This window comes from Streptomyces sp. NPDC059452, assembly GCF_042750035.1.
In the GTDB taxonomy this organism is placed as follows: Bacteria; Actinomycetota; Actinomycetes; order Streptomycetales; family Streptomycetaceae; genus Streptomyces.
Window position 1 is genome coordinate 1 of record NZ_JBHYVE010000012.1, and the last position, 55,775, is coordinate 55,775.

At 72.7% G+C, this 55,775-nt stretch carries 38 protein-coding genes; 22 read left to right on the forward strand and 16 right to left on the reverse strand.

The genetic code is table 11. The features are described 5' to 3' along the window. The first annotated feature begins 227 nt into the window (after window positions 1-227). The 8 genes from ACFW9Z_RS17535 (at window position 228) to ACFW9Z_RS17570 (ending at window position 8,448) form a co-directional block, all read left to right on the forward strand. Complete coding sequence (locus ACFW9Z_RS17535; protein WP_384641138.1) at window positions 228-641, forward strand: cobalamin B12-binding domain-containing protein; 414 nt, start codon at window positions 228-230, stop codon at window positions 639-641. Beyond that, complete coding sequence (locus ACFW9Z_RS17540; RefSeq protein ID WP_384641141.1) at window positions 638-1,936, forward strand: methylaspartate mutase; 1,299 nt, start codon at window positions 638-640, stop codon at window positions 1,934-1,936. The genes ACFW9Z_RS17535 and ACFW9Z_RS17540 overlap by 4 nt, the downstream gene beginning before the upstream one ends. Before the next feature lie 74 nt (window positions 1,937-2,010). Beyond that, entirely contained in the window at window positions 2,011-3,015 is a 1,005-nt protein-coding gene (locus tag ACFW9Z_RS17545) for an asparagine synthetase A (RefSeq protein ID WP_384641144.1), read from the forward strand. After that, a complete protein-coding gene (locus ACFW9Z_RS17550; RefSeq protein WP_384641147.1) occupies window positions 3,012-4,403 on the forward strand; it encodes a glutamate synthase-related protein in 1,392 nt (463 codons plus the stop codon). Before ACFW9Z_RS17545 ends, ACFW9Z_RS17550 begins: the two co-directional genes overlap by 4 nt. Window positions 4,404-4,573: 170 nt before the next feature. Continuing rightward, window positions 4,574-4,930, forward strand: coding sequence for a hypothetical protein (locus ACFW9Z_RS17555; RefSeq protein ID WP_384641150.1), 357 nt, complete (start codon window positions 4,574-4,576; stop codon window positions 4,928-4,930). Window positions 4,931-5,115: 185 nt separating this feature from the next. Further along, window positions 5,116-6,405 carry an MFS transporter gene (locus ACFW9Z_RS17560; RefSeq protein ID WP_384641153.1) on the forward strand — a complete coding sequence of 430 codons (1,290 nt, stop codon included), beginning with the start codon at window positions 5,116-5,118 and terminating at the stop codon, window positions 6,403-6,405. A gap of 27 nt (window positions 6,406-6,432) precedes the next feature. Continuing rightward, entirely contained in the window at window positions 6,433-7,233 is an 801-nt protein-coding gene (locus tag ACFW9Z_RS17565) for a 4'-phosphopantetheinyl transferase family protein (RefSeq protein WP_384641156.1), read from the forward strand. A gap of 108 nt (window positions 7,234-7,341) precedes the next feature. Further along, window positions 7,342-8,448, forward strand: a complete 1,107-nt coding sequence (locus ACFW9Z_RS17570; protein WP_384641159.1) for an FAD-dependent oxidoreductase — start codon at window positions 7,342-7,344, stop codon at window positions 8,446-8,448. 96 nt (window positions 8,449-8,544) lie between these two features. Here the strand turns inward: ACFW9Z_RS17570 and ACFW9Z_RS17575 are convergent, their stop codons facing one another. Beyond that, window positions 8,545-8,712, reverse strand: a complete 168-nt coding sequence (locus ACFW9Z_RS17575; RefSeq protein ID WP_384641161.1) for a hypothetical protein — start codon at window positions 8,710-8,712, stop codon at window positions 8,545-8,547. A 3-nt stretch (window positions 8,713-8,715) separates the two neighbouring features. After that, complete coding sequence (locus ACFW9Z_RS17580; RefSeq protein WP_384641164.1) at window positions 8,716-11,277, reverse strand: ATP-dependent Clp protease ATP-binding subunit; 2,562 nt, start codon at window positions 11,275-11,277, stop codon at window positions 8,716-8,718. Between the two features lie 266 nt (window positions 11,278-11,543). On the opposite strand from ACFW9Z_RS17580, the gene ACFW9Z_RS17585 reads away from it, so the two are divergent. Next, window positions 11,544-11,831 (forward strand): hypothetical protein, encoded by a 288-nt coding sequence (locus ACFW9Z_RS17585; RefSeq protein WP_384641167.1) that lies wholly within the window; start codon window positions 11,544-11,546, stop codon window positions 11,829-11,831. Window positions 11,832-11,890: 59 nt separating this feature from the next. Here ACFW9Z_RS17585 and ACFW9Z_RS17590 read toward each other — a convergent pair whose 3' ends face one another. Together ACFW9Z_RS17590 and ACFW9Z_RS17595 are read right to left on the reverse strand one after the other, a co-directional pair. Next, a complete protein-coding gene (locus ACFW9Z_RS17590) occupies window positions 11,891-12,193 on the reverse strand; it encodes a hypothetical protein (RefSeq protein ID WP_384641170.1) in 303 nt (100 codons plus the stop codon). Window positions 12,194-12,501: 308 nt separating this feature from the next. Continuing rightward, a complete protein-coding gene (locus ACFW9Z_RS17595) occupies window positions 12,502-13,452 on the reverse strand; it encodes an oxygenase MpaB family protein (protein WP_384641172.1) in 951 nt (316 codons plus the stop codon). A 141-nt stretch (window positions 13,453-13,593) separates the two neighbouring features. Between ACFW9Z_RS17595 and ACFW9Z_RS17600 the strand changes: the two genes are divergently transcribed. Continuing rightward, window positions 13,594-14,217: a TetR/AcrR family transcriptional regulator gene (locus ACFW9Z_RS17600; protein WP_384641175.1), complete on the forward strand. Its 624-nt coding sequence runs from the start codon at window positions 13,594-13,596 to the stop codon at window positions 14,215-14,217. Window positions 14,218-14,329: 112 nt separating this feature from the next. Here ACFW9Z_RS17600 and ACFW9Z_RS17605 read toward each other — a convergent pair whose 3' ends face one another. The 4 genes from ACFW9Z_RS17605 to ACFW9Z_RS17620 form a co-directional block, all read right to left on the reverse strand. Continuing rightward, window positions 14,330-16,291, reverse strand: a complete 1,962-nt coding sequence (locus ACFW9Z_RS17605; RefSeq protein ID WP_384641178.1) for an acyl-CoA dehydrogenase family protein — start codon at window positions 16,289-16,291, stop codon at window positions 14,330-14,332. 166 nt (window positions 16,292-16,457) lie between these two features. Further along, window positions 16,458-17,729 carry a pyroglutamyl peptidase gene (locus tag ACFW9Z_RS17610; protein WP_384641181.1) on the reverse strand — a complete coding sequence of 424 codons (1,272 nt, stop codon included), beginning with the start codon at window positions 17,727-17,729 and terminating at the stop codon, window positions 16,458-16,460. Between the two features lie 162 nt (window positions 17,730-17,891). Further along, window positions 17,892-18,383, reverse strand: coding sequence for a hypothetical protein (locus ACFW9Z_RS17615; RefSeq protein ID WP_384641184.1), 492 nt, complete (start codon window positions 18,381-18,383; stop codon window positions 17,892-17,894). A 44-nt stretch (window positions 18,384-18,427) separates the two neighbouring features. Beyond that, on the reverse strand, window positions 18,428-19,654 hold the full coding sequence (locus ACFW9Z_RS17620) for an FAD-dependent monooxygenase (protein WP_384641187.1): 1,227 nt from the start codon (window positions 19,652-19,654) through the stop codon (window positions 18,428-18,430). Between the two features lie 86 nt (window positions 19,655-19,740). Between ACFW9Z_RS17620 and ACFW9Z_RS17625 the strand changes: the two genes are divergently transcribed. Next, the gene (locus ACFW9Z_RS17625; protein WP_384641190.1) at window positions 19,741-20,325 is read left to right on the forward strand and encodes a TetR/AcrR family transcriptional regulator; all 585 of its coding nucleotides are present in this window, start codon (window positions 19,741-19,743) and stop codon (window positions 20,323-20,325) included. 32 nt (window positions 20,326-20,357) lie between these two features. Here ACFW9Z_RS17625 and ACFW9Z_RS17630 read toward each other — a convergent pair whose 3' ends face one another. The 3 genes from ACFW9Z_RS17630 to ACFW9Z_RS17640 are packed head-to-tail and all read right to left on the reverse strand — an operon-like array spanning window position 20,358 to window position 23,201. After that, window positions 20,358-21,200, reverse strand: a complete 843-nt coding sequence (locus ACFW9Z_RS17630; RefSeq protein ID WP_384641193.1) for an ABC transporter permease — start codon at window positions 21,198-21,200, stop codon at window positions 20,358-20,360. Further along, on the reverse strand, window positions 21,197-21,811 hold the full coding sequence (locus tag ACFW9Z_RS17635) for an ABC transporter ATP-binding protein (RefSeq protein WP_384641196.1): 615 nt from the start codon (window positions 21,809-21,811) through the stop codon (window positions 21,197-21,199). Before ACFW9Z_RS17635 ends, ACFW9Z_RS17630 begins: the two co-directional genes overlap by 4 nt. A 46-nt stretch (window positions 21,812-21,857) precedes the next feature. Beyond that, entirely contained in the window at window positions 21,858-23,201 is a 1,344-nt protein-coding gene (locus ACFW9Z_RS17640; RefSeq protein WP_384641635.1) for a hypothetical protein, read from the reverse strand. Window positions 23,202-24,105: 904 nt separating this feature from the next. Here ACFW9Z_RS17640 and ACFW9Z_RS17645 point away from each other — a divergent pair. The 4 genes from ACFW9Z_RS17645 to ACFW9Z_RS17660 all read left to right on the forward strand — a co-directional run bounded on the left by ACFW9Z_RS17645 (window position 24,106) and on the right by ACFW9Z_RS17660 (window position 40,007). Further along, a complete protein-coding gene (locus ACFW9Z_RS17645) occupies window positions 24,106-25,281 on the forward strand; it encodes an SDR family oxidoreductase (protein WP_384641199.1) in 1,176 nt (391 codons plus the stop codon). 51 nt (window positions 25,282-25,332) lie between these two features. Beyond that, window positions 25,333-26,967 (forward strand): PfaD family polyunsaturated fatty acid/polyketide biosynthesis protein, encoded by a 1,635-nt coding sequence (locus ACFW9Z_RS17650; protein ID WP_384641202.1) that lies wholly within the window; start codon window positions 25,333-25,335, stop codon window positions 26,965-26,967. 56 nt (window positions 26,968-27,023) lie between these two features. Next, window positions 27,024-33,224 (forward strand): SDR family oxidoreductase, encoded by a 6,201-nt coding sequence (locus ACFW9Z_RS17655; protein ID WP_384641205.1) that lies wholly within the window; start codon window positions 27,024-27,026, stop codon window positions 33,222-33,224. 72 nt (window positions 33,225-33,296) lie between these two features. Beyond that, on the forward strand, window positions 33,297-40,007 hold the full coding sequence (locus ACFW9Z_RS17660) for a beta-ketoacyl synthase N-terminal-like domain-containing protein (protein ID WP_384641208.1): 6,711 nt from the start codon (window positions 33,297-33,299) through the stop codon (window positions 40,005-40,007). 20 nt (window positions 40,008-40,027) lie between these two features. Here the strand turns inward: ACFW9Z_RS17660 and ACFW9Z_RS17665 are convergent, their stop codons facing one another. Beyond that, a complete protein-coding gene (locus tag ACFW9Z_RS17665) occupies window positions 40,028-40,438 on the reverse strand; it encodes a Fur family transcriptional regulator (protein WP_384641211.1) in 411 nt (136 codons plus the stop codon). A gap of 397 nt (window positions 40,439-40,835) precedes the next feature. On the opposite strand from ACFW9Z_RS17665, the gene katG reads away from it, so the two are divergent. Beyond that, window positions 40,836-43,091: a catalase/peroxidase HPI gene (gene katG / locus ACFW9Z_RS17670; protein WP_384641214.1), complete on the forward strand. Its 2,256-nt coding sequence runs from the start codon at window positions 40,836-40,838 to the stop codon at window positions 43,089-43,091. Between the two features lie 154 nt (window positions 43,092-43,245). On the opposite strand, the gene ACFW9Z_RS17675 is transcribed toward katG, so the two are convergent. The 3 genes from ACFW9Z_RS17675 to ACFW9Z_RS17685 form a co-directional block, all read right to left on the reverse strand. Continuing rightward, on the reverse strand, window positions 43,246-43,656 hold the full coding sequence (locus ACFW9Z_RS17675; protein ID WP_384641638.1) for an FKBP-type peptidyl-prolyl cis-trans isomerase: 411 nt from the start codon (window positions 43,654-43,656) through the stop codon (window positions 43,246-43,248). 108 nt (window positions 43,657-43,764) lie between these two features. Next, the gene (locus ACFW9Z_RS17680; RefSeq protein ID WP_384641217.1) at window positions 43,765-44,130 is read right to left on the reverse strand and encodes a hypothetical protein; all 366 of its coding nucleotides are present in this window, start codon (window positions 44,128-44,130) and stop codon (window positions 43,765-43,767) included. Between the two features lie 187 nt (window positions 44,131-44,317). After that, the gene (locus tag ACFW9Z_RS17685; protein WP_384641220.1) at window positions 44,318-49,723 is read right to left on the reverse strand and encodes a sacsin N-terminal ATP-binding-like domain-containing protein; all 5,406 of its coding nucleotides are present in this window, start codon (window positions 49,721-49,723) and stop codon (window positions 44,318-44,320) included. Window positions 49,724-50,141: 418 nt separating this feature from the next. On the opposite strand from ACFW9Z_RS17685, the gene ACFW9Z_RS17690 reads away from it, so the two are divergent. After that, window positions 50,142-50,624 carry a hypothetical protein gene (locus tag ACFW9Z_RS17690; RefSeq protein WP_384641223.1) on the forward strand — a complete coding sequence of 161 codons (483 nt, stop codon included), beginning with the start codon at window positions 50,142-50,144 and terminating at the stop codon, window positions 50,622-50,624. Between the two features lie 190 nt (window positions 50,625-50,814). On the opposite strand, the gene ACFW9Z_RS17695 is transcribed toward ACFW9Z_RS17690, so the two are convergent. After that, window positions 50,815-51,237: a YjbQ family protein gene (locus ACFW9Z_RS17695; RefSeq protein WP_384641226.1), complete on the reverse strand. Its 423-nt coding sequence runs from the start codon at window positions 51,235-51,237 to the stop codon at window positions 50,815-50,817. A gap of 92 nt (window positions 51,238-51,329) precedes the next feature. Between ACFW9Z_RS17695 and ACFW9Z_RS17700 the strand changes: the two genes are divergently transcribed. The 5 genes from ACFW9Z_RS17700 (at window position 51,330) to ACFW9Z_RS17720 (ending at window position 55,635) form a co-directional block, all read left to right on the forward strand. Further along, window positions 51,330-51,413 (forward strand): putative leader peptide, encoded by an 84-nt coding sequence (locus ACFW9Z_RS17700; protein ID WP_311307964.1) that lies wholly within the window; start codon window positions 51,330-51,332, stop codon window positions 51,411-51,413. Window positions 51,414-51,682: 269 nt separating this feature from the next. Further along, window positions 51,683-52,564, forward strand: a complete 882-nt coding sequence (locus ACFW9Z_RS17705; RefSeq protein ID WP_384641229.1) for an ABC transporter permease — start codon at window positions 51,683-51,685, stop codon at window positions 52,562-52,564. Further along, window positions 52,537-53,352, forward strand: a complete 816-nt coding sequence (locus tag ACFW9Z_RS17710) for an ABC transporter ATP-binding protein (protein WP_384641232.1) — start codon at window positions 52,537-52,539, stop codon at window positions 53,350-53,352. Before ACFW9Z_RS17705 ends, ACFW9Z_RS17710 begins: the two co-directional genes overlap by 28 nt. 37 nt (window positions 53,353-53,389) lie before the next feature. After that, window positions 53,390-54,424 (forward strand): ABC transporter substrate-binding protein, encoded by a 1,035-nt coding sequence (locus tag ACFW9Z_RS17715; protein WP_384641235.1) that lies wholly within the window; start codon window positions 53,390-53,392, stop codon window positions 54,422-54,424. Continuing rightward, on the forward strand, window positions 54,421-55,635 hold the full coding sequence (locus tag ACFW9Z_RS17720) for an LLM class flavin-dependent oxidoreductase (protein ID WP_384641238.1): 1,215 nt from the start codon (window positions 54,421-54,423) through the stop codon (window positions 55,633-55,635). The genes ACFW9Z_RS17715 and ACFW9Z_RS17720 overlap by 4 nt, the downstream gene beginning before the upstream one ends. Window positions 55,636-55,775 lie beyond the last annotated feature (140 nt).

Genomic DNA, 55,775 nt, shown 5'->3' on the forward strand with positions numbered 1-55,775 from the left:
ACCTCCCCCCCGACCGGCCCCCCCCCCCCCCGGCTCCGCCGGCCCCCCCCTCCCTCTGACCCCCCCCTAAAAACCCTCAAAACGCGGGGCCTGCCCCCCCCCCCCCCGGGGGCCCCACGGCCCTTTCCACTGCCCCCTGCACATCAATACATCTGACGGAAACTGCCGCTTCCTGCTGCCGCTCAGACTTCCCCTCAAGGAATCCCCAGGACCCTATTATCAAAGGCATGAAGATACTCCTGAGCGGGACCGCTTCGGATTCACACACCTGGAATCTCGTGTACCTCGGGCTCTTCCTGGAGGAGCTGGGGCACGAGGTCACCGGCCTGGGTCCCTGTGTGACCCCGGAGCTGCTGGTGGCCGCCTGCCGTCGGCACTCCCCCGATCTGGTGGTGCTCAGCAGTGTCAACGGCCACGGCTACCGCGACGGCCTCGCCGCCGTCCAGGGGCTGCGCGCGGAGACCGCGACGGCCGGACTGCCCGTGGTGATCGGCGGCAAGCTCGGCGTCGACGGCTGCCGCCAGGAGGCCGATGTCACCGCACTCCAGGAGGCCGGCTGCGACGCGGTCTTCGGCGACGGCGACCTCGACGCCCTGCGTGACTTCCTGGCCGCCCGCGACCGCGACCGGGTGGCGACATGAGCGCCGCCCCGCCGCCCTTCGGCTCCTTCGTCGCGGCGGGCGCCGCCGTCGGCCGCCTCGTCGTCCAGCCCCGCATGGGGTTCAGCGACCCCGGCGCGATGCGGGACGGCCTGGCCCGGACCAAGGCCGCGACCGCCACCACCGTCGGCACCCTGACCATCGACAGCTACACCCGGGTCGGCGATCTGACGGCGGCCCGGGCCGCCGTCGCCGAGGGCGCCCGGCTCAACGGCTACCCGATCGCCACCCACCCGAGGGCCGTCACCAGCTCCCTGCTCGACTCGGTGCTGGACGCCGGCTTCCCCGTACAGGTGCGCCACGGCTCCTCCCGGCCGGAAGCGATCATCCGCGCCCTCACGGCGGCGGGCCTCGACGCCACCGAGGGCGGCCCCGTCTCCTACTGCCTGCCCTACGGACGCACCCCGCTGCGGGAGTCCGTCGCGTCCTGGGCGCGCGGGTGCGAGCTGCTCGCCGGGAGCGCCCGCCCCGGTGGCGTACCGCATCTGGAGAGTTTCGGCGGCTGCCTGCTCGGCCAGCTCTGCCCGCCGGGGCTGCTCGTCGCCATGAGCGTCCTGGAGTGCGTGTTCTTCGCCCGGTACGGCCTGCGCAGCGTCTCCCTGAGCTACGCCCAGCAGACCGACCGGGAGCAGGACGAGGAGGCGGTACGCGCGTTGCGGCGGCTGGCCGGGGAGTTCCTGCCGGCGGGCGTCGACCACCATGTCGTGCTCTACACCTACATGGGTGTCTACCCCCGCACCGAGCAGGGGGCGACCCGGCTGCTGGAGTCGTCCGCCCGGCTCGCGGTGCGGGCCGGGGCCCGGCGGCTGCTCGTCAAGACGACGGCCGAGGCCCTGCGCATCCCCACCGTCGAGGAGAACATCCGGGCGCTGGAGACGGCGGCCGCGGCCGCCGCACTCGCCGGGAGCCCGCCGTCCCCAGGAACGGGGCTGGGCGGAGGACCGGGGGCGGACGCCGACAGCGAGGTGTACCAGGAGGCCCGGACGCTGGTGGAGACCGTCCTCGGCCTCCACTCCGATCCGTCCCGCGCACTGCTCACGGCGTTCGAACGCGGCCTGCTGGACGTCCCGTTCTGCCTCCACCCCGACAACGCGGGCCGCTCCCGCAGCTTCATCGACCCCGCGGGCCGACTCCGGTGGTCCCGTACCGGGTCGATGCCGATCCGTCCGGACGCGGGGGCCGATGCCACCACGCTCACCGCGTCCGGCCTGCTCACCGCCCTCAACCACGTAGCCGACCGCTACGACCGGGCGGCGGCGCCCCAGCCCGTCGGCTGACCCCGATGCCACCACCACCGCCAACTTCCCCCGTACCCCGGACACTTCGGGGCGCACCGAACAGGAGACCTGCCATGGACCAGACCCCGCGAACCGGCGGACCGGCCACCCCGCCCCCGCTCGGCGAACACCTCCGCTCGCCCCAGCTGCGCGCCGCCATGCTCGTCCAGCAGGAGGCCCTCCACGCGGCCCGGGACTATCTGCGCGGCCAGGGCTTCGTGGAGCTGCTGCCGCCGCTCGTCGGCCCGGTCACCGACCCCGGCGGCCGGGGCGCCAAGGCCCTGGACGTCGACTACTACGGCCACTCCTACAAGCTGATGACCAGCGCGATCCTCTACAAGCAGGCGTCGCTGCGCGGCTTCCCCAAGCTCTTCTACATCGCCCCCAACGTCCGGGTCGAGCCCGAGGAGACCGCCACCACCGGCCGCCATCTGGTCGAGTTCCACCAGATCGACGTGGAGATCGCGGAGGCGAGCCGCGAGGACGCGCAGGAGATCGCCGCCGGTCTCCTGACCCACGTCACCGAGCAGGTGTTCACGGCGATCCCCGGTGTACTGGCCGAACTCGGCCGCGAGGAGGCCGGCTTCGCCGACGTACGCAGCGGGAAGTACGACGTGTGCACGCACCATGAGGCGGTCTCCCGGCTGCTGGCCTCCGGCCACCCGCAGAACCCCGACGGCGAGATCGACTGGGCCGGTGAGCGCCTGCTCTCCCTGGAGAGCGACCGGCCGTTCTTCATCAACGACTACCCCAAGGGCTCCCGCGGCTTCTACGACCGGGAGGACCCCGAAAACCCCGGCGTCCTGCGCAACTTCGACCTGATCGCCCCGCACGGCTACGGCGAGATCGTCTCCGGCAGCGAGCGCGAGTCCGACTACGCAACCATCGTCACGCGGATGCGGGAGAGCGGGGAGAACCCCGCGAAGTACGCCTGGTACCTCAAGGAGGCCCGCGAGGGCATCCCCGCCAGCGCCGGTTTCGGCATGGGCCTCCAGCGCCTCGTCCGCTTCCTCACCGGCCTGGACGCCGTATGGCAGGTCAGCGCCTACCCGAAGCTCCCCGGGGTGATGGCCCCGTGAGCGCCCTCGCCGCACCGGGCTTCCCCGAGGCCCGGATCCGCGCCCGCGCCCGCAACGGGACCGCCGAGGTCTTCCCCGCCCCTGACGCGTACGGGACGGAGCTCTTCGGCCCGGAGGCGTACGGTACGGGCTCGGGATCCGGTCACTACCCCGGTCCCGATTACGGCTCCAGCCCCGGCCACGGCTCGGGCTCCAGCTCCAACCACGACCACAGCTCCGGCTCCGGCTCCGGCTCCGGCTCCGGCGACAGCCTCGACCGGGCCCGGATCGTTCCGCCGGTCTTCACCCCCGAGCGGCTCGAAAAGCTCATCGACCTCGCCCGCGAGCCGGAGTTCACGGACGTCGACCTCACCACCCGGGTCGGCGGCTTCGCCTCGCGGCTCCCGCTGTATCTCTCCGCCTTCGGCTCCACCCGGGCGGGCAGCGGCGACCTGGCCGTCCACGCCACCCGGCAGGCCGCCCGGCTCGGCATCCCCATGGTCATCGGGGAGAACATGATCCCCGTCCACGGCTACCGCCGGGCCGGTGACGCCGGGCGCTCCGCGCTTCTCGGCCGGATCGAGGCCTACCTCGACGCCGTGCCCGACGGAGTCGGTGGGATCGTCGTCCAGCAGTCCACCGAGGACGCCGACTCCGAGGTCTGGAACCTCCTCTACAGCGACCCCTCCCTGCGCCCGCTCCTGGAGACCGGCCGCCTCGCCTTCGAGCTGAAGACGGGTCAGGGCGCCAAGCCCGGGCTGGGCGGCATGACCGTCGTCGGCGGCGCCGAGGCGGAACAGCTCGCCCGGCGTTTCACCGTACGGAAGGTCTTCGACGGGCCGGGAGAACGCCAACTGCGCTGTGCCACCCCCGGCACCTTCACGGACGAGATCCTCCGCCAGCAACTGCGCTTCATGCGGAACAACTTCCCCCGGGCCGGTACCTGGGTGAAGTTCCATCCCGGCCGTGACATCGCGGACGCCGCGCGGACCGCCTGGGCCGCCGGGGCCGAGGCGGTGACCGTGGACGGGGCGGAGGGCGGCACCGGCTACGCCCCCCGGGTCTTCCTGGACCAGGTCGGCCTGCCGCTCGCCGAATGCCTGCGCCGCATCGGCCGCCCCGGCGGCTGCCTCCTCGCCAGCGGCGGTATGTGGGAGGGCGGCCGGGCCCTGCGCGCCCTCGCCCTCGGCGCCGGAGCCGTCGGTCTGGGCCGCGCCGCCCTGATCGCCGTGGACGAGGACCCCGAGCACGGCCTGGAGCGCCTCGTCGATGCCCTCGCCCTCGAACTGCGGCTGCTCATCAGCGCGCTGGGCAAGTACGAAGCCCTCGCGCTCGGCCCCGAGGACCTCTGGTGGCCGGACGCACCGGCTCAGCGGCCCGCGCCCGATCCGCTGGGAGCGGTGCGGTGAGCGTCGGCCGCAGGGGGCGCCAGGAGGATCGCGGGGGCCGTGGGGAGCACGGGGATCGTAGGGCGACCGCCGGGCGTCGTGGGGGTCGTGGGGGTCGTGGGGGTCGTGCGCCGGGTGCCGGCCGCCGTGGAGGTCGTGCGGGAGCCGCCGCCCGCCGAGGAAACCGTACGGTGAGCGCCGCCCGGCGCCCTCCCGGAGTACGTGCCCCGGCCGCCCGCCACCGACACCTCGCGAACTGCACCGTCCACGCCCGCTTCTCCCTCTCCGACATCCCCCGGATCAGTGTGGCCGCCGCCCCCGACGAGGGCTCCGCGGCCATGGCCCGGGCCGCCGCCGTACGGGCCCTCGCCGAGGCCGGGCGCGGCTACCTCGGTGGCCGCGTCGAAGTGCGCACGCACGGCGGGACCGCCCGCTGCCGCTCCGTGCGCCGGGCCGCCGACCGTGCGGTGGCCCTCGCCGTCGCGGCGAGCCTGCGCGGCGACGCGACCGGCGTACGGATCCGGGTCCGCACGCATCCACTCGCCTGACCCGGCTCCGCCTGCCCGCAGGCCCGCGCCGACCCGCCGTACCTCGCCCGGCCCGGCCCGGCCCGCAGCCCCGGATACCCGCAGACCCTCCGTACGCCACCGTCCCTCACCTCACCTCACCTCACCGCACCTCATCGCACCCCGCCCTGTCCCGCCCTCGACCGACTCCGCAGAAGGCCGACCCCATGGAACCGAGCTCCACCCCCAGCACACCGGCCGACGCCGGTCCCGGCGTCGACTGGCCCCGTATCAACAGCCTCGTCGTGGGCCAGGCCGCCGTACAGGCAGGCAGCTTCGCCCTGCTCATCGCCATGAGCTGGACCGCCATCCAGCTCGGCGGGCACGGCGCCGTCACCTTCGTCATCCTCGCCTCCACCCTCCCGCGCGCCCTGATGCTCCTGTTCGGCGGTGCGCTCACCGACGCCCTGGGCCCCCGGGTCCTGCTGCTACGCGCGACCTCCACCCGGGTCGCCGTCCTGGCGGCCGGGGCCCTGGTCACCGCGACCACGGACGCGCTGTGGCCGCTGATCGCCATCGCCGTCGTCGAGGGGTCGCTCCTCGGGCTCACCGGACCCGCGTCCGGCGTCCTGCTGACCCGGCTCGCCCCCGACGAACACCTCGGCCGTGCCAACTCCCTCTTCTCCATGGTGCTGCGCCTGGCTCCCATCGCGGGAACACCGCTCGGGGCGTGGCTCGTCACCGTCGGCGGTCTGCCCGCCGTCATGGTCCTGGCCGCCGTCGGCTGTGCCGTCTGGCTGGGTTGCGCCGCCCATGTCACCCACCGGATGGCACGCCCCGAGCGCCGCGCGTCCGGGCCCTCCGTACTGCGCCGGTCCGGCGACGGCTTCCGGCTGCTGGCCGCCCATCCCCGGCTGCTGTGGATGTTCGTGGCCTGCTTCTGCCTGGACCTGGCGTTCGCGTGGCCGGCCGAGGTCGCCCTGCCGCTCCAGGCCTCCGGCAAGGGCTGGGGCGTGGGCGCGGTGGCCCTGGTGCTCGCCGCCTTCAGCGTGGGGGCGCTGGCGTCCGCCGCGATCGGCGCGGCCCTGGCCCACCGCATCCCGGTCTTCCTCAAGCTGGTGGTGACCGGCACGGGACTGGCCGCCGGTATGGCCGCGATGGCGCTCATGCCCTCGCCCGGCACGCTCGCCGGAGTGGCCTGTGCCGTCGGCGTCTTCTCCGGCCTCAACGGGCCCGCGCTGGTGACGGCCTATCAGCAGGCCGTCCCCGAGGGCCGGATGGGTGCGGCGATGTCCATCCTCAGCCTGGCCACCATCGGCGCGGCCCCGCTGTCCCTCGCCCTGTTCAGCGCCGTCTCCCTGTACCTCGGCGTGACGGGGACCTGGCTGCTCTGCGCGGCGATCGCCTTCCTCTCCCCTCTCGCGGCGGCCATGGCGCTGCGGACCCCGGCAGGGAAGACGGCTGAACCCCGGGCGGAGGCCCGCCCCGTACCCGACACGACCACCACTCCTGTGTGAGGCCGACATGACCCCTGCGAGGCAGACATGACCCCACCCCTGGCGTCCCGCTCCCGGCCCGAATCCCCGGCGTGCGGCATCCGCCCCGACTCCCCGGCGGGCGGCATCCGCCCCGGCTCTGCGGCGGGCGGCATCCTGCTCCCCGATCCCCTCCCGCCCCTGACCTCGGCCCTGCCCCGGCAGCCCCGGCCCAGCCCGGCGCACCCGCACCTGTGGCTCGTCGCCACCGCCACCCACCAGGAGACCGTCACCCGCTACGCGCCCCTCGTCCTCGACCCGGCCGAACTCGCCCGCGCCGAGGAGTTCCGCCGCCCCGGCGACCGGGCCACCTACATGTGCGCCCACGTGGGGCTGCGCCGCCTGCTCGCCGCCCACCTCGGCATCGCCCCCCGCGCCGTTTCGGTGGCCCGGGCGCCCTGCCCCTGCTGCGGGGAGCCGCACGGCCGCCCGGTGCTTCCGGACGGGCGGCTGCACTTCTCGCTCTCGCACTGCGAGGGGCTGAGCCTGATCGCGGTCGCCGCCACCCCGGTCGGCGTGGACGTCGAGCCGGTGCCCCCACCGCAGACCGTCGCGGAGGCCGCCGATGTCCTCCACCCGCTGGAGTCGGCCGAACTCGCCGCGCTTCCCCCCGATGCGGGGGCCGCCGCCTTCGCCCGCGTATGGACCAGGAAGGAGGCCTACCTGAAGGGCACCGGCGTCGGCCTGGGCGCGGACCCGTCCGCCGAGTACGTCGGCTCCGGCCCGGTACCGTCCGCCCCCGCCGGCTGGCTCCTGACCGACGTGGCGGTCCCGGCCGGCCACCGCGCGGCCGTGGCGGTGCGGTGGTGAGGGGGTAAGGAGGTAAGGGGGAGATGGTGAGGTGTCTTCTCCGTATCCTTCGTCGGGGCCGTCCGGCTCCCCGGGCACGATCCCGACGAAGGAAAGGAACACACGCTCATGCCTCTTCGCGTCCTTGTCGTCGGCGGCGGGCTGATGGGAGCGGCCGCCGCCTGGCGGCTCTCGGCGCGCGGCCACCGGGTCACCGTGCTGGAACGTTTCGGTCCGGGGCACGACCGCGGCAGCTCGCACGGCTCCTCCCGGATCTTCCGGCTGGCGTACGCGGAGCCCTCGTACACGGAGCTGGCGCTCCGGGCGCTGCCCCTGTGGCGACGGCTGGAGGAGGAGAGCGGGCAGCCGGTCCTGACGCTCACCGGGGCCGTCGACCACGGGCTGCCCCGGGCGGTGGACAGGCTGGCCGACGTGCTCGCCGCGGCGGGCCGGTCCGCGCGGCGGCTCTCGCCCGGGGAGGTCGCCGACCGGTGGCCGGGGCTCCGGGCCGACACGGCCGCGCTGTACCACCCGGACGCAGGCCGGGTGCACGCCGACGACGCCGTGGCCGCGCTGCTGAAGGCGGCCGGACAGCGGGGCGCCGAGGTGCGGCACGGGGTGCGCGTGAAGGAAGTCCGGCGTACCGGGGGCGGGGTCACCGTGGTGACGGACGCCGACGAGGCGCTGACGGCGGACGCGGTGGTGGTCGCCGTGGGCGGCTGGGCGCCCGGTCTTCTGCCGGGCCTGGTGAGTGGCCTGCCGCCGATGCGGGTCACCCAGGAGCAGCCGGTGCACTTCCCGGTGCCGGACGCGGTGGAGTGGCCGTCGTTCATCCACCACCCGGGGGCCGGGTTCGGTCTGCCGGGCGGCGTGTACGGGCTGGGGAGCGTGGACGGCGTCAAGATCGGTCTGCACGGCGTCGGGCCGGTCGTGGACCCCGACCACCGCGACCGTACGCCGGACCCGGCGGCCGTCGATCGCCTCCGTGCCTACGCCGCGGAGTGGCTGCCCGGCATCGCCGGGACCGAGCCGGTGCCCCTCACCTGCCTCTACACCACAACGCCCGACGAGGACTTCGTCATCGACCGGCAGGGGCCGGTCACCGTGCTGGCGGGCTTCTCCGGGCACGGGTTCAAGTTCGGACCGGCCATCGGCGACCTGGCCGCCGACCTGGTCGAGGGGCGGCCGGGCACCGCCGCCCGGTTCGCCCTCGGTCGCCCGGCACCCGCGCGCTGAGCCGACCGGCAGGATCGACGGCGGCGCGCGACCCGAGGCAGGTCGCGCGCCGTGCCAGAGTTGCCGCTGTGCCGAAAGCGGCCGACCGGAGACCGGCTAGTCGCCCCGTGTGTCCCGCTCCGGCGGCAGACCCGCCTCCTCGCGGTCCTCCTCCAGGCGCTCGTCGAGCTTCTTCTCGTCCGGGCGCCGGGGCATTCCGCGGCTGTGGCCGGTGTCCGGGTCGCCCTCGACCTCTTCGTTGGACTTGTGGTGGTGGTGAGCCATCGGTCACTCCTTGTTCGTGGGGTTCGCGGCGTTCAAGTCGTTCGCAGCGTTCGTGTCGTTCGTGTCGTTCGTGTCGTTCGTGTCGTTCCTGCGGATCGTGCAGTGCAGGGAGTCGTCCTCCACGTCGGCGACGATCGTGTCGCCGGGTCCGGCCTCGCCGCCGAGGAGGAGGGAGGCGACGCGGTTGTCGAGTTCCGTCTGGATCGTGCGGCGCAACGGACGGGCGCCGAAGGCCGGTTGGTACCCGTGGGCCACGAGGAGCTTCTTCGCCGCTTCGGTGACGTCCAGCGTCAGGCCCTGTGCGTGGACGCGGTGCTTGCTGCGGTCCAGCAGGTGGTCGACGATCTCGGACAGGTCGTCCTCGGTGAGGCTGTGGAAGACGATGATGTCGTCGATGCGGTTGAGGAACTCGGGTAGGAACCGGCCCCGCAGATCCTCCATCAGCTCGTCCTTGAGCTCGGCGGCGTCACCCTCGTGGGCGAGGATGCGGTGGGCGCCGATGTTGGACGTCATGACGACGACGCAGTGGCGGAAGTCGACCGTACGGCCCTGTCCGTCCGTGAGGCGGCCGTCGTCGAGGATCTGGAGCAGCGTGTTGAAGACATCGGGGTGCGCCTTCTCCACCTCGTCGAAGAGCACCACGCTGTAGGGGCGGCGCCGCACCTTCTCCGTCAGCTGACCGGCCTCTTCGTAGCCGACGTAACCGGGCGGCGCGCCGACGAGCCGGGCGACCGTGTGCTTCTCCTGGAACTCGCTCATGTCGAACCGGATCATCCGGTCGTCGTCGCCGAACAGCAGCTCGGCCAGGGTCTTGGCCAGCTCGGTCTTGCCCACTCCGGTGGGCCCGAGGAAGAGGAACGAGCCGACGGGCCGGTCCGGGTCGCCCATGCCCGCGCGGTTGCGGCGTACGGCTTCGGAGACCGCGGTGACGGCCTCGTCCTGGCCGACGATCCGCGCGTGCATCTCCTCCTCCAGCCTGAGGAGCTTCTCCTTCTCGCCCGCGGTGAGCTGGGCGACCGGGATTCCCGTACGGCGGGAGACGATGTCGGCGATGTCGGAGGCCGTCACGGAGACGACGCCCTCCCGGCGCTCCTCGATGCCCGCGAGTTCGCCCTCGACCTCGGCGATCTGCTCCTTGAGCTCCTTGGCCCGCTCGAACTCCTCGGCGGCCACTGCCTGGTCCTTCTCCCGGCGCAGCTTCGCCAGGCGGTCCTCCCGGCTGACGACCTCGGTGGAGCGGTTCGCACTGCGCAGCCGTACGCGGGCACCGGCCTGGTCCATCAGGTCGATGGCCTTGTCGGGCAGGAAGCGGTCGGAGATGTAGCGGTCGGACAGCTCGGCCGCCGCCGTCAGCGCCCCGTCGGCGAACCGGACCTGGTGGTGGGCCTCGTACGCGTCCCGCAGCCCTTCGAGGATCTGTACGGTCTCCTCGACGGTGGGCTCCGGGATCAGGACGGGCTGGAAGCGGCGCTCCAGGGCGGCGTCCTTCTCGATGTGCTTGCGGTACTCGTCGATCGTGGTCGCGCCGACCACATGGAGCTCGCCGCGTGCGAGGGCGGGCTTGAGCATGTTGCCCGCGTCCATCGAACCCTCGCCCGTCGCACCCGCTCCGACGACCGTGTGGAGTTCGTCGATGAAGAGGATGATCTCGCCGTCGGACTCCTGGACGTCCTCGATGACCTTCTTGAGCCGCTCCTCGAACTGGCCGCGGTACTGGGCTCCGGCCACCATGCCGGACAGGTCCAGCGAGACGACCCGCTTGTCCTTCAGTGTGTCGGGCACCTCGCCCGCGACGATGCGCTGGGCAAGCCCCTCCACGATGGCGGTCTTGCCGACGCCGGGCTCACCGATGAGCACCGGGTTGTTCTTGGAGCGCCGCGACAGGATCTCGATGGTCTGCTCGATCTCCTCGGCCCGGCCGACCACGGGGTCGAGCCTGCCCGCCCTGGCCTCCTCGGTCAGGTCCCGGCCGAACTCGTCCAGGGTCGTGGACGGCTGCTTCACGGCTGCGGGGGCGGCGCCCTGTCCGCGTACCGCCCGGTCCGTCATGCCGCGCAGCTCGGGGACGTCCAGGTCCTGGGCGCGCAGGAACCGGGAGGCGCCGGAATCGGCATCGGCGAGGAGGGCACCGAGAATGTGCTCGGGCCCGATGTACGAGACCTCGGCCGCCTGCGACCTGGCATGGGCGAGGGCGAGGGTCCGTTTGGCCGCCGGGGTGAGGCCGGGCTCGGAGGACGGCTCCGCGGACTCCCGGGGCAGCACCTTCGCGATCCGCTCCCCCAGCTTCACGGGGTCGACCCCGGCCTGGGCGAGCAGTCTGCGGGTGGGCTCGACCTGGGTGGCGGCCCACAGGAGGTGCTCCGTATCGAGGTCGGGCGTACCGTCCTCGACCGCCCTGCCTGCGGCGGCGTCCAGAAGTTCACGCGAGGATTCCGTGAGGAGCCGGCCGATGGGCACGCGCTGCACGGCCGGTGGCGACGATGCCGGCGACATACCGAAGAAACGATTCAGCAGATCACTGAACGGATCGGGCGGACCGGAGGCAGAACCGAAAGCCATCGACATGCCAGCTCCTGATGAGCGAACGGAGGATCCCACCCACTCAAACCCGACGCTCCACACTCCGCAAACGGTACGGCCGACGGGGAGAGCCTGTACGTACGTGAGCCGTGGTAGCGCGGCCGCACCCTCCTCATGGCCGACCACCGCGACGGCAGCACAGTCCTGGGCGAGCACGCGCATGTTCCCTTACGGGTCACCCGAATGCCGCATTCCCCCAGGCGGAAGAGATCGTTGTGCGGGGTGCGACAAACGCAGGAAACGAGGAGCAGATGCACGAAGGAAGCATTCCGCTTGAGGACTTTCTCGACACCATGAACCGGTTGCAGGCCGACTTCGAACGACGCCTTGGAGGCATCGAGCGCAAGACGCCGCCCGCACCCCTGGCACACGCGCACACGCAGGAACGTTCCAGCGCATCGACGTGGGCGCCGGAGGACGGCTACCGCCCGCTCGGGATCGAGGCCATCTGGACCGCCGCACGCACATCGCCGGGTGAATGTTCAGACGGTCCGCGGGAACACCCCTCCGCCCACCGCTGGGGCGCTCCCGCCGACTAGCCACCTTGAGAAGAAACGTTCCCCTGACCCCACGCCCGCAGCAGGCCGGAGGCCACAGGTCAGTGGTCGTCCCAGTGCCCGTCGTGCTCGGAGTGCCGGTGGCCGTCATGGACATAGTCCACGTGGTCGCCGTGCGGGACGGCGACATGACCGCAGTCCTGGCCGTGCTGGTGGTCGTGGCCCTCGTGGACCGCGTGGCCGGACTTCGTGCATTCGTCCACATGGTCGCCGTGCACGCGGTGCAGATGGTCGTCGTGGACGTAGTCGACGTGGCCCTCGTGCGGGATCGCTACATGCCCGCACCCCGGAGCGTGCCGATGGGCGTGGCCGGAATGGGGGCGGTGCTCCGTAGTGGCGGACATCTGCGCGGCTCCTCTTCGACTGGGGCATGGCCGTCCCGGCCGGAGGCCGGGCACGCACACCTCGCGACTCATGGGTAATTTTATATCTTTTTGTCCAGTAATTCCGAGGGGAGCCGTGCGACCGGGTGAAGCACTGGCTCCCCAGGGTGCGCGGGAATCGGTCCACCCGAGGGCGAAGACGGTCGCCGGGGGTCACCGAGAATCACCGGGTGCGCCGTTCGTCTCTCGTGATCACGGCAACTCCCGTATCCAGATGCCGCGCCCGGGCCGATGCCCGCATGTCCATACGCTCGAATGCCCGCAGACGGTCAGCCCCCCGGTGCGTAGTGCTGCGGCAGCCCGCGCCGCCCCTCCGGCGGGAGGTTCCGGGCGGGCGTCTCCACCGGGCCCGTCGTCGGTCGGCCCCGCTCGCGGTCCCAGCCCGCACGGGCGCGCGGGTGGAAGCGGTGCCGCTCGGGAACGCACCGCCAGGCGTGGTGGACCGCCCACCCCAGCACCCGGAGCAGCCGTTCGTCGTGGGGCGTCCAGCGGAGCCCGAGGCGTTCGCGGACGGCCTGCGGATACATCCCCACCGTGAGCCACCGCATCAGCCGGACCATCGGGACGCGGACGACGGCCCACAGCGGCGACGGCAGCAGCCGCAGGAGGGGTGGCCGGGCGATACGGCGCATGTTCAGGACGTCCCGGGTCGGCCGGTTGTCCTCCAGGACGTCGGTGCACATGTGGTCCCAGTACCGCTGGAACTCCTCCCAGCTGTGGGGGACGGGTTTCATGGAGAGGCCGTACAGCGCGTACCAGCGGACGTGCTCGTCGAAGAGTGTGTGCCGCTGGGCTTCGGTGAGGCCGCCGCCGAAGCGCTCGGCCACCTGCACGGTCAGCATGAAGAACGTGGCGTGCGCCCAGTAGAACGTGTCCGGGGCGAGCGCGTGATAGGGGCGGCCCCGCTCGTCGACCCCGCTGATCGAGGCGTGGTAGCCGCGCACTTCGCGGGCCGTACGGGCGGCGAGCGGGCCGTCGTACACGACTCCGCCGATCGGGTACAGCGAGCGGAAGAGGCGTTCCCACCGCTCCTCGAAGAAGCGCGAGTGCTCGGCGACGCCCGCGCCCAGTCCGGGGTGCATGTTCTGCATCGACCCGGCCCAGGGGGCGAGGAGGAGGCCCCTCCAGTCGCCGAACCAGCGCCAGGTGAGGGAGTCGGGGCCGAGGGGTTCGACGGTTCCCGGGTCGGCCGGGGACGGTCCGTGGGCTGACGCTGTCACGTGTACCTCCGGTGAGGGATTCCGCTGCGAGGCCGCCGGGAGCAATCTGATGACACCCGTCCTCAAGTTAGGATGTGGGGACGGCTGTCGTCAATCGGGCCGACAGGAAAATGAACCCAATGGGGAACGGGGGCACCGGAGTTGGCGGAACGGAGCTGGGGCGGCACCAAGCTCGCCGATCGTCGCGCGGCCCGTCGGCAGGTCCTGCTGGACACCGCCGAGCGCCTGGCCGGCGAGGAGGGGTGCGCCGCTGTGACGGTCCGGTCCGTCTGCCGCCGAGCGCGCCTGACCGACCGCTATTTCTACGAGAGTTTCGCCGGGCGCGACGACCTGCTCCTCGCCGCCTTCGAGCGGGTCGCCGACGAGGCCAGGAGGGCCCTGGAGGAGGCCGTGGCGCTCAGCGACCCGCAGCTGGAGGTCCGGGCCCGGGCCGCTGTCTCCGCCTTCGTCGCCTTGGTCCTGGACGCGCCGCACAAGGGCCGCCTGCTGCTCCTGGAGCCCTTCGCCGACCCGGTTCTCGGGGCCCACAGCCACCGGGTCATGCCGGTGTTCACCGATCTCGTCGGCGGTCAGCTCTCCGGTACGGGGGACGGCATCGACCGCCGTATGGCCGCGCACGCCCTGGTCGGCAGCCTGGCGAACCTCTTCGCGGGGTGGCTGCGCGGCACCCTCGACGTACCCCGCGAACGGCTGGAGGCGCACTGCGTGGAGCTGGTGCTCGCGGCGACGTCACCCCGGGACCAGGCGATGCCACCCCGGGAGTAGACGACGTCACCCCGGGACCAGGCGATGCCACCCCGGGAGTGGACGACGTCACCTCGGGAGCAGACGTCACCCCAGGGGTGGCGGACCGCAGGTGACGGCCCAGCGGGTCGGGTCAGCCCACCAGCTCCGGCGCCCGCAGCATCGCGGACGGGATGCCCCACGCGTCGACGAGGCCGCCCGCGAGTGGCCGGACCTTGCGACAGAGGTCGTTCACCTCACGGGTGATCGCCTTGGAACGCTGGACGGTCAGGCGGCCGTGCTCCATGAACCACGCCCGGTCCGCCTCGATCGTCGACAGGGCGAAGAGGTCGCACAGCAGGCCCAGCGCGACTTTGTTGCCGCCCTCGGGCAGCGTACGCGTCTTCTCGACGAACGCCTCCAGCACCAGCCGCTCCACGTGGGCGTGGGCGACGGCGATGACGTGGTCCTGCACCTCGGAGAAGACGGCACCCGCATCGCGCTTCCGGTCGATCCCGCTCTTGAGCCTGCGGGCCACCCCGGCGAGCATGTGCTCCTCGCGGTAGCGGACCATGGCGAGCTGGTACTCCGAGTCGAGCAGGCCCGCTTCCTGGTCCCACTCGTCGCCGCCGGGCAGCAGATCCCGTACCCGTTCGAGCAGTTTGTGGGCCGACGTCTTCTCGATGACCGTCTCGACGGCGAGGTTGGTGACGTAGCGGACCATGCCGAGCTGGTCCAGGTCCTCGAACTCGCTCGCGTAGTCGGTGAGCAGGCCCTTGGCGACGAGCTGGAGCAGGACGTGGTTGTCGCCCTCGAAGGTGGTGAAGATGTCGCTGTCGGCCTTGAGGGCGGCGAACCGGTTGACGGCGAGATAGCCGGCGCCGCCGCACGCCTCGCGGCACTCCTGGATCGTCCGGGTGGCGTGCCAGGTGCCGAGCGCCTTGGTTCCGGCGGCCCGGGCCTCCAGCCTGCGCCGTCCCTGCGGGTCGTCCTCGGCGCCGGAGAAGACGTCGTGCAGCTGCGTACGTACGACGTCCTGGGCGAAGTGCAGCGCGTACGTACGGGCGATGAGCGGCAGCAGACGGCGCTGATGCAGTCCGTAGTCCAGGAGCAGTTGCTCCTCCCCCTGGGCGCTCGCCGCGAACTGGCGGCGCCGCAGGGCGTACTTGGTGGCGACGGCGAGGGCGACCTTGGCCGTGCTCACCCCGGCGCCACCAACGCTGACCCGGCCCTGGACCAGGGTGCCGAGCATGGTGAAGAAGCGGCGGTCGGGGTTGTCGATCGTGCTCTTGTAGACGCCTTCCGGGGTGACGTCGGCGAACCGGTTGAGCAGCGCCTCACGGGGGACCCGCACGCCGTCGAAGTGGATGCGCCCGTTGTCCACGCCGTTGAGGCCCATCTTGCGGCCGTCGTCCTCGATCCGGACGCCGGGCGCCGGCTCACCGCCGACCCGGATCGGCACGACGAACGCGTGCACGCCCTCGGACTCCCCGCCCACCTCCAACTGGGCGAAGACGACCGCCAGTTCGCCATGACGGGCCGCGTTGCCGATGTAGTCCTTGCGCGCCTGGTCGCCCTCGGTGGTGATGACGAACTCCCGCGCGGCGACGTCGTACCGCGCGACGGTGCCGAGCGCCTGCACATTCGAGCCGTGCCCGGTCTCGGTCATCGCGAAGCAGCCCATCAGCTCCCCGGTGATCAGGCGGGGCAGATAGGCGTCGTGGTGGCGTTCGGTGCCCAGGTGGAGGATCGCGCCACCGAAGAGCCCGAACTGCACGCCCACCTTGACCAGCACCGACAGATCACCGAAGGCGAGGGTCTCGAACGCGGCGATGGAGGCCCCGACATCACCGCCCCCGCCGTACCGCGTCGGGAAGCCCATGCCGGTCTGCCCCGTCGCCGCCATCTCGACCACGAGGTCGCGCACCCGCTCGCGGTACGCGCCGATGCCGAGCTCGTCGGCCTCGTCGAGGACGGAGGCGTACGTCACCAGGTTGGCGCGGACCAGGTCACGGACCTCGGCGTACTCGCCGTCCAGCAGCTCGGTCAGGGCCCGGACGTCGAGCTCCGGCTGCACGTATCCGTCGGGGGCGGTGGCTGTTCTGTCGGTGGTCATACCTTTTCGCTACCCCGTCCGGGAACGATCACGCGGTATCTCACGCCGCGCCGTCGGGTACCTCACGCGGACGGCGGCCGAATCGGCCCGGCCCGGACCGGCTCGGCCCAGCTCGGACCGGATGGCGGTCCCGGCCCGGAGCCGCCATCCGGTCCGGGCGCGGTAATCAAGGGGCCGCGCTCACCGCCGTCCTCACCAGCGCCCGTACCTGGCTCACGATGTCCGAGCGGTTGCGCTCGAAGTCCGGGTCGGTGACACCGCCCGTCGCCGGGTTCGCGTTCTCCGTGCCGAACTGCAGGACAGGCGTGTGCAGATGACCGCCCGGCAGCTCCGGCAGCCTCAGCCGGTCGCGGAGCAGGGTGGCCCGGTAGGCGATCTCGTTGGAGAGGTAGTCGCCGCCTCCCCCGGCCCGTGCGGTCGATCCGGGGGTGGGGCCGTCCGGCCTGGTCACCGGCTGGGTGGCGCCTGCGGGGATCTCGGTGACCTCGGTGTTGTCGTACACCGGGAAGCGGCCCGTGTCCGCTTCGGTGAGCCGGTGGTACGGGAGGGTGGTGGAGGTCCACTGCGGCTGCGATGCGGGGTCGGTGACGGGCACCACCCCCGTACGGGACAGGTTCTCGTTGTCGGGGAAGCCGCCGCGCCAGGCGCCGTTGGTGCGCTCCACGTCGAAACGGCCCGGGCGGCCCTGGCTGATGGTGGTGAAGGCGTCCAGGTGCGGCAGCTGCCGGGCGAGGGCCCGTTCGACGGCACCCTCGGCGAAGTCCGACCAGCGCACCGGGAAGACGACGGCCTCTATTCGGGCAAGCCCCTTGGCGGTCCGCACCAGGGTGCCGTCCAGGGCGAGCGCGCTCGCGCCCGAGGGGTTGCCGATCCGGACGTCCCGGTCCAGCGTGAACGGGTCGAAGCCGGTGACCAGGACCCGCTTCACCTGACGGCCCGGGTAGCGGATGTCCTCCTGGCCGCGCGAGGAGGTCTCCAGGGCGGTGTGCAGGGCCTTGCGCCGCCGGTCGTCCAGCCCGAACCGGGGCGTCCACTCCCGCAGTTCACGGCTGAGTGCGAGGCGGGCCCAGTACAGCGGGCGGTCATCGCCCCGGCTCAGGTCGCCCGTGGCGGGCCCCCTGCCCTGGGCGCGGTCCACGGCCCGCCGCCACAGCGCCGAGGCGTGGCGGGTCACCACCCGCTCCGTCTGCGCGTAACTGCGGGAGCCCTCCAGGGCGTGGGCGAAGCGTGGGGCGAGGGCGTCGAACCCACTGCGCCTCAGGATCTCCTGCGGGACGGCCCGGTCGAGGCGCTGCTCCTCGACGGTGGGCTGCGCGATGCTGCTGCGGCCGGTGTCGGCGGGGGACGCGGTGGCGGGCAGGGTGGAGCCCGCGAGGACGAGGACGAGCGTCACACCGCCCAGGCCGAGCCGGGTGAGTGCGGGGAACTGGTGCGTCACGTAAGCCCTTTCGAGGGATTCGGCGGATCCGGCGGATTCGGCGGAACGGTCGGTCGCAGTATCGCGGTGCCACAGGAGCCGACGCCATGGGGCCTGGACTCCGCCGGTACGCCGGGCGGGGGCGACGCCTCTCCCCCGCCCGGGCGCGCATGACGGCCCTCGTCACGCACCCGCGGCCGCGCGGACGGTGGAGACAGGAGCGGCAGCCCTGCGCAACGACAGGGCGAAGGCGCAGCTCGCGACGGTGAGGACGGCGATCGGCGGAGGGGGCAGCAGGAGGACCGCTGTCGCCAGGACGGCGAGGGAGACCGCCAGGGCGATCCATCCGAAGGCGGTGCGGCGCCGGACGAGTTCAGGGGCGTGGCGGACGGCGGCGAGGATGAGCAGTCCGCAGGTGATGCTGAAGAGCGCCATCGCGATGCTCATGCCGGTGGTGACGTCAAGGACGGTGCGTTCCAGGCCGAGCAGGGCGAACGTGGACTCCCGCATCGCCGTGTCGGCTGCATGCTGCTCCGGTGTCCGGTCGGCCGAGGCCGCCACGGCGGAGAGGGCGAGGTGGCCGACTCCCAGGAGGACGAACCCGTAGGCGCCCGCCTTGAAGGGACGCACGGAGTCCGCCCGGGAGGTGGGGCCGGATATGACCGAGCTGTTCATGGTTGCTCCTTGATGTGGACGGACGGGTGTGTGGCCGGGCCGGGTCAGGAAGGGGGCTGCCAGCCGAGGACTGTGTCCAAGGCCCTCGCCGTGACCGCCCACGGAGTGGCCCTTACGGCAAGGTTCCGCACGGACACGGCAAGGGGGTGGGAGAGCCGGGCGAGTTCACCGATGCGCCGGGAGCGGCGGCTGATACGGGTGGTGCGCGGGTGCCGGGCCTCCGAGTAGGCGGCGAGCGCGGCCGGTACGTCGTCGGCGCCGCCGCCCGCGAGGAGGTGCGCCAGGACGACCGCGTCCTCGATGGCCTGACAACCGCCCTGGCCCAGGTTGGGCGTCATCGCGTGGGCAGCGTCACCGAGGAGGGCCACCCGGCCGGAGTGGAACCGGGGCAGGGGCGAGGCCAGTTCATGGAAGTCGTGGTGGAGTACGGCGACGGGTTCGGGGTTCCGCCGATCCAGCCGGTCCAACAGCGCGGGTATCGGATCGTGCCACGCGCCGAAGCGCCGGGTCAGCTCCGCGTGGTGGTCGGCCGGATCCGCGCCGCGGTAGGCGGGAGCCGCACCCGGGCCGGTGACGGCGCGGTCAGCCGACTTCGTACCCGGGCCGGTGACGGCGGTGGCGTAGATGTAGATCCGGCCGTCGACGAGGGGGACCAAGCCGAACCGCTCCCCCCGGCCCCAGGTCTCGGCCGCCGAGCGGGCAGGCAGGCCGACGCCGGACAGCACCGCCCGCCAACCGGCCTCCCCGGCGTGCCGGAGACCGGGGTGCCGGGGGAAGAGCTGTCCGCGGAGCACGCTGCGCATGCCGTCGGCCGCCACGACGACGTCGGCGCGCAGCTCGCCCGCCGACGTACGGACGACGACCGTGCCCCCGGCGTCCTGCACACCGCTCACCGGCACACCGAGGCGTACGACGCCCGGCGGCAGGGCGGCGGCAAGGGCGTCGATCAGGAAGCCGCGGTGCACGGCAAGCGTGGGGAGCCCGTAGCGGGAGGACGTGCCACCGGCTCCGGTCCGGCTCAGCCAGGCGCCGTCGGGCGTACGCACTCCGACCTGGGCGGGCAGGGCGCCACCCACCCACACCTCCGGGCCCAGGCCGATCGAGTCCAGGGCGCGCAGGGCGTTGGGGGCGAGGACGATACCGGCGCCGATCCCCGTAAGGGCGGGAGCCCGTTCGCAGACGGTCACGCGCCATCCGCGGCGGCTCAGGGCCACTGCGGCGGTCAGCCCCCCGATACCGCCCCCGGCCACGACAGCATGACGAACACCCATAAAGACCGCCTCCTTCGCTCACCCGCACACCACCTCTACACCTGTAGAGGTCAACGCTCCGCACTCTACACCTGTAGAGTGCAGGTGTGTCCCCTCCTGATCGCCGAGACCTGATCGCCGACGCCGCCATCGGCACGGTGGCCTCCGCCGGCCTGCGCGGCCTGACCCATCGCGCGGTCGACACCGCCGCGGGGCTGCCGGCGGGCAGCACGTCGTACTACTTCCGTACGCGGAGCGCTCTGATCAGCGCCTGCTACCTCCGCCTGGCCGAACTCACGGTCGCCGACGTGGACCGGTGGGAAGCGGATCACGGCGACCCGGACCCGGACTCCGCCGCAGAGGCGCTGGCCGCTCTGCTGCACCACTGGCTGACCGAGGGCCGGGACCGTCAGCTCGCCCGCTTCGAGCTCAGCCTGGAGGCGACCCGCCGCCCGGAGCTGCGCGCCGACCTGGAGACCGCCGGCCTCGCCGCGCGTTCCAGGGCCGCCGCCCTGCTGGCCGCGCTCGGCGCGCCCCGTCCGGCAGAGGCGGCGGACCTGCTCGTCGCCTGGACCGACGGCCTGCTGTACGACCGGCTCGCCGGGGCACCGGCTGCGAGCCGCCCGGCGCCCGATGCGGCCGAACTGACCCCGGTCGTCCGGCGGATGCTCGCCGCCGTGCTCGCCATCTGAAACGCGAGGTCCACCGGACGGGCCCGGCGCGCCTACGCCGAACCGGACTTTCGCGAGGGCAGGGATCCGTCCGTGCCAGGCCCCCGGCGAGCCGGGACCCACGGCTTCCGTCGCGGAGCGAGCGCGTTGCGGGTGCGGCGGCGGAAGACCAGGAACCCGGCCGCCGCCGCGCCGCTGAGCCAGAGGCACTGGATCACGAGGCCCCGGACGGCCGACGCGTCGGAGAAGGCCGCGGACATACTGGCCTGCACCGCTCCGTACGTCGGCAGGAAGCGCACGACGGCGCTGTCCGATCCGGAGCTGGAGAGGGGATTCTGCAGGGCGACATCGAGAATGCTGATCATCAGGATGGCGAACATGCCCTCCACCTCCCGGCGGAGCACCGATCCGAAGACCACGCCGAGCGCGCCGTAGGTCAGAGCCGCGCAGAACAGCGCGGCGGCGAGCAGGAGGGGCTGTCGCGGCGGCCAGGAGACCCCGACGGTGACCGTGGCGTACGCGGCGATGGCGCCGCAGACCAGCGTGAGCGCGGAAAGCTTGGCGAGGACGAGGTGATAGCGGGGATAGCCCGCCATCGCGAGGCGGCGGTCGAACGCGCCTCCCGTGAAGGTGGCCGCGAACATCATGAACCCGGCGATCAGGGTGACCGCGTTCAGCGCACCGGTGATCTGGGTGAGGTGGTTGCCGGGCGGGGTCAGGACCTCACCGGTCGCCCGCAGCCGGAACGGGGCCGGCTCGCCGGGAATGGTCACATAGGCAAGGGCGATCCAGACGGGGATGTACACGACCACCAGCAGCATCGCGAACCGGTTGCGGGCGTGCCCGATCAGCGCGTACCGGGACGCCGTGGCGAACAGGGACCAGTGCCGCCTCATACCGTCGCCTCCGTACGCCGTTCCTGACGGTGGAGGCGGCCGTTCGCCAGGCGCCAGAGGACGTCCAGCCGGTCGATGTCGTACGCGAGGTGCGAGACGACCAGCACCGAGCGCCCGGCGTCGCGCAATCTCGCCGCCAGCTCCCAGAAGCGCAGATACGTCTCCCAGTCGAAGCCCTGGTAGGGCTCGTCCAGCAGGAGTACGTCCGGATCGTGCATGAGCGCCAGGGTCAGGTTGAGCTTCTGCCGGGAGCCCCCGCTGAGCAGGCCCGCACGCTGGTCGAGGTACTCGGTGAAGGCCAGGGTCTCCATCACCTCCTCGGCCCGCCGCAGGTCCGCGAGTCCGAACGCCCTTTTGAAGAAGTCGAGATGCTGTCGGACGGTGAAGGAGTCGTCCAGGACCACGGACTGCGGGCAGTAGCCGAACCGGCCGGTGTGGCGCACCGAACCGCGGTCCGGCCGCAGTTCACCGGAGAGGATCTTCAGCAGCGTCGTCTTGCCCGCCCCGTTCTCGCCGACGATCCCGGCGAGGGTGCCGGGCCGTAACCGCAGGTCGACGCCCCGGAGAACGGCGCGCTGCCGGTAGGAGTGGTGTACATCTGTGACGTCCATCGCGTTGCTCCGTCGTGCCAGGTCTTCCCTATGGGCCCGGGTCGGCTCACACCGGCTTCGAGCTCTCCGCCAGTTCGCCCACGGCCTGCTCCCACAGCTCCGGCAGCAGTTCTCCGAGGGGGAGGGCGCGGTCGGCGACGAAGGAGACCTCGGCCCAGTCGCCGAAGAACGACAGCCCCACCGCGAAGAGATGCCCCGGCACGAGCAGGGGCAGCAGAGCGGTTCCCGTCACCTGCGTCTCCCCCAGGCTCCCCTTGTCGGCGAGCGGCATGGAGGTGGCCATGACGTTGGTGACGCGCGGGGAGAGCATCCTTCGCAGGTACCAATCGGTGGGCCTGTCCGGCATGAAGCGGACCAGGTCCGAAATGGCCTGCCGCCAGGTCTCGCCCCGCACCTTGCGGGTCGTCGCCATGACGTGATCCAGTCCTCGCAGGGACGCCTCCTTGTCCCGGGAACCGTCCGGGTGTTCCGGGGCGGTCCGCACCGGCAGCTTCAGCGGCAGGGCGAAGCAGCGGTTCCCCCAGGTCTGTTCGTCGTCGGCTCGTCGTGCGTCGACGGGCAGCACGGCCGTCACCCGGGGAAGCGGGACGCCGGAGCGGGCCGACCAGACCGACAAGGCCCCGGCGAGCGCGGCCAGATGCACGTCGTGGGCCGAGCCGTCGCGCGCGGCGCCGATCCGGCGGAGGGTCTCCACCGGTACACGGCCCCGCCACAGCCGCCGCTCACCGGAGGGGGTGAAGGCGGCGTGCGGACGGAGACCGCGCACGGCGAGCGTGACGGCCACGGACCTCGTCGCCAGCCCGACGGCCACGCCCACGCGCCGGAGCGCCCCGGCCCGGCGGCTCCGGTCCGGCACCGGGCGCGCCGACGGCTCCCCCTCGCCCAGCATGGCCCGGAAGGTCACGGCGGCGGCCGCCCCGTCCTGGCAGGCGTGGCGGAAGCGGTAGCAGACGGCGTACGCGTCGGGTTCGTGGCCGTGGATCAGCCAGACCCCCCAGAAGGCGCCGGGAGCGAACGGGGCGTTGAGCGCGGTGTGCAGGGCGGAGTCCCAGGCGGCGGGTCCGTCGGCGACCACCTCGTGCACCTGCCGGTCGACGGCGAAGTCCGCGTCCGGCTGCCACCGGGGCCTCCGGCCGCCCTCCACCCGGCTCGTGAGCAGGGGCAGCCCGCCGAGGCGGAAGCCCACGTACGCGCGAAGGTCCGTCAGGGTCGGGGGCGGCCCGCTGAGGTACGCGACGCCACCCGCGTCCCAGCGGATGTCGGGCCGACGGCGCTCCAGCTTGAGGAAGGCCCGGTCGACCGCGTGGGTGGGGTGGCCGGGCGACGGAACGGACCGGCGGGCACGGTCAGGGCGGCCGGAGGGGGCAGGGCCGTCGGGCGGAGCGGACAGGGTGGTCTGCTCGGAATCGGACATGAGGTTACGGGCTCCAATGCGGGCCGGGAGCGGTCGCGTTGACGGCAGATAGGGACGGAAGGACGCGAACGGGCAACAGGAGAACGGGCAAACAAGCAAACAGACGAACGGGCTGTGGGGCGAACGGCACGAGGCCACCGGCACTCGGCACCCGGCAGCCCGCCCGCCCCGGCCGACCGCAGCACATCGCTGCCCCGACCGGCCGACCATCAGGATGACCACCGACCGGAACGGACGCGCCCGGCCTCCGCGCCCCACCCCGGCCTCAACAGCCGGATTTCCACCGGCCGCGCGGCGGTCCGGACGCATCCGCCCCCGCACCTCTGCGGCTCCTGGTTCCCGTGCCCTGACGGGGTCCTCCGCACCGCGCACCCGTGGCCGCCGACTGCCTGACGGCCGTGGGGGAACCGGCCCGGAACCCCTGCCGACGGGTTCCCTCGAAAGGAGGACGGGGCGCCGGTCACCGCCGTCCGGAGCTCCGGCTGCCGCACGGGCCCGGGCGGCTTGTCCTGCGGCGGATTCCCCCGGACCGGACGGACGCGCACCGGCCACGGTGTGCCCTACTTCGTTCGGGTGAGCAGGAGGAATCGGCAGCCTCGGACCGTCCGCCTTCTGCCATTGTGTGCCGTGCGCCGGAGATCACCGGGGCCGAAGGGCCCGAGGCCCCCCTTCCGTACGGGGCGTCGGAGAACCGGCGAGCACCAGCCGCACCGGACCGGCCGCACGAGCCGGACCGTGCGCGGTGCGACCGCCGGTGAAGATCCGCCACGCAAGGACGGCCTCCGGGCCTCCCGTTCTCCCTTCTCCCGCACCCGGTCCCGGTGCCGCCGCAACGTCGGCACCCCGCCTCCGCTCTCCCCCTGCCTCTGGAGCCACGCCCGTGCACGTCGCCCTCACCGGCGCCACCGGATTTCTCGGACTGCGCCTGTTACGTCGTCTGCTCGACACACACCGGTCGGTGACGGTCCTGGCCCACGCCGGGTCGGAGAACGCCCTGCACCGCATCGCCCGGTTCTTCGAACTGACGGGCTCCCCACAGGCGTTCACCGCCACGCTCCCCCGTCGGCTGCGCGTGGTGGAGACCGATCTGACACTGCCGCGACTGGGCCTGCCCGGACGGGCGTTCCAGACACTGGCCGACAGCCTCGGCACGATCTGGCACAGTGCGGGCAGCATCAACCTCGAAGGCGACCTCCCCGAGCTGCGCCGCACCAACGTCGAAGGGACCCGGCACGTACTGGAGCTCGCGACCGCGGGCCGCCGGAGGCCCGTGGTCCACCACGTCAGCACCGCGTTCGTGGCGGGCGGGCGGCGCACGGGAGTGGCGTACGAGGACGAGCTGGACGACACCGACGGGTTCGAGAACGCCTACGAGCGGTCCAAGTACGAGGCGGAGCTGCTGGTACACGCGTGGTCCCGGGAACACCGCCGCCCGGCCCTGGTCCTGCGGCCGAGCATCCTGGTCACGGACGTTCCGCCGCACCACGGGCTTCCTTCGCACCCGCTGCTGGTCATCGAGCGGATCCTGCGTGACGCGCGACGCGCCGCCGACCCCCACGGCCCCGACCCCCTCGGCCCTGGTCCGGACGTTCCCGGTCCGGACGGTCGCCCCCGCGTCCGGACGGTGGGGCATCCGCACGCCCGGCTGAACCTGTTGCCGGTGGAGCACGCGGCCGAGGTCATGGTGGCGCTGGCCGGTCTGACGGCCTCGGGCGGGGTCGACACGTACCACGTCGTCCATGACCGCGATGTGCCCGTACCGACGGTCGTGGCCCTCCTCGAACGGCTGGTCCCGGTCTCGATCGACCTGGTCACCGCCAAGCCGGACGACCCGTCCGCGCTGGAAGCGCTGCTGGACTTCTACCCGGGGGTCACGGCCTACCTGGCCCATCGTCGGCGGTTCGACGACACCCGGGTCAGAACCCGGCTCGGTCCGTCGGCGGCCTGCGCCCCGGTGAGCCTCGACTACCTGTGGTCCGGGCTGGCTCCCCCGGCGGACAGGACCCTCGCCCGATCGCCGGACGGCTCCCCGACCGCCCTCCCGACCGCCCCGTGAACCCCGCACGCCCGACCGCCAGCAGACGTCCTCTCCCGTTGGAGCCTCACCGTGTCCGTCCTCGCCGTTCCCGGCTCCCCCGCCCTGCCCCCGCCGGTCTCCTCCCCGGTCTCCTCCACCGTCTGCTCCCCGGTCTCCTCCCCGGTCTTCTCGCCCGAGGGGATCACGGCCCGTGTCCGGCGGATCCGGGAGCCCGTCCACATCGTCAGCGGGCCGGACGGCCGGGAGCTGGGGATCGCGACCGGTGCCGTACCCGGCGGCGGTCCGGTGCTCGGGACGCTGCCGCCGCTGTACCCCGAGTGGCTCGGCGGCCGTACCTTCTGCGAGGCGCACGGGGTCCGCTTCCCCTACGTGGCCGGTGAGATGGCGGGCGGCATCGCGACCACCCGGATGGTCTCGGAGATGGCCCGGGCGGAGATGATCGGCTTCTTCGGTGCGGGCGGTCTGGCCTACCCCGAGGTGGAGCGGGCCGTGCACACGTTGGCGAAGGAGCTGGGAGCCCGCTCGAACTGGGGCGTCAACCTCATCCACTCACCGGCCGAACCGACCCTGGAGTGGCGTGTCGCCGAGCTGCTGCTGCGCTGCGGTGTCCCCCGGATCTCCGCGTCGGCGTTCATGGAGCTCACCCCCGCGGTCGTGCTCTGCTCGGCCCACGGACTGCGCCGGGGCGCCGACGGCTCCGTCGTCCGGCGCACGCGGCTGCTCGCGAAGGTCTCCCGGCCCGAGGTGGCGGAGAGGTTCCTCTCCCCCGCCCCGCCCGCGCTGCTGGCCCCCCTCGTCGCCCGGGGGAAGCTGACCCGCGAGGAGGCGGAGCTGGCGGCCCTGGTGCCGGTGGCCGAGGACATCACCGTGGAGGCGGACAGCGGCGGGCACACCGACAACCGGCCGTTGTCGGTCCTGCTGCCGAGGATCACCGCCCTGCGCGACACACTGTGCGGGCGGTTCGGCTACCACCGGCCGGTCCGGCTCGGCGCGGCCGGCGGTCTCGGCACACCGGACGCGGTGGCCGCCGCCTTCGCCCTCGGCGCGTCCTACGTGGTCGTCGGGTCGGTGAACCAGACGGCCGTCGAGGCGGGGCTGTCCGACGAGGCCAAGGCGATGCTCTGCGACGCGGACGTCTCCGACGTGGCCATGGCCCCGGCGGCCGACATGTTCGAGCTCGGGGTGAAGCTTCAAGTGCTCTCCCGGGGAACGATGTTCGCCCAGCGGGCCGGGCGGCTTCATGCCGCGTACCGGGCCCACGGCTCTCTGGAGGAGATCCCGCCCGCTCTGCGCACCGCGATCGAACGTGACGTGCTCCGCGCGCCGTTCGACGAGACCTGGCGGCGTACGCGCGCGTTCTGGGAACAGCGCGACCCCGCGGAGATCACCCGTGCGGAGGCCGACCCCAAACACCTCATGGCCCTGGTCTTCCGCTGGTACCTGGGCAGTTCCAGCCGGTGGGCGGTCACCGGGGAGGCGTCGCGGCGGGCGGACTACCAGATCTGGTGCGGGCCCGCGATGGGCGCGTTCAACCAATGGGTGGCGGGCACGTTCCTCGCCGATCCGGCGCACCGGACCGTGGTGCAGATCGCGCTCAACCTGCTCGAAGGGGCCGCCGTACTCACGCGCGCCCATCAACTGCGTACCCACGGCGTCCCGTTGCCGCCCGAAGCGTTCACCTACACGCCGTGCGAGCTGGCGTGAGCGGCCCTCGCGCCACCGAGGCGTCAGCGACGACGGCCCCGTCCGAAGGAGAGAACGTGTCCGGCTCCACCCCACGTCAGGTCCCCGTCGCCGTGGTCGGCGTGGGCGCCCTGGTCCCCGGCGCGACGGACGCGGCGGGCTACTGGCGGATCGTGACCGGCGGCCGCGACCTGATCACCGAAGTGCCCGCCTCCCGCTGGCGTGTGGAGGACCACTACGACCCGGATCCGGCCGCCCCCGACAAGACGTACGTCCGGCGCGGGGCCTTCCTTCCCGAGGTGGACTTCGACCCGATGGCCTACGGGGTGCCGCCCGCCAACCTGCCGTCGACGGACACGTCCCAGCTGCTCGCCCTGATGGTCGCCGACCAGGTGCTGACGGACCTGGGCGGCCTGGCGGGGGTGGACCGGAACCGGACCGGAGTCGTCCTCGGCGCGGCCTCCCTCGAACTCCTTCCGCACATGTACGGGCGCGCTCACCGCCCCCAGTGGCTCGCGGGGCTGCGGGAGAGCGGACTCGGCGAGAGCGAGGCGCACGCCGTGTGCGACCGCATCTCGGCCCACTTCGAGCCCTGGCGGGAATCGTCCTTCCCCGGACTGCTGGGCAACGTCGTCGCGGGCCGCATCGCCAACCGGTTCGATCTGCACGGCGTCAACCACACCACCGACGCCGCCTGTGCCAGTTCACTGGCGGCCCTGTCGACGGCGGTCGGTGAACTGTCCCTGGGCCGGGCCGACCTGGTGATCAGCGGTGGCGTGGACACCGGGAACGACATCGGCATGTTCCTGTGCTTCTCCAAGACGCCCGCGCTCTCCCCCAGTGGTGACTGCCGGCCGTTCTCGGCGGCGGCCGACGGAACCATGCTCGGCGAGGCGGTCGTCATGTACGCGCTGAAGCGGTTGTCCGACGCGGAACGTGACGGCGACCGGATCCACGCGGTGGTCCGGGGCATCGGCTCCTCGTCCGACGGCAGGAGTGCGGCGATCTACGCCCCGCTGCCCGACGGCCAGGCACGGGCGCTGCGACGCGCGTACGAGGAGGCCGGTTACGGGCCCGGGACCGTGGAGCTGGTCGAGGCGCACGGCACCGGCACGAAGGCCGGGGACTCCGCCGAACTGGCCTCGCTCCGCACGGTGTTCGGCGCTTCGGACCGTACGGACGGGCAGTGGTGTGCGATCGGCTCGGTCAAGTCGCAGATCGGCCACACCAAGTGTGCGGCGGGCGCGGCGGGGCTGCTCAAAGCGGTCATGGCCCTGCACCACAAGGTGCTGCCCCCGACGGTGAAGGTCGACCGGCCGAACCCGGCCGCCGCCGACCCGGACGGCCCGTTCTACGTCAACACCGAGACCCGCCCCTGGGTGCGGCCCACCGGTCACCCGCGCCGGGCCGCGGTCTCCAGTTTCGGCTTCGGCGGCAGCAACTTCCACGTCACGCTGGAGGAGTACGTACCCTCCGGCACCCCGGGGCGTACGGCCCCGCGCCATCGCTCCGCCCCGAGCGAACTCGTCCTGTTCAGCGGTGAATCCCCCTCGGACCTGGTGCTGCCGCCCGGGGCGGACGACGGCCGTCCACTGGCCGCCACGGCACGGGAGAGCCAGGCCTCCTTCTCACCCGCCGCCCTGATGCGGCTGGCCGTCGTCGCCACCGATGGCGAGGACCTGCGGACGCGGCACGCACAGGCCCTCGCGCTGATCCGCCGAAGCCCCGGCGCACCGTTCTCGACGCCCGCCGGTATCCGGTACGCCTACGGGGAGGCCGCCCCCGGCCGGATCGGCTTCCTCTTCCCGGGGCAGGGGTCCCAGTACGTCGGGATGGGGGCCGGTCTCGCGATGCTGGCCCCGGCCGCCCAGGCCGTGTGGGACCGGCTGGGCACCACCCGCTTCGACGGCCCGCCCCTGCACCGGGTGGTCTTCCCGCCGCCCGCCTTCACCGACGAGGAACGGGCCGCCCGGCGGGCCGTGCTGGATGCCACCGAGTGGGCGCAGCCCGCGTTGGCGGTGCACTCGCTGGCGCTGCTGGAAGTGGTACGGGAGCTGGGGCTGCGGCCGGACTGCGTGGCGGGGCACAGCTTCGGTGAGCTGGTGGCGCTGCACTGCACGGGCGCGCTGGACGCCGGGTCCCTGGTGGGTCTGGCCCGGCACCGCGGTGAGCTGATGCGGGACGCGGCGACCGTCCCGGGGGCGATGCTGGCCGTGGCGGCGGACCGCGCGCATGTGGCGGAGGTGCTGGCCGACGGCGGGTTCGGTGACATCTGGCCCACCAACCACAACTCCCCGCGCCAAGTGGTGCTTTCGGGATCGGTGGAGGCGATCGGGCGGGCCGAGAAGGCGTTCTCGGCCGAGGGCGTCGCCACCCGTCGGCTGGCCACGTCGACCGCCTTCCACAGCCCGCTGGTCGCCCCGGCCGTCGAACCGCTCACCGCGTACCTGCGCACGGTGCCGGTCGCCGGGCCCCGGATCGAGGTCTACGGCAACGCGGACGCGGCGCCCTACCCCACCACGTCCCCCGATGAGGTGCGCCGCCGGATCGCCCGTCATCTCACCTCCCCGGTGCTCTTCCAGGACCAGATCGAGGCGATGTACGCGGCGGGGGTCCGCACGTTCGTCGAGGTCGGCGCGGGCACGGCGCTGACCGGGCTGGTCGGGCAGATCCTCGGCGACCGCCCGTACGCGGCCGTGCCGCTGGACCGGCCGGGTCGGGCCGGGGCCGACACCCTGCACGCCGCGCTCGGCGAACTCGCCGTACGCGGTGTCCCCCTCGATCTCGACCCTCTCTGGGCGCCGTACGCCCCGCCCGGACCCTCAGCGAAGGAGCGCGAGCCCCGAATGACCGTCAAGATCAGCGGAGCCAACTACGGCCAGTCCCCGCCACCCCGCGCCGCGCCCGCCGAGCCCCCGGCCGCACCGGAACGCGAGCCGGAGCTCCGCCCCCACCCCGTCCCCGTACACGCCTACGCGTCCGACACCCCGGCGGTCCCCATGCCCGCGTCCCCTTCCTCCCCTGTCCCCACCCCGCAGCCGTCGGCGTACGGGACGGCTCCCGCACCCTGGCAGCCGGAGCCCGGGCCGGATCTCTCGCCGGAGGGGCAGGCCGGTATTCCTTACGGCTCCGGGGCCGACGGCGACTGGTTCGCCGCCGTCGCGAGTGTCCAGCAGCGGACGGCGGAGGCCCACGCGGCCTGCCAGCGCATGCTGACGGACAGCCACATCGCCTTTCTCCGGATGACCGAGACGACCCTGACCGCGATGCTCGGGGCGCCGACCGCCGGTCGGGTCGAGGACGTACCGGCCGCCGCGCCGCTGCCGCTCCCCCGCGCCTCGTCACCGCGGCACGCACCGGCACCTGTGGCCCCCACGGTTCCGGCCACGACCGGTGTCCCGGCAGCCGCCCCTCCCTCCGTGGTACCCCCAGCGGCCGTCGGGGCCGTAGCAACGCAGTCCCCCACACCGGAAGCGGCTCCGGCTCCGACTCCCGTTCCCGTTCCGGCTGCCGCTCCCACTTCGGCTCCGGCTCCGGCTCCGGCTGCCGCTTCCGCCGACGACGCGGTGTCCCTCTCGCCGTCCGAGCTGGAGGAGTTGCTCCTGTCGGTGGTGGCCCGGCTCACCGGCTATCCCACCGCCATGCTCACCCTGGACATGGAGCTGGAGGCGGATCTGGGCGTCGACTCCATCAAGCGCGTCGAGATCCTGTCGGCCGTACGCCGGGAGGCGGGTGACGTGGCGACGGGAGATGTCGGGCAGCTCGGCAAGCTCCGTACGCTGCGTGAGATCGTCGAGGCGCTCACCGGCGGCAGCCCCGCGACTCCGGGTCCGGAGGCCCGCGCCGTGCCCGGGCCCTTCCCGGGCCCCTCAGGTGACCACGAGCAGGCCGGGGCCTCCGCCACCGCCGAGGCCCCCGCCGCCCCGGATGTGTCCGAACCCCCTGCCCCGGGCGCGCGGGCACCGCTGACCAGGCTGGTACCGCGCGTGGTGGAGTCGTCGGCCTCCGGGCTGGCCACGGCGGGGCTGCTGGACGGGCCCGTCGTGGTGACCGGCGAGGGCACGGACGGGTCCGGTGTCGCCGATCTCGTGGCGCGGAGACTGACGGAGCGCGGCGTGGACGCCACGGCCGTGGCGGAGGTGCCGGACGGCGCCCGGGGTGTCGTGCACCTCGGCGCGCTCACCGCGAGCGGGGCGCCGGACGAGGCGCGGGAGGTCCACCGGTCGGCGCTCCGCGCGGCGCGCGCGGTGGCGCCACGGGCGGCCGCAGGCGGCGGGCTGTTCGTCGGCGTCCAGGACACCGGGGGCGACTTCGGGCTCGGCGGCCACGCGCCCGGCCGGGCATGGCTGGGCGGGGTCGCCGGTCTGGCCAGGACCGCGGCGAAGGAGTGGCCCGACGCCTCGGTCCGGGTCATCGACTGCGAGCGGGGCGGCCGGTCCGACGAGGAGGTCGCCGAGGCGATCGTGCGGGAGCTCTTCGAGGGCGGAGCCGACGCGGAGGTCGGCCTCCGCGCGGACGGTACCCGCGCCCTCCTGCGGATGGTGCCCGAGCCGGTGGTGCCCGGTGACACCCGGCGGATCTCCGGCGCCTCGGTGATCGTGGCCACCGGAGGAGCCCGCGGAGTGACCGCCGCCGCCCTGCTCGACCTGGCCAGGACCCACCGCCCCCACATCGTGCTGCTGGGTCGGACGGAGCCGGCCGCCGAACCCGCCGGGCTGGCGTCGGCGGCCGACGAACCCGCGCTCACCCGGCTGCTCGCGGAGCGCTCCGGCCCGGGGGCGGCGGACTCCTCGCCCGCCCGGATCGCGGAACGGGCACGGGAGATCCTGGCCGCGCGCGAGGTGCGGGCGACGCTGGCGGGGCTGGAGGCGGCGGGGTCCCCCGTCCGGTACGTCCAGGTGGACGCCCGCGACGGTGACGCCCTCGCCGCCGCCCTGCGCGATGTACGCGAGACATGGGGGCCGGTCACCGGCCTCGTGCACGGTGCGGGGGTGCTGGCCGACAAGCGGATCGCCGACAAGACCGACGAGCAGGCCGAGCTGGTGATGTCCACCAAGGTGGACGGTCTGCGGGCGCTGCTGGAGGCGACGGCGGACGATCCCCTGGACACGATCTGCCTGTTCTCCTCGGTGGCCGCCGTGTTCGGCAACCCGGGTCAGAGCGATTACGCGATGGCCAACGAGGTCCTTCATCAGGTCGCGTCGGCCGAGCAGGCCCGCCGCCCCGGCTGCCTGGTGCGGTCCCTGGCCTGGGGCCCCTGGCAGGGCGGCATGGTCACCCCGGCCCTGGCCGCCCGCTTCGGCCGGTCGGGGGTGCCGCTCATCCCCCTGGAGCAGGGCGCCGCGGCCTTCACGGCCGAGCTGGACGGTGCCGCCGGGGAGGCCCGCGTCGTCCTGGCGGCCGGGGACGACCCGGCGGCCCTGGCGCCGGGCGGTGAACCGCGCCGCGCGGAGCTGCTGGTCCGCTCGGACACCCTTCCGCAGCTTGCCGACCACGCGCCCGCCGGGGTTCCCGTGCTGCCCGTGGCGCTGGTCCTGAACTGGTTCGCGGGCGCGGCCACGGCCTGGCTGCCCGCCGCCGGTCCGCTCGTCCTGTGCGATCTGCGGGTGTACAAGAAGTACGCCCTGCCGGAGCTGTCCGGCGTGGGCCACCGGCTCACCGTGCTCGGCAGCCGGGGCACGCCCGGTTCACCGTCGGGGCTGGAGGCGGAGCTGCGGGGCGAGGACGGCGTGGCGCACTTCAGGGCCGTACTGGACACGGGGGCCGTACTGGACACGGGGGCCGTACTGGACACCGAGGCCGTACGTGACACCGGGGCCGGGGAGCCCGACGCGGCCGTGTGGGACACCCCGGACGGCCTGAAGCCCCTCGGCCGGGGCGAGCTCTACGACGGGAAGGTCCTCTTCCACGGCCCCCGGTTCCAGACCCTGCGCACGGTGCGCGGTGTCTCGGAGCAGGGAGCCGAGGCGACTGTCGCGGGCCTGCGCGCCCTGGAGTGGCCGGGTGAGCACGGGCCGCTGGACCCGGCCGCCGTGGACGGCGCGCTCCAGCTCTCCCTGCTCTGGGGTGCGGAGGTGCTCGGGGCGGCGACGCTGCCGATGGCCGTCGCCGAGTGCCGGGTGTACCGGCGCGGACCGGTGGACGCCACCGTGCGGTGTGTGGTGCGGGGGCGGAAGGCGCACGACACGGGGGCGCGCTGCGATGCGGCGCTGATCGACGCCGACGGTTCCGTACGGCTGGAACTGATTGGTGTCGAACTCGTCCGCCGCCCCTCCTGACTCCGTCCCCGGCGACCACCCCGCGCCCCTGCCCCGTCCCCGGCCGCCGCCCTGCCGTGAAGTGAGACCCGTATGCGTTTCGAACCGATCGCCGTCGTCGGCCGGGGCTGTGTGCTGCCCGGCGCGCTGGACCCGGACACGTTCTGGGAGAACATCGCCGCCGGGCGCATGAGCCTGTCGGCCGCACCGGCGGACCGGTGGCGGCTGCCGCGCCGCTGGGCCATGGGTTCCGTGGCGGACCACCTCGACCGCACCTGGACCGATGTCGGGGGTTACGTCCACGGGTTCGAGTCCGTCTTCGATCCGGGCGGCTTCCACCTCGCCCCGGAGCGCATCGCGTCTCTCGACCCGCTCTTCCACTGGGTGCTGTACGGGGTGCGGCAGGCGCTCACCGAAGCGGGGCGTACGGGCCCGCTGCCGCGCGGGGGGCTGGTGCTGGGGAACCTGTCGTACCCCACGACCGCCGGGGCGGCCTTCGCCGAACACGTCTGGCTCTCCGCCCAGCGGCCCGCGCTCCGGGACGCCCTGCTGACGGGTGAGCGCCGTACGCGCCCCGACGCCCGCAACCGCTTCTCCTCCGGGCTGCCCGCCCACCTCGCTGCCCGCGCGCTCGGGCTCGGGGCGGGGGCCTGGTCCCTGGACGCCGCCTGCGCCTCCTCGCTGTACGCGATCAAGCTGGCCTGCGACCGGCTGCACGACGGCACGGCCGACCTGATGGTGGCCGGTGCGGTCAGCCGCCCCGACCCCCTCTACCTCCACGTGGGGTTCTGCGCCCTCGCCGCGACGAGCCGCACGGGGCGCAGCCGCCCCTTCCACCGGGACGCGGACGGGCTGGTGCACGGCGAGGGTGCCGGGTTCGTCGCCCTGATGCGGCTGTCCCGGGCCCGTGCCGCCGGGCTGCCCGTGCTCGGTGTGATCCGGGGGGTGGGGCTCTCCAACGACGGGCGTGGCTCCGGCCTGGTCAGCCCGTCGGAGGAGGGCCAGGTCCGGGCCATGCGCCTGGCGTACGGGAGGGCCGGCGTCGCGCCCGAGTCGGTGTCGCTCATCGAGTGCCATGCGACGGGGACGCCGGTCGGGGACACGGTGGAGGCGCGCGGCATGGCCCGGGTCTTCGGGGCGGCCGACGACATGCCCATCGGTTCGGCCAAGTCGAACATCGGGCACCTGCTGGCCCCGGCGGGTGTGGCGGGGCTGCTGAAGGTGGTCGGTGCGATGCGTGCGGGGGTCCGCCCGGCGACGCTCGGCGCCGGGCGGCCGCTGGACGCGCTGGCGGGCACGCCGTTGCGGGTGCTGGCCGAGGCGGAGGAGTGGGCGGGGCCGCGCAGGGCAGCGGTCAGCGCCTTCGGGTTCGGCGGGACCAACGCCCACGTGATCGTCGACGATCCGGAGGACGCTCCCCCCTCCCCCGTACGGCGTGCCGGACCGGCCGCCGCCCCCGCACCGGAACCGGCTCCGGCACCCGCCGCTCCGGACACCACGGGCGCCCGGACTCCGGTGGCGATCGTCGCCATCGGGGCCCGGGTCGGTGAGGGAGCATCGGCCGAGGACTTCCGCCGGGCGGTGCTGGGCGGTGAACGGCGCGGTCCCGTCGCGGAGATCGCCGTGGAGCTGACGGGCCTGTGCTTCCCGCCACTGGCCCTGGAGCGGACCGTACGCCATCAGCTCCTGGTGCTGGAGGCCGCCCGGGAGGCCGCCGGGACGGTGAGCCTGCCGCGCGAGCGGACCATGGTGGTCATCGGTACGGGGGTGGACCCCGAGGTGGCCCGTGCCGGGGCCCGCTGGCGGGTTCCGTACTGGCTGGAGCGGTCGGGGGCGGCCGTCACCGCGCCGTCGGCGGATCTCGCCCGGGAGGCGTTCGCTCCGTCCATGACGGCGGAAGGTGTGGTGGGCAGCCTGCCCAACCTCGCCGCGAACCGCATCAGCACCCAACTGGACCTGGCGGGGCCCGGGTTCACGGTCTCCGCCGAGGAGGCGTCCGGGCTGGTCGCGCTGGAGATCGCGGCCCGGGCCATCAGGGCGGGTGAGGCCGACGCCGCTGTCGTCGGTGCCACGGACCTCTCCTGCGAGGCGGTCCACCGGTCCGCCCTGCGGGAGCTGGGCCGCGAGGAGGAGCCCGGGGACGCGGCCGTCGCCCTGGTCCTCAAGCCTCTGGACGCCGCGCGCAGGGACGGCGACACCGTCGTCGCCCTGCTGGACGAGGAGGCCGACGACGACCCCGACATGGTCATCGGCGACGGCCCCGGCGCGGTTTTCGACCCGTCATCGGCGTTCGGGCGTGCGCATGCCGCGTCCGGGCTGGTCTCTGTCGCGGTCGCGGCGGTCTCGCTCCAGCACCGCGCGGTGCCCCGCCCGGGCGGACCGGCGGACACCGCGGCCGTCGCCCGTACCGCGCGGGCCGTGGTCACTCCGCTGGAAGGGCCCGCCGCGAGCGTACGGCTGCGCGCGGGGGACGCCCGGCCGTGGCTGCGAGGCCCGGCCCCGCGCCTCCACGTCTTCTCCGGGGCCGACCGACAGGAGGTGCTGGCCACCCTGGAAGCCGGTACGGAGTCCTCGGCGGGCCCGGCCCGGCTGGCACTCGTGACCGACGGCGACACCCCATGGGCGGACCGCAGGGAAGCGGCCCGCCGCTGGCTGACGGAGGGCGGGGCCCGCCCGGCCGACGTGCTCTACCGGGACGGGCCGGTCCCCGGGCAGACCGCCTTCGTCTACACGAACGGCTCGGCCACCTACCCGGGGATGGGCCATGAGCTGACGCTCGCCCTGCCGTCCCTGGGCGAGCGGGTCCGTGAGGAGCACCGGGCGATCGGTACGCGGCTGCGGTCCCGGGCGGAGCCCGGAGTGCTCGGCCAGATCTGGGCCGCCGCCGAACTGGCCGTCTTCCACACCGTGTTCAGCCGGAAGGTGCTCGGGCTGCGGCCGGACGCGGCGCTCGGCTACTCCTCGGGCGAGTCGGCGGCGCTGGTCGCGCTGGGAGCCTGGCCGGACGCCTCGGGGCTGTACGAAGCCACCCGGGACAGCGGCCTGTTCACGACCGAACTCACGGGTGAGCTGCGGGCGGTCCGGCGCTACTGGCGGCAGCGGGGCATCCAGGGCGACCGGTGGTCGAGCTATCTGATCGCCGCGCCCCTGAAGGCCGTTCGCGCGGAGCTCGCCGGGGAGCGAGCGGTCCACCTGATGGCGGTGAACGCGCCGGGGGTCTGTGTCATCGGAGGCGAGTCCCGGGCGTGCGCGGCCGTCGCGGCCAGGCTCGGCACCGACCGGGCGATCGAGCTGGACTACGACATGGCCGCCCACGCCCCGGAGTTGGCGGAGGTCCGCGAGGTGTGGCGCACGGCCCATCACCGCCCCACCGTCGACGTGCCCGGGGTGCGCTTCTACAGCGGGGCCACCGGCCGGGCGTACCGGCCGACGGCCGAGCGGGCCGCCGAGGCGCTCACCGCCCAGGGGCTCGGCACGATCGACTTCGCGGCCACGGTCGAACAGGCGTGGGCGGACGGTGTCCGGATCTTCGTGGAGCACGGACCCCGGAAGCTGTGCACCGGCTGGATCAAGCGGGTGCTCGGCGACCGGGAGCATGTCGCCGTCGCGCTCGACACCCCGGGCGACACCGGGCTGCGGCACCTGTGCCTCGCGGTCGCCGAACTCGTGGTCGCCGGAGTGCCGGTGCAGGCCGACACGTTGTTCGCCCGGCTCGCGGAGGCCGCGACGGAGCTCCCGCGCCCCGGCCCGACCGTCACCGTTCCCGTACCCCCGTCTCCGCGCCTACCGCCCCTGGAGCCTGCTGTGACCGTTCTGCCCCGGGCCCCCGAACTGGCCCCGGTCCCGGACCGAAGCCCCGTCCCGACCGCCGTCGCCGTCCCCTCCCGTACCGACGAACCGCGCTCGCGACCACCTGCCGCAGGCGGCACGACAGGGGGCAGGACGGCGGCGGTCGCCCGACAGAGCCTGCGGGTCGCCGCGCTGCACGAGGAGGTCATGGCCGCGCACACCGAGGCCCATCAGCGGTTCCTGCGGCTGTCCGAGCTCACCGTCACAGCACTGACGACCACCGACGGGAGGATCCCTGCGCCCGTCCCCGTGCGGCTGCCCGCCCCCGACGCCGTACGGCTGACCGCCCCCGATCCCGTACGCCCGCCCGCCCCCACCCCACCGCATCAGACCACCGAACCTCCGCCCCACGCGCACTCCGCGCCGGGCCCGCTGCCGCTCCCGCTGCCCGCTCCCCCAGCAGAAGCGGCACCCGTACCGGATCCGAAGCCGGGACCGAAGCCAAAGCTGGATCCGACGCCGACGCCGACGCCGGGACCGGGTCCGAAGCCGGGGCCGACGTTCGACCGCGCCCAACTGGAGTACCTCGCCTCCCACGACATCTCCGCCCTCTTCGGCCCGCTCTTCGCCGAGCAGGACGGATACGCCGTACAGACCCGGATGCCCGAGCCGCCCATGCTGCTCGCCGACCGGGTCACCGGCATCGACGCCGTACCCGGGGCGCTCGCCCTGCCGGGTCCGGTCCGCACCGACGGGAGGATCTGGACGGAGACCGACGTCCTGCCCGACAGCTGGTATCTGGACGCCACGGGGCGGATGCCGGCCGGTCTGCTGATCGAGGCGGGCCAGGCCGATCTGCTGCTGCTCAGCTGGCTCGGCGTCGACCTCCTCAACCGGGGCGAGCGCGCCTACCGGCTGCTCGGCTGCGAGGTGACGTTCCACGGCGGTCCGCCGCAGGCCGGTGACACCCTGTGCTTCGAGATCCATGTGGACGGCCACGCGGAGGCCGACGGCGTCCGGCTGGCCTTCTTCCACTACGACTGTTACGTGGACGGCGAGCTGCGGCTGAGTGTGCGGGACGGCCAGGCCGGGTTCTTCACCCCCGCGGAGCTCGCCGGCAGCGGGGGTGTCCGCTGGGACCCCGCCGAGGACGCACCCGGCGACGGCCTGCCGCTCGACCCGCCGGCCGTGCGCTGCGACCGGACCCGTTTCGGCGCGGACCGGGTGCGCGCCCTGGCACAGGGGCGGCCCTGGGACTGTTTCGGACCCGGCTGGGAGGCGACGGCCGCCCACATCCGTTCGCCCCGGCTGGACGAGGGCCGGTTGCGGCTGGTGGACGAGGTGACCGCGTTCGACCCGGCCGGAGGACCGTGGGGCCGGGGGTATCTGCGCGCCGAGAGCTCGTTGTCCCCGGACGACTGGTTCTTCACCGGCCACTTCAAGAACGACCCCTGCATGCCGGGCACGCTGATGTTGCAGGGCGGTCTCCAGGCGATGGCGTTCTACCTGGCGGCCATGGGCTTCACCGTCGACCGGGACGGCTGGCGCTTCGAACCGGTCGGCGAGCACCCCAACAGGGCGATGTGCCGGGGCCAGGCGACCCCGGAGGCCCGGCGGGTCGTCTACGAGGTGTTCGTACGCGGCGTCTCGGCCGGGCCGGTGCCGACGCTGTACGCCGACGTCCTCGGCTCGGTGGACGGGGCGAAGGCCTTCCTGGGCCGCGACATGGCGCTCCGGCTGGTCCCCGACTGGCCGCTGTCGCAGTGGCGGCACTCGGGCCCGCCCGCCGTGCAGGCCGACGGGGTGCCGGTGCCGCTGCCACGGCTCGGCGGGCTGGCGGGACACCGCGAGGAGAAGGCGGTGGCCCGGGCGGCCGACGGCTTCCCCTTCGGCCGGGCCTCGCTGCTGGCGTGCGCCTGGGGCAGGCCGAGCGAAGCGTTCGGCGCCATGTACGAACCGTTCGACGGCACCCGCAGGGTGGCCCGGCTGCCCGGCCCGCCCTACCACTTCATGAGCCGGATCGTCTCGGTGGAAGGGCCCCAGGCCGGGATGCGGGAGGGCAGCGTCGTCGTCGCCGAGTACGACGTACCGGACCGGGCCTGGTACTTCGAGCAGAACTCCGGGCGCCTCATGCCGTTCGCGGTCCTCATGGAGGTCGCCCTGCAGCCCTGCGGGTGGCTGGCCTCGTACGTGGGCAGCGCGCTGACCAGCGAGACGGACCTGCTGTTCCGCAACCTCGACGGGTCGGGAACGGTCACCGGCGCGATCACTCCGGCGACGCGCACGGTCCGTACCAGGGCGGAACTGACGCGCGTCTCGTACGGCGGGGACACGATCGTCGAGTCGTTCCGGGTGACCTGCACGGCCGACGACCTGCCCGTCTTCGAACTCTCCACGGTCTTCGGCTACTTCCCCCGGTCGGCCTTCGACGACCAGCAGGGCCTGGCGACTTCGGCGGAGGACCGGGCCCGTCTCCACGAGCCCTGCGGCCGTACGGTCGACCTGACCGGCGCGCCCGCCCGGTACTGCGCCGGGGAGCTACGCCTGCCGGGCCCGATGCTGCTGATGCTGGACCGGATCACGGGCTACTGGCCGGACGGCGGAAGCGCGGGGCTCGGCCGGCTGCGGTCGGAGAAGGACGTCCGCCCGGATGCCTGGTTCTTCCGGGCGCACTTCTTCCAGGACCCGGTGCAGCCCGGCTCGCTGGGGATCGAGGCCATGTGCCAGCTGCTCCAGTTCCACCTGCTCGAAAGCGGTGCGGCCGACGGGGTCACCGACCCCCGATTCGACGCGGTGCTGCCCGGGCGCGAGGTGACCTGGACGTACCGCGGCCAGATCACCCCGGCCAGCCGTCTGATCCGGGTGGACATGGACATCGTGGAGACCGGCACGGACACCCGGGGCCCCTATGCCGTGGCGGACGCCTCGCTCTGGGGCGATGACATGTGCATCTACCGGGTGCGGGGGCTGGGGATGCGCGTGGTGCCGGGGACAGCGGCGACGGGAGGGACCTGACGAGCCCGGGCCCGCCGAGGTCAGGCGCAGCCCGGACACAGCCCCCGGTAGGTGATCTCCACCGAGCCGACGGTGAACCCGAACCGCTCGGCCTCGGGCAGGTCGCCGAGGGCGTCGCCGACCGGGTGGACATCGCGGACCGTGCCGCAGCCGGAGCACACCAGATGCTGGTGGGGGCGGCGCGCGTTCGGGTCGTAGCGCTTGGCACGGCCTACGGTGGAGACCTCCAGGACCTCGCCGAGCGCGACGAGCTCCCCCAGCGTGTTGTAGACGGTGGCGCGGGAGATCTCGGGCAGCAGTGTGGCGGCCCGCACATGCACCTCGTCCGCCGTCAGGTGCACATGGTCGCCGTCGAGGACCTCCGCGACGACACGCCGCTGCGAGGTCAATCGCCAGCCACGGCCCCGCAGCCGCTGAAGGAGGTCGCTCATCTCGTCTCACCTGCTCCGGTTCGCGGAGGGACGCGCGGTTCGCGGAAGGAGCCCACGACGCCACACCCCAGTCGCTACACTTTTAGTGCACTTCTTGACTTGGACGAAGTCCATCGTAGGATCGATCCCGGCGACATCCAAGAGACAAGAGACAGGAAGACTCCGGTACGGCAGCAGAGACATGCGACGGGACACCGCCGGTACCACCGCGCGGCGCCGCCCGTCGACCGAGCACCGTCCTCGTCGCATCGCCCCGGGACCGCCCGGTGCGGTGATCCGCGAGGCCCTCGGGCGGCGTACGGCGAGGTCCTGGCTCAGAGCGTGCCCCTTCTGCACGGCCCGAATCCTCCTCCCCCGTTCAGCGCCCCACGACCCGCCGGGTCCGGAAGGATTTCTCATGACCGACAACCACGAGTCGCATGTCTTCGATCCCGTCACCCCGGATTCGCCTGAGACGGCCGTCCCGGAGGTGCCCGAGGCGCAGGCGAGCGGGTGCCCCGTGGCCCACGGCCGCGCGCCGCACCCCACTCAGGGCGGGGGGAACCGCCAGTGGTGGCCGGACCGCCTCAACCTGAAGATCCTCGCCAAGAACCCGGCCGTGGCGAACCCGCTCGGCGAGGACTTCGACTACGCGGCCGCGTTCCAGGCACTCGACCTGCCCGCGGTGAAACGGGACATCGCCGAGGTGCTCACCACCTCGCAGGACTGGTGGCCCGCCGACTTCGGCAACTACGGACCGCTGATGATCCGGATGGCCTGGCACAGCGCCGGCACGTACCGCATCAGCGACGGCCGCGGTGGCGCGGGCGCCGGTCAGCAGCGCTTCGCCCCGCTGAACAGCTGGCCGGACAACGGCAACCTGGACAAGGCCCGCCGTCTGCTCTGGCCGGTCAAGAAGAAGTACGGCCAGGCGCTGTCCTGGGCCGACCTGCTGATCCTCACCGGCAACGTCGCCCTGGAGACCATGGGCTTCAAGACCTTCGGCTTCGCCGGTGGCCGCGAGGACGTCTGGGAGTCGGAGGAGGACGTCTACTGGGGCCCGGAGACCACCTGGCTCGACGACGAGCGCTACACCGGCGACCGTGAGCTGGAGAACCCGCTCGGCGCGGTCCAGATGGGCCTGATCTACGTCAACCCCGAGGGCCCCAACGGCAACCCGGACCCGATCGCGGCCGCCCGCGACATCCGCGAGACCTTCCGCCGGATGGCGATGAACGACGAGGAGACCGTCGCCCTCATCGCCGGTGGCCACACCTTCGGCAAGACGCACGGCGCGGGCCCGGCCGAGAGCGTCGGCGCGGACCCCGAGGGCGCCCCGCTGGAGGAGCAGGGCCTCGGCTGGCGCAGCTCGTACAAGTCGGGCAAGGGCGGGGACGCCATCACCAGCGGTCTGGAGGTGACCTGGACCAGCACGCCGACCCAGTGGGGCAACGAGTTTTTCCACAACCTCTTCGCCTACGAGTACGAGCTGACCAAGTCCCCGGCCGGGGCGCACCAGTGGGTCGCCAAGGACGCGGAGGCGACCATCCCGGACGCGCACGACGCGTCGAAGAAGCACAAGCCGCAGATGCTCACCACCGACCTGTCGCTGCGCTTCGACCCGGCGTACGAGCAGATCTCGCGCCGCTTCCACGAGAACCCGGAGGAGTTCGCGGACGCCTTCGCCCGCGCCTGGTACAAGCTGACGCACCGTGACATGGGCCCGATCCAGCGCTACCTGGGCCCCGAGGTGCCCTCCGAGGTGCTGCTGTGGCAGGACCCGCTGCCCGCGCGCACCGAGGAGCCGCTGGACGCCGCGGAGATCGCCGCGCTCAAGGAGCAGGTGCTCGCCACGGACCTGACGGTGGCGCAGCTGGTCTCGGCCGCCTGGGCCTCGGCCGCGTCCTTCCGGGGCAGCGACAAGCGCGGTGGCGCCAACGGCGCCCGGGTCCGTCTGGAGCCGCAGCGCGGCTGGGAGGCGAACGACCCGGACGAGCTGGCCCAGGTCCTGCGCACCCTGGAAGGTGTCCAGGAGTCCTTCGACGCCAAGGGCGGCAAGAAGGTCTCGCTGGCCGACCTGATCATCCTCGCGGGCAACGCGGCCGTCGAGCAGGCGGCCAAGGACGCCGGCGTCGAGGTACAGGTGCCGTTCACCGGCGGCCGGGTCGACGCCACGCAGGACCAGACGGACATCGAGTCCTTCGCCGCCCTGGAGCCCGCGTACGACGGCTTCCGGAACTACGTCGGCAAGGGCACCCGCCTGCCCGCCGAGTACCTGCTCCTGGACCGGGCCAACCTGCTGACGCTGAGCGCCCCGGAGACCACCGTCCTGGTCGGCGGTCTGCGTGTGCTGGGTGCCAACACGGGCGGCTCGAAGCACGGCGTCCTCACCGACCGCCCGGGCACGCTGACCAACGACTTCTTCGTGAACCTGCTCGACCTGGGCATCACCTGGAAGTCCACGTCGTCGGCCCAGGACGAGTTCGAGGCCCGCGACGCGTCCGGCAAGGTCAAGTGGACGGGCACCCGCGCCGACCTGGTCTTCGGCTCCAACTCCGAACTCCGCGCCCTCGCCGAGGTCTACGCGAGCGACGACGCACGGCAGAAGTTCGTGACGGACTTCGTCGCCGCCTGGACCAAGGTCACGAACCTGGACCGCTTCGACCTGATCTGACCGGCACACTCCGGCTGTGGGGCCGGTGCACACACGCACCGGCCCCACAGCCCGCCGCCTCGCTCACCATGGATCGATGTCCACCGACGAGTACAGGTGTACGTCCTTACGCGGGAAGCGACAGGGCATCCCCGGCGCCTCAGGGGCGCCACGTTCAGGCCAAGCCAGACCGCGCCCCGGTGGGCCCGCCCACGACCGTGAGCAGATCCACGACAAAGATCAGCGTCGACCCCGCCGGGATCAGCGGAGAGGGCGACTGCTTGCCGTAACCGAGACGCGGGGGAACGATGATCTCGCGCCGGCCACCGGCCTTCATCCCCCTCACCCCCCGGTCCCAGCCCTTGATGGCCTTGCCACCGCCCACGGCGAACTTGAACGGCCGGCCCTGCTCCCAGGAGGAGTCGAACTCCCTCCCGGACGCGAACGTGACCCCGACATAGTGCACCTGGACGACCCTGCCCGGCCGCGCCTCGGGCCCATCCCCCACCACGAGGTCCCGGACCGTCAGCTCGGTGGGCGCAGCACCCTCCGGAACCTTGATCACAGGCTTCGCCAGTTCGCTCATCACGGTCCCATCACTCGCCACCGGAACCCCTCGCACGGGCGGGCCGGACACATGGACCTTCCATGCGGCAGGCGATCACCGTACCGGCCGGCCAGACCCGCTGGGTGGCTACGCGGCCTTCGCCCCATGCCGCCAGACGGCATGCTCCAGTCCGCCCCTGTCGTGCCCGAGAAGCGCGGCGGCTTCCTCGTACACTGCGCGCAACTGACCGTACGGGAGATCCGGAACACCGGCTTCCACGGCGAAGGCGCGCAGATGTACGTCAACGGCGACGTGTGAACGGCCGACGAGATTGCCGATGTAGTCGATGCTCTTCGGTCCCACCCCCTTCACCGTGCGCAGAGCGGCGCGATGGGGCTGATGATCGAGCCACGTGCGGAGGTCCTCGCGGGTATCGACCCCGTGGGCAACGAGGAACTCGGTGATGGCGTGGGCCGTCGCGACCTTCCGGGCATGGTTGAACTTCATGGCCACGGCAAGGTCTTCCGTGGCGAGCCGGCTAGTGGTCCACGCGTCGTTCCGGACGGCCGTGGACGCTGACGGGAACGGTGGCGAGGGCAGAGATCCGGTTGACAGACCGCACACCACTGAGGACACGGCCACGGTCATGTCCCCTGCCGGGCTCCCCCGTTGGGGCTATGACGGATCGACCGGATGCGCCTCACAGCCGGTAGGCGAAGCGGAGCGCTCCGCCCTCCTCGCGATAGAGCCCTCGGCCGCGCTCGCTGAACGGGTTCGGCAGCATACGGAGCTGCCGGTGCTCCGCGTCCAGTACCGAGGTGACCACCAGGATCCGCCAGCGGTCACTGCCGCCGTACTTCTGCGCGGCCCGTACCTCGGTTTCGCCGAGCTCGATCTGCCCGCCCGGCCCCTGGGTGGCCTTGACCTCGTACAGCCGCGGACTCCTGCCGGAGCCCACCTCGAAGTCGTAGCCGAGGCTGTCGTCTCCGGCGGGCCCGGGGAAGACGTGGGCCCGGTTGCCGGAGACCCAGCTGGTCTCGTCGGTCGCCCGGTCCTGCTCTCGAAGCCACTGGTACGCGTACCACTCGCCCACGAAGCCGATGGCTGAGCGCTGGGCCGACGACAGCCCGCGCTCCCCGTCGACCCGAGGGCCCGGACGGCCGCCCGAGGGGCCGGCCGCTCTCCGGGGCAGGATCGGCTTCAGCGCGGCCCAGCGCCGTCGGGCACTGCCGCTGAGGGGCGCGCCGGATTCCAGAGCGCGGCGCAGCTCCGTGGCCAGTTCGGTGAAGTCGCCGGATTCGATGTCGAAGTCGCGATCGCCCATGGAGATGATCCGCTTGCGTTGGGCACGCTCGGTGCGGGCCTGCTCCACGGCGTTGCGCACGCGGTCCAGGTCGGCGGGGGTCAGCCCGTGTGCTGCTGGCTCCGAGGAGGCGGCCAGGCCGGTTGGCCACTGCCCCAGGGCCGCGAGCCAGCCGACGACATCGTCGGACGAGAGCTCGCGGAAGTCGAGCGCGCCCGCCTCATCGAGCAGGGCGGTGATCTCCTCCGCGGCGGCCGCCTTCGCGAGCGCCGCGGGCAACGGCCGTTTCATGGCCTTGACCAGGGCGACCAGGTCGGGTGCCGTCTTGGCTATGACCGCGTGGTTGTGGCTGCGCAATCTGTCCGTGGCGGCGAGCCGTTCGCCCTTCGCCGGGGCAGGCGCCCCCAGACGGGCGGTGAGTGCCTGTTCGACAAGGGCCCGCAGCAGGCCGTCGTCGGCCGTGTCGACGGTGAACGCCCACTCTTCGGGGGCCGTAATCCATTTCAGGGAGCGAGTGGCGGGCCAGTCGGCGATGGGCCTGCGGGCCTCGAACTCTGCCCGACGGGCCCAGCGCAGCCGGTCGACGAGTGCGCTGCGGCCCAGATCCACGTATCGGCGTACGGCCTCGTTGTGGGCCTCGGCGTGGCTGATCGGGCGGTACCGGGGAGCAAGCCCGGCCAGGGTGTGGTTGAGGTCCGCGAAGTCGACGTCGGCCAGGGCCCGGAGCCCGTCGATGTCCCGAGCGTTCCGTGCGGCCCCGATGAGTTGCGCGGCGGGCAGTGGAAGGGCTGCCTCGTGCGGTTCGAGGCGGGCGAGGAACTCCCTGGCGTCGGCCGGAGCCGGGTCCGTCAGCTCCCTCGTCAGGTCGGCGCCGAGGGCGTGTACGAGGAAGGGGTGGCAGCGCTCCAGTACACCTGCGAGAGAGCCGTCGAGGCGGTGGGCAGTCCCCCTGACCTGGTCGACGGAGACATCGAGCACCGCCGCGAGCTGTCGCTCGGTCAGTTCTCCGAGGGGTGCGTGGACACGCTCCAGTTCGCGGGCGGCGAGCTTGAGCGGGCCTGTGTACTCCGGTCGGTCCAGGACCTGGCTGACCGCGTAGCCGAGGTGGGCCACGAAGTTCCAGGAGAGGGCTGGATCCGGAGTGAGGATCAGCGGGTGTGAGGGGTCGGGCAGGGGCAGCATGCCTTCCTGCCGTTCCGGTAGCTGCACAGCCGCCCCGTCGAGGGTGATCCTCAGCGTGACGTAGCGGTGTATGCGGATGCGGCGGACGGCGGCGACGAGATCGGTGAACTCCGCGTCGGTCGGGCGGCCGCCCCCGGACGGATGGTCGGCCAGGACGCCGACAGCGAGAGGAAGCCACGGCAGTTCGTCGACGAGCGGCGTTCCGAGCCCTTCGGTGGAGCCGGAGGCTCCGACGACGGTGGTGCCGGCGGGACCGCCGACCTCGACCGACAGGTCGGCGTCGTCCGCGTACCGTATCGCGTCCGGGCAGCGGCGCCGGAGGATGCGGGCCGTGTCAGCCGCCGCGCCCGGCACCACGAGCAGCGGCAGCTTGAGTTCCCTGGCCAGGCGGGCCTTGAGGTTGTCCCGTCCCCCGGTGACGTACAGCCGCACGGAGCCCTCGATGAGCGCGGCGAAGTCGATCGCGATGAGCCGCTGGCCCTGCTCGGCCAGCAGGGCCTTGCCGATGAGCGGCTCGATCGAGTCCGCCCTCGCGGCCAGATTCTGCCAGGCGCGCTCGTTCGCCCGCTGAAGGGCGGGCCGGTCGCCGTCGTCCACAGCGTCCGATGTCACCAGCTCACCCAGGGCGGCGATGAGCCGGGCGCTGTCTCTGGGGTCACCCCAGGTGGGCAACCCGGAGTCGCGCAGCCTCCGCAGGACCTGATCGTCCTCCAGCAGGGGGCGGAGCTGACGCAGAACGGTCGGGGCGAAGGCCGGTTCCTGCTCAAGGGTCGTGGGGGTATGCCATGTTTCGGCGGGCCGGACGAAGCGGACGGCGCCGCCACGGCCCCGCACCGGGATCCAGGGCTGCCCACGGACGAAGGCGGACAGCGGGGTCGGGACGTGCTGCAGATCCTGATTGCCCGTCCGGTCCCGGTTCCAGACGCTGGTGAGGTGGGTGCCGCTCCACCGGGCCAGGCCGTGCAGAACAAGTCGCGCGTAGGCGATCCGGCCCGGTTCGCTCAGCCGCCCGGCGATGTCCTGGCCCGGCAGCCGGAACGCGGGCGTTCCGACATAGGGGGTGTACGGGTGGGCGGCACCGCTCCAGGTGCGGTCGATGAACGGCCGCCACTGATCGGCGAGCTCGTCGGACAGCTTCGCCATGCTGATCAGGTTGCTCGTGGTGAGCGCACCACCGTCGGCTTCCGCCACCGCACCGGGTGACGCGACGGGGAGCAGCCCGTCGGTGACGCCGAGATCGCTGAGGAATTCCTGCCACTCCTCCCTGGTCTCGCCCCGCCTGAGGAAGTCTTCGGGGCGCGCCACGAGCCGCTGGGACATGAGGCGGAGATCGGCCGAGAAGTCCCGCCCCTCGGCGACGACGGAGGCGAGCTCGTCACCGTGGGTTCCGGTCCATCCGGCCCCGAAAGCGGCGTCGGCCGCTTTGATGGTGGGGCCCTCGGCGGAGGGAACGTACAGCCCGAGCGCTCGCAGTTGCAGGGAGTGCGCGGACTGTCTCGACCGGTAGAGGCGGAACACGAAGCGGAGCGCCTGCTCGCGCAGCCGCACCGCGTTGCTCTCGGTGAGGGCGCGCCGGACATGGTCGAGCAGGCCGGTGGCGTCGAAACGCCGGACAAGCCTGAAGCGTTCCAGGAACAGCCGGGCTTCCTGGCGCCGTACGTGGCCTTCCTCCTCCACCCAGTTCAGCCCGGCGTGCAGGTAGAACATGCGCTTCTTCAGGGCATCCGGCACGGCCAGGCCCTCGTCGCCGCCCGTCTCGCCGCGAGCCGGCTGGAAGAAGGCCTCCCGCCGGGCGGCCGGGCGCCGCGAGCCGTCCCTCCCGCCCGAGGCAGGGCTGCCGTTGGCACGGCGGAGCGTGCCGTCGTCCGCCAGCAGCAGCTTCCTGCCCTGCAGGACGCTGCCCTCGTCCTTGAACAGCAGGGCGAGATCGGCGTAGACGCCGTTCCAGTCGTCGACGGGAGCGCCGGGTGCGGGTAGCGGCAGAGTCGCCACCATCAACTCGGTGTGGTCCGCCCGCTGCTGAGCGGAGGGCTCCAGAGGACACTTGAGGGCCTCGCACAACCTCGCGAGACGCTTCAGGGGTTTCGCTCCGACGGCCGGATCGGCCACGGCGATGCCCACCGCCTCGGCCGCCCCGGCCGTGAGGACCGACAGCTCAAGCTCGGGCCAGAGCACGGCATCGCGGGGTGTGCCCCAGGAACCGTGCGGGTCCTCCCGGTTCAGCAGCGGCACGACGGGAACATCCGGGAACTCCGCGCCGTGCACCCGGCGCGCCGCTTCGAGCAGCAGGTTGTGGGAGCGGGTCTCGTGCTCCCAGGTCACGAGGTCGACCGCCAGTCTGCGGTCGGAGGGCCGGGCCCGCTCCCGCAGGGCGCCGGCTGCCACCAGGGAGGTCTCGGCGGCTGCCGCGAAGAGCATGCTGTTCAGTGGATGCTCACGGTCGAGGGCCGTACGATCCACCTTCGTGAAGAACGGGGCGTTGAGGTGCCCGCGCAGGGGTGCGGCGGCGTCCTCGCCCAGCGGGAGGAAGGTGTAGAGCCTGCCACCGCGCAGGGGCTCGGTGCCATCGAGGGACAGCGCCACCTCGACCACCGCCGGTTCCTTCCAGTCATCCCACGAATCGTCCAGCTGCCCGAGCTCGGTCGCCGCCTCGATCGTGCTGCGCAGGCGCTCGACGGGGACACGGCCCCGGGCCACGAGGTAGGCGCCCAGGGGACCGAGTTCGACACGGGCAAGGGAGACGGCCGGGACAGTTCGCGCCGCACCGGCCTTCGCGCCTTCTCCCTGGGGGCGAACCTCGGGGGGACCCACGGGGGCTTCTCGCCGGGTGAGTTCCGTACGCCTGGGGCTTTCGCCGCCTCGTCGTTCGATGACCAGTCGGTCGAGCCGGTCCAGGAACAGCATCACGGGGGCCTTCGCGGCCCCGAGCTCGTCGAGGCGGCGGACGGCCGCGCGACGGGATGCCTCGTTGCGCAGCGGGATCCTGATGACCGTCACATGTCCGTCGGCGGCCAGCTCCTTGCATGTCGAGGGCACGTCCGAAAGGGGGAAGGGGACCTGGAAGGGCGGGAGTTCCGCCACGGCCCTGCGTACGAGGTCCTCGTCACCGAGCAACACCCGCAGGTCGTCCCGTACCGCGAACCGGAAGCAGTACCCGCCCAGCACAGCCGGGCCCTCTCCGGCCGTACCGGCGCTGTAGACCTCCGGGGCGTCCGTGACTTCCAGGATGCTGCGGAAGCCGACTCCCTTGTTCCCGATGCCCTCGCCCACGGTCTTCTCGCTCCGGGCGAGCTTGCACACGGCCTCGATTCTGGCCCAGGTGAAGGGCGTGCCACCGTTGGCCACATAGAGCGTGCCGTTCGTGCCTTCGTCCTCGTCGAGCAGGATGTGGACGCTTCCGTCGTTCCGGTCCCTGCTGTGGGCGTCGTGGCCGTTCTGGAGCAGTTCCAGGAGGAAGCGGCCGGCGTAGTCGCGAGCATTGCCGTGCGAGGCGGCGCGCAACTGCTGGGCGGGTTGCCAGACCTGCGTGGACTGCCACTCCTTGAGCACGGTCTGCGCGTAGTCCCACAGCTCGCGCGCCCACGTACCGCCCGGGCCGTCCTCGTACGCCGTACCGCCCATGTCCCCCTGCTTTCATGACGATCTCAGGCAGACCGTAGCGCGGGGAGCGCCGGTGGCGGAGCAGAATCAGACGGAAGTCGGATTGCCCCTGTGATGGTACTTTCACCGGACCATCGACCTTGAGGAGACCAGGGTGGGGAATCTCGGCGGCTACCAAAGGACGTCGGCGATGCGGTTCTCGTCGAGGTGATCGGCGACCAGGACAACCCCTACGTGGTCTCGCCGGCCTTCCTGGCCTCGGTCTGCGACTTCCCGACAGGGATGACCATGAGGCTTGAGGTCTGTGAGACGCGGCAGCGACGGAGGGGGACACCCGGCGGGGTCCACCGGCGATGATCCTGACCGCTCTGTCGCACGACAGTGGTCCTGCGCGTACGTCGCCGTCGGCCGACTCGCTTCCGGTGAGTGGAACAGGTTCATGGCAGCGGTGATCGCCATGCTGGAAGAGCTCCGGGGCCTCGTCCCGCTGACCACCGAGGGGACGGCGGCGCGGTTCTCGGCTCAGGGGTGGACGCCCGGGGGCAAGCCGCGTGGCGGCGTGGAGACGTCGTGGGCAAAGAACGGCGTCGGAGGCTGGATCCGGAAGTCCGGCGACGGGGCGGTCAGCGTCTCGTTCGCCGTCTGGATCCGCGACGTCGACGCGTCGGGCTACTTCGACGACGTGGAAGCCGCCTACGAGCAGGGGGAGCAGGCGCTGGCCGACTTTCTGCCCGAGATCGAGGGATCCCCTCTCGCCGGCCACCTGGTAGCGGCCGAGCAGACCGCGGCTGACGAGGACGAGTTCATCCGGGTGAAGAAGTGGACCCTGGACGGCCGGATCCTGACCGCCGGTGTGATCCAGCAGGACGCCGATCTTCCGGTGATGGTCGTCGTGGCACTGGAAGAGCCGGGCCTTGCGTGACCCGACCCGCGCCAGGGTGTCCACTCCCCCGTGGACCGGCTCATCGGCTGTGCACCGGTCTGCGGCTGCTGTCGTCGGTTCCCCGCGCTCGATGCGGAGTTCAGTGGCTGCTGCGGCCTGCGGGCGGCAGCGCTGACCGCTCAGTCGGCGCGGCAATACATCCCCTCTGCGGTGCCGCCCGAGCGACCCGCTAACCGAGGAAGCTCAGCCGCACCTGACGCTCCGGATTGTCCCGATTCGTGTCCACCAGGCACACCGACTGCCAGGTCCCCAGCTCCAGTGCTCCCCCGATCACCGGCAGGGTGGCATGGGGTGGGACGAGGGCGGGGAGTACGTGGTCGCGGCCGTGGCCCGGGCTGCCGTGGCGGTGTTGCCAGCGGTCGTCCGCCGGGAGCAGGTGGTGGAGGGCGGCCAGGAGGTCGTCGTCGCTGCCCGCGCCCGTCTCCAGGACGGCGATGCCTGCTGTGGCGTGGGGTACGAAGATGTTGAGGAGGCCGTCTCGGCCGGGGGCCGCCCGGGTGAGGAAGTCCTCGCAGTCCCGCGTCAGGTCCGTGACGCTCTCGGCCGTACCCGTGGTGATGTTCAGGACAGTGGTGGTGAAGGAATCGGACATGCCTCCATCTTCTCTTCCAGCGGGCGAGATGACACGTCCACGCTCCGAGACACCATTGACCGTCTCCTGAACGGATGACTACGTTCGGCGCCATGTTCCGATCAGCTCTGCTCACCTCGCGCGGTCACATCGACCTGCTGCGGGTGGCATCCGCCGCGTGTTGTCGCGGCTGCTGACGTTTCCTCAGCGCCTTTCGCGCATCAACTGAACCGGCCTTCCGCCCGGTTCATCCTTTCGGCTGCGCCTTCCGTCGCGCACCCGCTTCTGGGTACCGCTTCATCCTGTCGGCAGCCGGGCCCGTTGCCCGTTGTCTGTGATCTGTCGGTCTTCCGACTTCTCCGGATCGCCCGGGACGCCCGGTACGCCCCGGTCCTACGGCGTACCGGGGTGTGTCGTCGTTCCCTGCCGTCGCCGTCGCCGTCTCCGTACGCCCCATGGAGCCCCTGTGACCATCAGCCATGCACCGCCCGATCTGTCCGCGGCCCCGGAGAAGGCCCCGGCCGGTCGTACGCCACCCGATCTGGAGCCGATCGTCCCCGCCTCCGTACGCCGGTCGCGGCTGCGGTCCGTACCGCGGTGGCTGCGGCGCACCGTGGGGCCGTTGCTGCTGCTCGCGCTCTGGCAGGTGTTCAGCGCCACGGGGGTCCTGCACCCGGATGTGCTCGCCTCGCCGGGGACCATCGCCCGGGCCGGGGCCGATCTGATCGCCGACGGGACCCTTCCGGCCGCCATGGGCGTGTCGCTTCAGCGGGTGGCCGTGGGGCTGGTGCTCGGCGGGGTCGTCGGGACCGCGCTCGCGCTGGTCTCGGGGCTCTCGCGGCTCGGTGAGGACCTGGTCGACGCGACCGTACAGATGCTGCGGACCGTCCCGTGGGTGGGGCTGATCCCGCTCTTCATCATCTGGCTCGGGATCGGCGAGGCGCCCAAGGTGGCGCTCATCGCGCTCGGGGTCGCCTTTCATCTGTATCTGAATGTGTATGCCGGGATTCGCGGTGTCGATGCCCAACTCATCGAGGCGGGTGAGTCGTTGGGGCTCAGCCGGTGGGGGCTCGTACGTCATGTGGTGCTGCCGGGGGCGTTGCCCGGGGCGATGACCGGGCTGCGCTACTCGCTGGCCACCGCCTGGCTCGCGCTCGTCTTCGGTGAGTCCATCAACGCCGATGCCGGGATCGGGTTCCTGATGAACCAGGCCCGGGAGTTCTTCCGGACCGATGTGATCGTGGTCTGCCTCGTCGTGTACGCCTTCCTCGGCCTCACCGCCGACGTCATCGTCCGGACCCTCGAAAGGCTGCTGCTGCAATGGCGACCGACCTTCACCGGTCAGTGACCGCCCCGGCCCCCTCCCCCGCCGGGGAGCCCGAAGCCGCCGTACGGGTCGAAGGGCTCACCCGGGCCTTCGACGGGCGTGCCGTCATCGATGATCTCGATCTCACTTTGAAAGCAGGGGAGTTCACCGCACTGCTGGGGCGGAGCGGGTGCGGGAAGTCGACCCTGCTGCGGGTGCTGGCCGGGCTCGACCGGGAGATAGCGGGGACCGTGCTGGTGCCCCGGCGTCGCGCCGTCGCCTTCCAGGCTCCGCGCCTGATGCCCTGGAAGCGGGTCTGGCGCAACGTCCTGCTGGGGCTGCCCGGGAAACCCGAACGGGCCCTGGCCGAGAAGGCGTTGTCGGAGGTCGGGCTGACCGACCGGGCGGGCGCCTGGCCCAAGACGCTCTCCGGCGGCGAGGCCCAACGCGCTTCGCTGGCCCGTGCGTTGGTGCGGGAGCCCGATCTGCTCCTGCTCGACGAGCCGTTCGGCGCACTGGACGCCCTGACCCGGATCAAGGCGCAGCAGCTCGTGGCGGAGCTCTGGCAGCGGCGCGGCTGCGCGGTCCTGCTGGTCACCCATGACGTGGACGAGGCCCTGTTGCTGGCGGACCGGGTGCTGGTGATGCGGGACGGCGGTATCGCGTACGACACGCCCGTCGGCCTGGACCGCCCGCGCGGTGTCGGCGCCCCCGGCTTCGCCGACCTGCGCTCGCGGCTGCTGAGCGAGCTGGGCGTCGAGGACGGCGGGGCCGAAGCCGGGGCCGGCGAGCAGGAGGAAGCGGTCGCCGCCGCCCACTTGGATGCATGACCCCCACCCCTTTTCCCAGCACTCACGGAGAACCACCATGAAACGCCGTACCCTGCCCGCCCTGCTGCTTCCACTCGCCCTGCTCCTCGCCGCCTGCGGTGGTGGCGGCCCGTCGTCCACGGGGTCGGGGGGCAGCACCGACGGCAAGGGCAGCGTGACGCTCAACGTCGCTGACCAGAAAGGGGGTTACGAGGCCATCCTGCGGGCCTCCGGAGAGCTCGACGACCTCGGCTACCGCATCAAATGGTCCACCTTCACCTCCGGCCCACCCCTGCTGGAGGCCGTGAGCGCGGGGGCCGTGGACATCGGGGGTGTGGGCAACACCCCGCCCGTCTTCGCCGCCGGGGCGGACTCGAACATCGTCGTCGTGGGCGCCAGCCACGGCTCGTCGGCCGGAGAGGCCATCGTCGTCCCGAAGGACTCGCCGCTCAAGAAGCCCGAGCAGCTCAAGGGGAAGTCCGTCGCTGTGGCGCAGGGCAGTTCGGCCCACTTCCAGCTGGTCGCCTCGCTCAGGAAGGCCGGTCTCTCCGTCACGGACGTGAAGCTCAACTATCTGCAACCGGCCGACGCGCTCGCCGCGTTCAGCCGGGGCAAGGTCGACGCGTGGGCGATCTGGGACCCGTACACCTCGCAGATCCTGCGGGCGGGGAACGCCCGTGTGCTGACGACCGGCGAGGGTGTCGTCAACGGCCTCGGTTTCCAGGTGGCTTCGCCCGCCTCGCTCAAGGACAAGCAGAAGTCGAAGGCCCTCGGTGATCTGCTCGTCCGGCTGGAGCGTGCGCAGAACTGGGTCTTCAAGCACCCGGAGGAGTGGGCGAAGGTGTGGGCGAAGGAGACCGGGCTCCCCTACGAGGTGGCGCTGGACGCCGTGAAGCTCACCTACGGCACCCGCGTCCCCGTGGCGCTCGACGAAGCCGCCATCGCCTCCGAGCAGGAGATCGCCGACACCTTTGCCGAACTCAATCTGATACCCAGGAAATTCGACTTCAAGGACTACGTCGACACCCGCTTCAACCGGGATCTCCCCGCCTCCTCCACCGCACCCCGCTCGTACGGAAAGGCCTCGTCGTGAACGTACATCTGCACTGGTTCCTCCCCACCGGAGGTGACGGCCGGACGCTCGTGGACCGGCACGCGTACACGGACGGCGGGATCAGGCGCGACCGGATCACCCCGGTGAGCGGGGTGCGCGCCCCGGACATCGAGTATCTTGCGCAGATCGCCAAGGCGGCCGAACAGCTCGGATTCGAGGCCGTGTTGACGCCGACCGGGACCTGGTGCGAGGACGCCTGGCTGACCACGGTGGCGCTCGCCCAGCACACCGAGCGGCTGAAGTTCCTCGTGGCGTTCCGGCCGGGGGTCATCTCGCCCGTGCTCGCCGCCCAGATGGCCGCCACCTACCAGCGGATCACCCGGGGGCGGCTGCTGCTCAACGTGGTGACCGGAGGTGACTCGACCGAACAGCGGCGGTTCGGGGACCACTTGGACCACGACCGGCGCTATGCGCGGACGGCGGAGTTCCTGTCGGTGGTACGGGGCGCCTGGAGCGGGCAGCCGTACGACTTCGACGGCGAGCACTACCAGGTGGAGGGCGGGCTGACCGCGCTGCCGCCGGACCCGCTGCCGGAGATCTTCTTCGGCGGGTCGTCAGCGGCCGCCGGTCCGGTGGCCGCCGCGCATGCCGATGTCTACCTGACCTGGGGAGAGCCCCCGGTGGCGGTCAAGGAGAAGATCGACTGGATCCGCGGCCTGGCCGAGGAGCAGGGGCGCACGGTCCGGTTCGGCATCCGGCTGCACACCATTTCGCGGGACTCGTCGGCCGAGGCGTGGGCCACCGCCGACCGGCTGCTGGGCGACCTGGACGCGGACACGATCGCGGCGGCGCAGCAGGCGCTGGGGCGGAGCGAGTCGGTGGGACAGCAGCGGATGCTGGCGCTGCACGGCGGTTCTCGGGACAGGCTGGAGATCGCGCCGAACCTCTGGGCGGGCGTCGGCCTGGTGCGCGGCGGGGCCGGGACGGCGCTGGTGGGCAGCCATGCGGAGGTCGCGGACCGGATCGAGGAGTACCACGCGCTGGGGGTGGAGCACTTCGTGCTCTCGGGCTATCCGCATCTGGAGGAGGCCTACTGGTTCGGTGAGGGGGTGACGCCCGAGCTGGCCCGGCGCGGGCTGCTCTCGACCGTGCCCGCGTCTCCGTTGCTGGGGGCGCCGGGCGCTGAGACCCGGGCGGCTTCGGCCTCGGCTCCGGGTGGAGCGCCGTTGCTGGTCGCGGGCGGGCGCTGAGCCCTGCGGTGAGAAGAGCGGGGGGGGCGGGGGCGGGCCCGGCGCGCCCCCCGCTAATAAAAAAAGTGAATCAAATAATGTTTGGGTGTGGGGTGTTGGTGTTGTTATGGGGGGGCGCGCGGGGCCGGGAGCCGGCCCCC

What these genes read in the sequence shown, in the direction of transcription:
- ACFW9Z_RS17535 (WP_384641138.1), top strand. Translation starts at nt 228, where the DNA reads ATGAAGATACTCCTGAGCGGGACCGCTTCGGATTCACACACCTGGAAT.
- ACFW9Z_RS17540 (WP_384641141.1), top strand. Translation starts at nt 638, where the DNA reads ATGAGCGCCGCCCCGCCGCCCTTCGGCTCCTTCGTCGCGGCGGGCGCC.
- ACFW9Z_RS17545 (WP_384641144.1), top strand. Translation starts at nt 2,011, where the DNA reads ATGGACCAGACCCCGCGAACCGGCGGACCGGCCACCCCGCCCCCGCTC.
- ACFW9Z_RS17560 (WP_384641153.1), top strand. Translation starts at nt 5,116, where the DNA reads ATGGAACCGAGCTCCACCCCCAGCACACCGGCCGACGCCGGTCCCGGC.
- ACFW9Z_RS17565 (WP_384641156.1), top strand. Translation starts at nt 6,433, where the DNA reads ATGACCCCACCCCTGGCGTCCCGCTCCCGGCCCGAATCCCCGGCGTGC.
- ACFW9Z_RS17570 (WP_384641159.1), top strand. Translation starts at nt 7,342, where the DNA reads ATGCCTCTTCGCGTCCTTGTCGTCGGCGGCGGGCTGATGGGAGCGGCC.
- ACFW9Z_RS17575 (WP_384641161.1), bottom strand. Translation starts at nt 8,712, where the DNA reads ATGGCTCACCACCACCACAAGTCCAACGAAGAGGTCGAGGGCGACCCG.
- ACFW9Z_RS17580 (WP_384641164.1), bottom strand. Translation starts at nt 11,277, where the DNA reads ATGTCGATGGCTTTCGGTTCTGCCTCCGGTCCGCCCGATCCGTTCAGT.
- ACFW9Z_RS17585 (WP_384641167.1), top strand. Translation starts at nt 11,544, where the DNA reads ATGCACGAAGGAAGCATTCCGCTTGAGGACTTTCTCGACACCATGAAC.
- ACFW9Z_RS17590 (WP_384641170.1), bottom strand. Translation starts at nt 12,193, where the DNA reads ATGTCCGCCACTACGGAGCACCGCCCCCATTCCGGCCACGCCCATCGG.
- ACFW9Z_RS17605 (WP_384641178.1), bottom strand. Translation starts at nt 16,291, where the DNA reads ATGACCACCGACAGAACAGCCACCGCCCCCGACGGATACGTGCAGCCG.
- ACFW9Z_RS17615 (WP_384641184.1), bottom strand. Translation starts at nt 18,383, where the DNA reads ATGAACAGCTCGGTCATATCCGGCCCCACCTCCCGGGCGGACTCCGTG.
- ACFW9Z_RS17620 (WP_384641187.1), bottom strand. Translation starts at nt 19,654, where the DNA reads ATGGGTGTTCGTCATGCTGTCGTGGCCGGGGGCGGTATCGGGGGGCTG.
- ACFW9Z_RS17630 (WP_384641193.1), bottom strand. Translation starts at nt 21,200, where the DNA reads ATGAGGCGGCACTGGTCCCTGTTCGCCACGGCGTCCCGGTACGCGCTG.
- ACFW9Z_RS17635 (WP_384641196.1), bottom strand. Translation starts at nt 21,811, where the DNA reads ATGGACGTCACAGATGTACACCACTCCTACCGGCAGCGCGCCGTTCTC.
- ACFW9Z_RS17660 (WP_384641208.1), top strand. Translation starts at nt 33,297, where the DNA reads ATGCGTTTCGAACCGATCGCCGTCGTCGGCCGGGGCTGTGTGCTGCCC.
- ACFW9Z_RS17665 (WP_384641211.1), bottom strand. Translation starts at nt 40,438, where the DNA reads ATGAGCGACCTCCTTCAGCGGCTGCGGGGCCGTGGCTGGCGATTGACC.
- katG (WP_384641214.1), top strand. Translation starts at nt 40,836, where the DNA reads ATGACCGACAACCACGAGTCGCATGTCTTCGATCCCGTCACCCCGGAT.
- ACFW9Z_RS17675 (WP_384641638.1), bottom strand. Translation starts at nt 43,656, where the DNA reads ATGAGCGAACTGGCGAAGCCTGTGATCAAGGTTCCGGAGGGTGCTGCG.
- ACFW9Z_RS17685 (WP_384641220.1), bottom strand. Translation starts at nt 49,723, where the DNA reads ATGGGCGGTACGGCGTACGAGGACGGCCCGGGCGGTACGTGGGCGCGC.
- ACFW9Z_RS17690 (WP_384641223.1), top strand. Translation starts at nt 50,142, where the DNA reads ATGGCAGCGGTGATCGCCATGCTGGAAGAGCTCCGGGGCCTCGTCCCG.
- ACFW9Z_RS17695 (WP_384641226.1), bottom strand. Translation starts at nt 51,237, where the DNA reads ATGTCCGATTCCTTCACCACCACTGTCCTGAACATCACCACGGGTACG.
- ACFW9Z_RS17700 (WP_311307964.1), top strand. Translation starts at nt 51,330, where the DNA reads ATGTTCCGATCAGCTCTGCTCACCTCGCGCGGTCACATCGACCTGCTG.
- ACFW9Z_RS17710 (WP_384641232.1), top strand. Translation starts at nt 52,537, where the DNA reads ATGGCGACCGACCTTCACCGGTCAGTGACCGCCCCGGCCCCCTCCCCC.
- ACFW9Z_RS17715 (WP_384641235.1), top strand. Translation starts at nt 53,390, where the DNA reads ATGAAACGCCGTACCCTGCCCGCCCTGCTGCTTCCACTCGCCCTGCTC.